The following is a 57,671-nucleotide window of genomic DNA, read 5'->3' as shown; positions in this document are numbered from 1 at the left end:
TTGCCACGACGCCACCACCGGGGTCGCGCCCCAGCGGCGTTGCTGCCGGTACAGGAAGGTCGCCGACAGCACCGGGCCGCCGGGCAGGGTGGTACTGAGCGAGTTGGCGGCGTAGAAGGCGGCCTCGGACTGCTTCTGCGAGACGTGTACACCCGCCGAACCCAGCAGCGTCCGCTGGATCTGCGCGAAGCTGTGCATCGACGCCGCCGCGGCCACCACCGCCCCGACCAGCCAACGGGCGTCGGCCCGGCAGAGACTGCACCACGCGGCAGCAACCTGGTCCCACACCAGTACGACTTCGACGGTGAGCACCGCCGCGACCAGACCCACCAGGACCCGACGCACCCACCAGTATTTGGGGCGAACGGCGACGCCGGGGGCGACGCAGTCGTGAGAAACGGGGGCGGGGGGCACGAATTCACAGGTTAGCCGCGGTCCGACGAGATTCTCACTACCTGATGTGCACCCGCTGCGGCATCGTTACGCTACCGGAATGTCAGCCAGCGCAGACGAATCCGTACATCCGACGGTGCGCAAGGCGGCGGCGTGGGCCTGGCGCTTGCTGGTGCTGTTCGCCGCGGCACTGCTGGTGCTGCTCATCATGCGGCGCCTCGAGGTGATCGTCGTTCCGGTGGCGATCGCGATGATGATGTCGGCCCTGCTGCTGCCCGGCGTGGACTGGCTGTCCCAGCACGGCGTGCATCGGGGGCTGGCGGTGTTCCTGCTGTTGCTCAGCAGTCTGGCCGTGCTCGCCGGGTTGCTGAGTTTCGTCGTCGACCAGTTCATCGACGGGGTGCCCGAACTGGTGGAGCAGGTCACCCAGGTGGTCAACTCGACCCAGCACTGGTTGGTCGAAGGACCTCTGCACCTGAGCAGAGACCAAATCGACAGTGCGGGCGACAGCCTGGTCAGCGGCCTGCGCAACAATCAGGCCAAACTGACCAGCGGCGCGCTGTCGACCGCCGAGGCCATCACCAAGATCATCACCGGCGCGTTCGTCGTGCTGTTCACGCTGATCTTCTTCCTCTACGGCGGCCGCGACATCTGGCAGTTCACGGTGAAGATCTTTCCGAGCCGGGTGCGCGCCACCGTGCACGCGGCCGGCGTCGCGGGATTCGAATCACTGATCGGCTATGTGCGCGCCACGTTCCTGGTAGCCCTGGTCGACGCGCTCGGAATCGGCATCGGCCTGGCTGTCATGGCCGTGCCGTTGGCGCTGCCGCTGGCGTCGCTGGTGTTCCTGGGGGCCTTCATCCCGTTGGTCGGTGCGGTGCTCACCGGACTGCTGGCGGTCCTGGTCGCCCTGATCGCCAAGGGATGGATCTACGCTCTGGTCACCCTGGGGCTGATCGTCGCGGTCAACCAACTGGAAGCCCACGTACTGCAGCCGCTGGTCATGGGGCGTGCCGTCTCGATCCACCCGCTGGCGGTGGTGCTGGGCATCTCCACCGGCGGCATCCTGGCCGGCATCGTCGGTGCGCTGCTGGCCGTCCCCCTGATCGCCTTCATCGACCGGGCGGTGCGGGTCCTGATCGCAGACCCGGATTCGGCCACGCCGGACGCCGCGGATGCCGCAGAGCCCGATACGCCGGACCCGGAAGCCGACGACGTCAGTACCGGCCCTCCCGACGCAGCAGTTCAGCAGCGCTGAGACCGCCGGCGGCACCGCGCCGCTTCGGGCTCTGCGCATCGTCCGACGCGTCGTCGCCGGGTTGCTCGCCCACCGCGGTGAACTTCTCGGTGGCCGGGTTCTCGTCGGAGGAGTCGGCCGGGTCGGAGGGGGAGCCCTGAGCCGGGATCGCCGTGGTGGGGGCGTTCCCAGTGTCCTCCGCCTCCGGTTTCGGCAGGGACCGGGTCCGCTCGTCGGACGCCTCCGGCTCGGATTCACCCTGCCGGCCGCGTCGAGCCTGCGCCGCGTCACGGCTGCCGCGCAGCTCGCCCAGCCAGGACTCGATCTCGCGTTCCTCGCCGGGGGCCGCGGATTCCTTGCGGGGGGACGCCACTCGTTCGGTCGCCGGGTCGGCTGCCGAGAATCGGGTGGTCGGCGGCTCGGCCGGGCCGGTGCTGATCCGATTCGTCCGGGCACTGGACGGGTTGCCGGTGACCGGCCGCGTCGGAAGCTGTTCTGCCGGATGCCGTGTCGGGACAGCGCGCCCCGGGGCGGGGTGGGTGGGGTCGTGCGTCGGGCGCGGGGAGGCCACCCCGGCCCCGGCCGGCGCGACGGTTGCCGTCGCGGGCCGGCGGGACACCCGGCGCCGCTCGTCGGGCAGCCGGATCTCGCCCAGACCGATCCGGTTCTGCAGACGTTTCATCCAGCGCGGCGCCCACCAGCAGTCGTCGCCCAGCAGCTTCATCACCGACGGCACCAGGAACATCCGGACCACGGTGGCGTCCAGCAACAGCGCCGCCATCAGACCGAACGCCAGGTACTTCATCATCACCAGGTCGGAGAAGACGAAGGACGCGGCGACCACCGCCAGGATCAGCGCGGCCGCGGTGATCAGCCGACCGGTTGTGGCGGTGCCGATCCGGATCGCCTCGGTGGTCGACATCCCGGATTCTCGTGCCTCCACCATTCGGGAGACCAGGAACACCTCGTAGTCGGTGGCCAGACCCCAGCCCACCGCAACGACCAGCGCAATGACCACCACCATCAGTGGGGTTGGGGTGAAGTTCAGCAGCCCGGCCCCATGACCGTCGACGAACATCCAGGTCAAGATGCCCATGGTCGAGCCAAGCGTGAGCGCACTCATCACGGCTGCCTTCAGCGGCAACACCAGGGAGCCGAACGCCAGGAACATCAACAGCGTCGTGGTGATCAACAAGATCGCCAGCATCAACGGTCCTTTGGCGACCAGCGCATGGATGCTGTCCTGCTCGAGCGCCGGTGTCCCGCCGACCAGCACGTCCAGACCCTTGGGTGTGCTTATGGCGCGCAGCGCCTTGATCTTCTGCGCGGCGTCGTTGCGGTTGACCAAGCCGTTCTCGATCACCCGGACGGAGTTGTCCTTAGAGGCCCCGGGAAGGTAGGGGCGCTCCTTCCACATCTCGGACGGATCGTCATCGGGCACGACGAACCCGTTGATCGCCATCGCGCGGTTGCGGATATCGGCGACCTGCTGGTCGGTGACCGGTTTGTCCGATTCGCTCTTGATCACCAGCGTCAGCTTCTCGGTGCGGAAGCCGGGGAAGATCTCGTCGAAGTGCTCTTGGGCCACCCGGGCGGTGTTGTCCGGTGGCAGATACTTCTCGCTCATCCCGCCGAACGACAGCTTCCCCAGCGGGATGATCAACAGGATCATCGCGATGATGATCGGGATCGCGAACGCCAGCGGCCGCTGCATCACGAAGTTGACCAGCTTGCCCCAGAACCCCGCCTCGACTTCCTCGCGGGTCTTGGTCTTCTGGGTCTTCTCGGCGAACCAGGCGATGATGCGGTTTGAGAACTCCCACTCCCGCAGGATCGGAACCCGGTAGAGGGTGCGCACCCCGAGCGCGTCCACGTTCTTGCCCAGCACACCCAGGATGGCGGGCAGCAGGGTGATCGACAGCAGCGCGGCCAGGCCCACCGAGGCGAAGATCGCGTACGTGATCGCCTTGACGAAGCCCTGCGGCAGCACGAGAAGGCTGGCACCCGAGACGATGATCAGCACCGCGGAGAACACCACGGTGCGACCGGCCGTCATCACCGATCGGCGGACCGCCGCCTCGGTGTCATAGCCCTCGGCGATCTCCTCACGGAATCGGCTCACCACGAACAACCCGTAGTCGATCGCAATACCGAGACCGATCAGCGACACCACCGGCTGGGCGAAGAAGTTGATGGGCCCGAACATGGCGGCGAACCGCAGGATGCCGGTGGCCCCGGCGATGCTCAGCCCACCGACGATCACCGGCAGGCTGGCCGCGACCACCCCACCGAACACAAAGAACAGCACCACTGCGACCAGCGGAAGAGCCAGCACCTCCATACGCTGCTGGTCGGTGGCGATGGTGCCGGTCAGCTCACTGGCGATCGGCTGCAGACCGCCGAGTTCGACCTTGCCGCCGTCGAGCTCCTTCAGGTCCGATTCGGCGGCCTGGTAATTCTTCAGAATGGTGTCGTCGTCGTCGCCCTTGATCTGAATCGAGGCGAACGCGTGCTTCTTCTCCGGGTCGGCCATGTTGGCCAGTGCCTCGGGATTGGTGAAGTAGCCCACCCAGCTCATGATCTGGTCGGGGTGATCGTTCTTGACCTTGTTCAGCCCGCTTTTTATGCCGTCGAACCACTTCTGATCGTCGACCGTCTTGCCCTGGGGCGCGGTGAAGACCGCCACCACGTGGCTGGTGCGGTCGCGGCCGTAGACCTCGTCGCCGACGATCGACGCCTGCACCGACTGGCTGCCCTCGTCGTAAAACCCGCTCTGGGTGACGTGGTCGCCCAGGCTCATCCCGTAGACGCCGCCACCCAGGCAGAGCGCCACCATCACACCGATTACGATGAATCGGTAGCGGTATACAGTTCGACCCCACCAGGCGAACACCTATGCGCTCCTAACTAAGGTCTGGGGAGACATCTATCGGACCCGCGCGTCCCTGACTTCAGGTTCTCCAGTTGTCACTCTCGCGAGGTCAGCAGTGAACTCAACGGCCGGAACGGCTGGAGCCACGCCCCCTGTTCCGGCAGCGAATCCAGGCTGATCCGCGGCAGCCGCTCCCGAAACACACCAGGGATGTCCTCCAGGTCGACGAACTCCAAGGTATCCGAGGCTAGCGCCCAGCTCGCATGTTCGCGAAATCCGAGCACGCCGGCCGAGATGCCGAGACCGCAGAGCTCTTCCAGCGGTTCCCGGAACGCCTGACCATCGGCGGAGGCGACTACCACCGCCACCAGTCCCTGCTCTTTTCGCAGCGCGATGTGTTCGAGCATGTCGGAGTCGACGTCACTGTCCTCGTCGATCTTCGGCTTGGCGAAGACCGCAAAACCCACGTTACGCAGTGCCTCGACCCAGGGCCGGACCACGTCGGCGCTGCCAGGGGCGATGTTGGTGAACACCGTCGCTTCAGGCTCCACCCTGACGTCCGGGTGTGCCGCCGCCACTTCCGCGGTGCGGTGGAGCAGCCAGCGACCCAGCGCGTCGAAGCGGGGGCGCTCCACGCCGGTCGGGCGACGGCCCAGGATCGCGCCCAGGCCCATGTCCAGATTCGGGGCGTCCCACACCAGCAACACCCGTCGCGTGGGTGGTTCGAGTGTCGGATCGGTCCCGGTCGGCTCGACGTCCGCTCCGGCGTGCAGATCGGTGCTGGTCATCAGACCCGCACCCAGACGAACTCGTTGATCACGCTGCCCGCACTGCGGCCCTTCGCCTCGTACTTGGTGGTGGGCCGGGCGATCGAGATCGGTAGGCCGGCGTCCCCGGCGGGATCGGTCACGCGGCGCAGCCGCGGCTCGCCGTCGCCGGACTCGGCGATCTGCTCCGCATAATCGGCATGGTCGGTGGCCGCGTGCAGCACCCCGCCCGGTTGCAGCCGATCGGCGATCAGGGCCATGGTGGCCGGCTGCAACAGCCGCCGCTTGTGGTGCCGGGCCTTGGGCCACGGGTCGGGGAAGAAGACCCGGACCCCGATCAGCGATGACGGGGCGATCAGGTACTCCAGCACGTCGAGGCCGTCACCGCGCAGCAGCCGGATGTTGCCGATCTGCTCGCGGTCGATCGCGCACAACAGTTGAGCCAGCCCCCGCTCGTAGATCTCGACAGCGATCACGTCCAGGTGCGGTTCGGCCTGTGCCATCGCCACCGTGGAGGTACCGGCTCCGCAGCCGATCTCGAGCACCACCGGGGCGTCGCGGCCGAACCACCGTTGCGGGTCCAGGGGCTGGGGGCGGTCGGGGCCGTCCGGCGGCACCACATCGGCGCCCAGGTCGGGCCAGAGCCGCTCCCAGGTCTGGCGCTGACCGTCCGACAGCGCAGAGTGCCGGTAGCGGACGCTGAAGGCGCGGAAACGGCGGGGAGCCGTGGTGCCGACGCCACTGACGTCTGATGCTGACTCGACGTCGCGCGGCGTATGCATGCAGTCAATGGTCGCTCATGGACGCATCTGTACCCACGTCGCGGTCCACATTGATACCCAACAGTTGCTTAGCGCGGCCCGATGAGTACGGCGGTGACTCGCGTCGTGGACAGGCAGCTGACACCATGGCCCCCTGGGCCGATTGCGGGGGAGGCACGGGCGTGACACAGGGGCACCAGCTCTTTGCCGACGAGCTGAGGGTGCTGGCCACGCAGAACTGCGACCCGCGCCTGGCGATGATCGCCGCGGCCATCACCGCGCCGCTGCAGGTCGCGGTGTACGGCCGCCGCGGTGTCGGACGGCGCACCGTCGCCGCAGCACTGACCGCGGCCGGGGTGAACGTCGCCGAGCGGCCTGCGGGAGCCGAACCAGACCTGGCCGTGTATGCCGTCACCGAGGTCGTCAAGCCCGAGGACATCGCCGCACTGCGTGCCGAGCGCCGGCGACCGGTGCTGGTGGTGCTGAACAAGTCCGACCTGCGCGGCCACCACGTCGAGGCAGTGCCGGTCGAACCGATGTCGGCCCTGTTCGCGCTGGCCGCGCTCGGCGAGGGGCTCGACGAGCGACTGTGGGAGGCACTGAGGCGCGTGGCCGCGCAACCCGCCGACCTGTGCTGCGCGGAGCAGTTCGTCAGCGCACCGCACCCGGTGTCACGAGCGGACCGCGAGCGGCTGTGCGCCACCGTCGACCTGACCGGGGTCGCGGCACTGCTCGACCTGGCCCGACGCGACGCCACCCTGGGGCAGGCCCGCGCCCGACTGCGCCGCCTCAGCGGCATAGACCGCATCGCCGCCCGGCTGGAGGCCAACGGCGCTGCCGTCTACCACCGGCGGATGTCGGAGGCGCTGAGCCGACTGGAGGCGATGGCGGTCGGGGACAGCCGCATCGACGAGCTCCTGGCCCGCGACACGACCGTCGCCGCCCGGCTGGACGCGGCGACGGCCGCGATCGACCCACCGGATGAACCGGCATTGGCGCAGGCCCGCCGCTGGCAGGCCCACCGCCACGCACCCCTCGACGCCGCCCACCGGGCCTGCGCCGCCGACATCGCCAGGGGATCGCTGCGGGCCTGGGCCGCGACGCGGGGCCGCCCATGAGCACCCCGGGTGCACCCTCAGCCGATCCGGACCCCATCGCCGGGGTGGATGCCCTGGTCACCCACGTCGCTCCCGACGTGCACCCACCGGCGGTGCGGCGCTGCGACGTGGTGGCGGTGACCGGTCCGTGGCTGGCCGGGGTCAGTGCGATGACCCGGGCCCTGGCCGACCGGATGCCGCAGTGGCTCGTGAGGGAAGCCTCCGACCTGGCCCCGGGGGAGGTGCCGCTGGCGGTGGTGTTCGTGGTGTCGGCGGCCGCCGCGCTGACCGAATCGGACTGTGTCCTGCTCGACGCCGTCGCCGCCCACACCGATGTGGTGATCGGCGTGGTCTCCAAGATCGACATACACCGGCAGTGGCGCGAGATGCGCGCGGCAGCAGGGGAAACCCTCGCCGGCCACGCGCACCGCTACCGCGGCGTGGTGTGGGTGGGGGCCGCCGCGGCACCCGAATGCGGCGACCCGCAGGTCGACGATCTGGTCGCGGAACTGACCACGCAGCTCGAGGTTGGTGATGCCCACCGACGTAACCGGCTGCGTTCGTGGGAGTGCCAACTGCGTGCCGACATCGACCGCATCGAGCGCGACGCCCGCGCGGAAGGGCGCCGCGCCCGGGTGACGCAGCTGCAGGAGCAGCGTGCGGAGCTGGTGAGCCGGCGCAGAATGTCGAAATCGGAGCGCGTGATCGCGCTGCGCAGCCGTATCGCCCAGGCCCGCGTGCAGCTCTCCCACTTCGCCGGTAAGCGGTGCACCTCGGTGCGCAGCGAACTCAGCGAAGACGCCGCAGGCATGACACGGCGCCGGTGGGCCGAATTCGAGGCCTATGTCCACGATCGGCTGACCGACGTGGTGGGCGAGGTCGATCAGGGGATCACCGAGCACTTGGCTGACATCGCCGGAGAACTGGGGCTGGCCACACCTGAGGTGTCGGCGACGGTGCCGCCGGTTGACACCGGCAGTCCACCGGTGAAGTCCCGACGATCAGAGACGCAATTGATGGCGGTGCTGGGGACCGGCTTCGGGCTGGGCGTGGCGTTGACGTTGAGCCGGGTGTTCGCCCATCTGGCGCCGGGACTGGCAGCGGTGGGAGCGGCCGGCTGCGTCATCGCCGGCGTGGTGGCCACCGGGTGGGTGGTCAGAATCCGGGGGCTGTTGCGCGACCGGGTGGTGCTCGATCGCTGGGTGGGCCAGGCCACCAGCGCGGTGCGGTCCTCGGTGCTGGAGTTGGTGGCCGTGCGGGTGGTGGCCGCCGAAGCGGCGCTCACCGCCGAACTCGCCGGACACAATGAGGCCGAGGCTGCTCGCGTCGCCGACCGGGTCGCCGCGCTGGACCGCGAACTGCGCGAGCATGCGGCCGCCGCGTCGCGGGCCGCAGCGGTAGGCGAACGCAGGCTGCCGGCATTGCGTCGGGCGTTGGAGAATGTGTGCGCTGAGCTGGGTGAATCAGGCCGGGCCGATGCCACGGTGAGGGGCGACAGCTAGCCCGCGTTGCGATTGTTTCGATCCGTGTAGCTATTGACGGTAATCTCTTATTTAATGACGGTATAAGAGGGTGACAGCGGCGCGCATACTGCGACAACGCCACCGAGTGACATAGGTTACACAGGAGAGCTCAATGACCTCAGCGACCATTCCCGGTCTGGACGCCGCCCCCACCAAACACAGCGGGTTGTTGGCCTGGGTTCGGGAGGTCGCGGAGCTCACCCAGCCCGACCGGGTGGAGTGGTCCGACGGTTCCGATGAGGAGTGGAACCGGCTGATGGGCCTGCTGGTGGAGTCGGGCGCGGCGGTCAAGCTCGACGAGGAGAAGAAGCCCAACTCCTACCTGGTGCTGTCTGACCCGGCCGATGTCGCGCGGGTCGAGTCGCGCACCTTCATCTGCAGCCACACCCCGGAAGGCGCAGGCCCCACCAACAACTGGGTGGACCCCGACGAGATGCGGGCCACCATGACCGAGCTGTACCGCGGTTCCATGCGGGGTCGCACCATGTACGTCATCCCGTTCTGCATGGGCCCGCTGGGCGCTGAGGACCCCAAGCTCGGTGTCGAGATCACCGACTCGCCCTACGTGGTGGCGTCGATGAAGGTGATGACCCGGATGGGCACCGCCGCGCTGGAGAAGATCGGCACCGACGGCGCCTATGTCAAGGGCCTGCACTCGGTCGGGGCCCCGCTGGCCGAGGGCGAGAAGGACGTGCCGTGGCCCTGCAACACCGAGAAGTACATCACCCACTTCCCGGAGACCCGTGAGATCTGGAGCTACGGCTCGGGTTACGGCGGCAACGCGCTGCTGGGCAAGAAGTGCTACGCGCTGCGCATCGCGTCGGCGATGGCCCGCGACGAGGGCTGGCTGGCCGAGCACATGCTGATCCTCAAGCTGATCTCGCCGGAGGACAAGGCCTACTACGTGGCGGCCGCGTTCCCCTCGGCCTGCGGCAAGACCAACCTGGCGATGATCCAGCCGACCATCCCCGGCTGGCGGGCCGAGACCCTCGGTGACGACATCGCCTGGATGCGGTTCGGCAAGGACGGCCGGCTCTACGCGGTGAACCCGGAGGCGGGCTTCTTCGGCGTGGCGCCGGGCACCAGCCGCAGCTCGAACCCCAACGCGATGATCACGCTGGAGCGCGGGAACACCGTCTACACCAACGTCGCCCACACCGACGACAACGACGTGTGGTGGGAGGGCATCGACGGGGAGACCCCGGCGCACCTCACCGACTGGAAGGGCAACGACTGGACGCCCGAGTCGGGCACCCCTGCCGCCCACCCGAACTCGCGGTACTGCACCCCGATGTCGCAGTGCCCCATCCTGGCGCCGGAGTGGGACGACCCGCAGGGCGTGCCGATCTCGGCGATCCTGTTCGGCGCCCGCCGCAAGACCACGGTGCCGCTGGTGAGCCAGGCCCGCGACTGGCAGCACGGCGTCTTCATCGGCGCCACCATGGGCAGCGAGCAGACCGCCGCCGCCGAGGGCACGGTGGGCAAGGTGCGCCGCGACCCGATGGCGATGCTGCCGTTCATCGGCTACAACGCCGGCGACTACATGCAGCACTGGATCGACACCGGCAAGCACTCCGATGAGTCCAAGCTGCCGAAGGTGTTCTTCGTCAACTGGTTCCGCCGTGGCGAGGACGGCCGCTTCCTGTGGCCGGGCTTCGGCGAGAACAGCCGGGTGCTGAAGTGGATCATCGAGCGGGTCGAGGGCAACGCCGGCGGCCAGGAGACCCCGATCGGCACGGTGCCCAGCGCCGCCGACCTGGACCTGGACGGGCTGGACGTGAGCGCCGCCGACGTGGACCAGGCACTGGTGGTCAACGCCGACGAGTGGCGCGCGGAGCTGCCGCTGATCGAGGAGTGGTTCGAGTTCATCGGCGACAAGCTGCCCACCGGCCTGCGGGACGAGTTCGAGGCCCTCAAGCAGCGCCTGGGCTAGCAGCCTTCGAGTACTTCCCAAGAACCGCACTCAGGGGGATTTCCCTGGGTGCGGTTCTTTTGTGCGGAAGATTTCAGGACAGCGCGCGTGACTGCCGCCCCCACTTGACAGCCGTCAAGTTTGGCCCCAGTACAGTCAGCCCATGCAGATTCGCGAACACCTCGATGCCGAGAACCCGGCCATCATCCTGCACCCCTCCGGCGTGGTCATCACCTTCGCTGAGCTGGAAGCCCGGGCGAACAGGCTGGCGCACTTCTTCCGGGCTAACGGGCTGGTGGAGGGCGACGTCGTCGCGATCATCATGGAGAACAACGAGCACATCCACGCAGCGATGTGGGCGGCGCGGCGCAGCGGCCTGTACTACGTGCCCATCAACACCCATCTGACCGCCGCGGAAGCCGCGTACATCATCGACAACAGCAACGCCAAGGCGATCATCGGCTCGGCCGCGCTGCGCCAGACCTGCGCTGAGCTGGCCGATCACCTGCCGGCCGGCCTGCCTGATCTGCTGCTGATCGCCGACGGTGACCTGGACGGCTGGCAACGCTACCCGGAATGCGTTGCCGACCAGCCGGATACACCCATCGACGACGAAATCGAGGGTGACCTGCTGCAGTACTCGTCGGGTACCACCGGACGGCCCAAGGGCATCAAGCGCCCGCTGCCGCACCTGCCCCCGGCCGAAGTGCCGGGCCTGATGGCGATGCTGGTCTCGGTGTGGATGGGCCCGGGTTCGGTCTATCTGAGCCCCGCGCCGCTGTATCACACCGCGCCGTCGGTGTGGTCGATGCAAGTGCAGGCGGCCGGGCTGACCACCGTGGTCATGGAGAAGTTCGACGCCGAGTCCGCGCTCGACGCGATCCAGCGTCACGGCGTCACCCACGGGCAGTTCGTACCCGCGCACTTCACGCGGATGCTGAAACTGCCCGCCGAAGTGCGGGAGTCGTATGACGTGTCCAGCCTCAAGCGGGTGATGCATGCCGCCGCACCGTGTCCGGTGGAGATCAAGCAGCAGATGATCGACTGGTGGGGGCCGATCGTCGACGAGTACTACGCCTCATCGGAGGCGCACGGCTCCACGCTTATCAGCGCCGACGAATGGCTCAAGCATCCCGGCTCGGTGGGCAAGGCGATGTTCGGTGCGGTGCACATTCTCGATGAGGACGGCAACGAGCTGCCCGCCGGCCAGCCCGGCGAGATCTACTTCGAGGGCGGCAACGCCTTCGAGTACCTCAACGATCCGGACAAGACCGCGAAATCGCGTCACCCGCAGGGCTGGACGACGGTCGGCGACGTCGGCTACCTCGACGACGAGGGGTATCTGTACCTCACCGACCGGCGCCACCACATGATCATCTCCGGCGGAGTCAACATCTACCCGCAGGAAGCGGAGAACCTGTTGATCACGCACCCGAAGGTGTTGGATGCGGCGGTCTTCGGGATCCCCGACGACGAGATGGGGCAGAGCGTGAAGGCGGCCGTGCAGACGGTCGACCCGGCCGACGCCACGCCTGAGTTCGCCGCGGAACTGCTCGAGTGGGTGCGGGAGCGCTTGGCGCACTACAAATGTCCGCGATCGATCGCCTTCGAGGAGCAGTTGCCGCGTACCGACACCGGCAAGCTCTACAAGAACGAATTGGTGGCCAAGTATTCGAAGTAGCGGGCTGGGCCCGCGGGCGGGCTAGATGCCGCCGCGGGCCACCAGTTGCGCCGCGATCACGTTGCGCTGGATCTCGTTGGTGCCCTCGCCGACGATCATCAGCGGCGCATCGCGGAAGTAGCGTTCCACGTCGTACTCGGTGGAGTAGCCGTAGCCGCCGTGGATGCGCACCGCGTTGAGCGCGATCTCCATGGCGGCTTCCGAGGCGAACAGCTTGGCCATGCCGGCCTCCATGTCGCAGCGCTGCCCACTGTCGTAGCGTTCGGCGGCGTACCGGGTGAGCTGGCGGGCGGCGGTCAACTTGGTCGCCATGTCGGCCAGATAATTGCCCACGCTCTGGTGCTTCCAGATCGGCTGCCCGAAACTCTCCCGCTGTTGGGCGTAGGCGAGCGCATCTTCGAGCGCGGCCGTGGCCACACCCAAGGCCCGCGCCGCCACCTGGATGCGGCCGGTCTCCAGTCCCTTCATCATCTGGGCGAAGCCGCTGCCGGGCGTGCCGCCGAGCACCGCAGCCGCCGGTACCCGGCAGCCGTCGAAACTCAGCTCGCAGCTCTCCACCCCCTTGTAACCCAGCTTCGGCAGGTCCCGTGAGATCGTCAGTCCGGCGATGGGGTTCTCCACCAGCAACACCGAGATGCCGCTGTGCCGAGGGGTGGCCTTCGGATCGGTCTTGGCCAGCAGTGCGATCAATCCGGAGTACCTGGCGTTGGAGATCCAGGTCTTGGCGCCGTTGATCACCAGGTCGTCGCCGTCGGGCAGGGCCGACGTGGTCATGTTCTGCAGGTCGCTGCCGCCGCCCGGTTCGGTCAGGGCCATCGTGGCGCGCAGTGCTCCGGTGGCCATGGCGGGAAGGTAACGCTGCTTCTGCTCGTCGGTGCCGAACAGAGTCAGCAGCTTGGCCACCACGGTGTGGCCGCCCATGGCCCCGGCCAGGCTCATCCAGCCGCGAGCCAGCTCCTGGGTGACCAGGACGTAGCACGGCATCGACACCGGTGTGCCGCCGTATTCCTCGGGAACGGCCAGCCCGTAGATGCCGAGGTGCTTCATCTGCTCGATCCACGCCTCGGGATAGGTGTTGGCGTGCTCGACGTCGCGGACCGTCGGCTTCACCTCCCGGTCGATGAACTGCCGCACGGTTTCGACCAAGATCGACTCTTCGTGGTTCACGGGTTCACCGTATGCCAGGATTCTTCCGTGACCAGCGGCCCCTACTTCGACGACCTCCAGGTCGGCCAAGTGTTCGACGAGGCCCCCGCGATGACGCTGACGGCCGGTGCGGCGGCGCTGCACCAGGCGATCCTCGGGGACCGGCTACGGCTGCCGCTGGATGCCGAACTGTCCCGGGCGGTCACCGGGGCTACCGCGCCCCTGGCGCATCCCGGCCTGGTCTGCGATGTCGCGATCGGGCAGTCCACCGTGGTCACCCGGCGCGTCAAGGCCAACCTCTTCTACCGCGGCCTGGCCTTCTTCCGGTTTCCGGTGATCGGCGACACCATTTTCACCCGCACGGAAGTCGTTGGACTGAAGCAGAATTCAGCCAAGCCGGGGCGAGAGCCCACCGGGCTGGCGGCACTGCGGATAACCACCATCGACCAGGTGGACCGGCTGGTGCTCGACTTCTACCGCTGCGCGATGCTGCCGCTGTCGCCGGGTGCCTCCGACACCGGCCACGGCGACGACCTGTCGGGCATCGGCGCGGGGCTCGCGGCGCCTGCGGACGTGACCGCAGACTGGGATGCGGCCGAGTTTCGGCAGCGGGTGCCGGGGCCCCACTTCGACCCGGATCTCGTGGGTACCGTGCTGACCAGCACCGGCGACGTGGTCACCTCCGCCCCGGAGCTTGCCCGGTTGACCCTCAATGTCGCTGCCACTCACCATGATTCGCGGGTCGCTGGCCGGCGGCTGGTCTACGGCGGGCACACCATCGGGCTGGCACTGGCGCAGGCGTCGCGGCTGCTGCCGAACCTGGCCACCGTGCTGGGCTGGCAGTCGTGCGATCACACCGCGCCGGTGCACGAAGGCGACACCCTCTACAGCGACCTGCACATCGAGTCGGCCCGCGACAATGTGTTGGGGCTGCGCTCGCTGGTCTATGCCGCCGGCGTCGACGGTGAATCCGACCGTCAGGTGCTGGACTGGCGTTTCACCGCCCTGCAGTTCTAGGCCCGTTCTTCCCCGCGAGCAGACGCGTAAGCCCCCTAAAACCCGCGGAAATGGGGGCTTTCGCGTCTGCTCGCCGGTGGTTTAGTGCGGTAGGTCCCGGAACGGGGCGTCGCGGTAGGGGTCCGGTTCCTTCGGCAACCCGAGCACCCGCTCGCCGATGATGTTGCGCTGAATCTGGTCGGTGCCGCCGCCGATCGAGGTGAAGTAGGCGTTGAGCGCCCGGAAGGTCACCCCGTCGCCGACCGGATTGTCCGGACCGCTGAGCATCGACTCGACGCCGACGATCTCGGTCTGGACCCGGGCGGTCTCGTGCAGAATGCGCGACATGGCGATCTTGCCGAGCGCCAGCAGGGTGGCCGACTCAGCGAAGTCCTTGCTGGTCTTGGCGCGCTGGTTGTTCCACCGGTTCACCGTCGTCAGCGCCTGGATACGGGCGATCTCCTGACGAATATGCGAGTCCGAGAGGCGACCGGCGTCGCGGGCGAAGTCGACCAACCCGCTGGACTTCTCCTTGCGTCGGGCGGTGCGCGCGACATCACCCATCAGACGCCGCTCGTAGCCCAGCGCCACCTGCAGCACCGACCACCCCTCGCCGGGTTCGCCGATCCGGTTGGCGTCGGGAACCCGGGCGTTGGTCAAGAACACCTCGTTGAACTCCGACTCACCGGTGATCTGGTGGATCGGCCGGATCTCCACGCCGGGCTGGCGCATCGGCAGCATGAAAAACGTGATCCCGCTGTGCTTGGGCACATCCGGGTTGGTCCGCGCCACCAGCAACCCGTAGTCGGCGGTGGTCGCAAACGACGTCCACACCTTCTGGCCGTTGACTACCCAGTCGTCACCGTCACGCTCGGCGCGGGTGCGCAGACCGGCCAGGTCAGATCCTGCGCCGGGCTCGCTGTAGAGCAGGCACCATTTGCTCTCCCCGCGCAGCGCCGGGGGCAACAGGCGGCGCTTCTGCTCATCGGTGCCGCGGTCGTGGATTGTGCAGGCGAACAGGTCGGCTCGGTCATGGCCGCTGCCGGGAGCGCCAGCCGCGGCGAATTCGGCTGACACCAGGCGGGATTGGCGATCGGTCAGGCCCCGGCCATACCATTCCGGCTCCCAGCTCGGAACGGTCCATCCGGCGGCGAGCACCGCCTCGGCGAACGTGGCACGGTCGGTGTCCGGTGACCAGTTGGCGGCCAGCCATTCCCGGACTTCCTGGCGAAGGGCATCGTCGTCGCGCGGGTCGGGACGCGTCATCTCTAGGCTCCGATCTCTTGCAGGTGGCGCTCACGGTGCCAGGAGGGGCTGCCGAAGAGCTGGGCATCGCTGCGCGCCCGGCGCAGATACCGGTGCGCCGGGTGTTCCCAGGTGAACCCGATTCCGCCGTGCACCTGAATGTTGGTGGCGCCCACATAGACGAAAGCATCCGAGCAATAGGCCTGAGCCAGCGCCAGATCCGCGGTCCAGTCCGCAGCTCCCTGCTGGCCGGCGGCAGCCACATGGCGAGCGGCCGACACCGCCGACTCGGCCTCCAACAACATGTCGGCGCACATGTGCTTGACCGCCTGGAAACTGCCGATGGCACGGCCGAACTGGAACCGGGTCTTGGCGTAGTCGCGGGCCATCTCCAACGCGAACCGGGCCGCACCGGCCTGCTCGCCCAGCAGCGCCACCGCAGAACGGTCCAGGGCCGTGGTCAATGCGTCGACCCCACCACCGGCCGGACCCACCAGGGTCGCCGGGGCGTCGTCGAACCGGACGCGACACAGCCGACGAGACAGGTCGACCGTGGTCAGCGGTTCCACCGTCACGCCCGGGCCGGCCGGGTCGACGGCGAAGATCCCGGCACCCTCCTCGGCGTCGGCCAGCACATAGAGCCGGTCGGCGGTGGCCGCGTCGAGCACGAACCGCTTCTCACCGGAGATCGTCCCGCCGCGGGCGGTCGTGGCCGGGGCTGCGGGCGGGCGGGCAGAATCGCCCTCGGCGAAGGCGACCGCGACCCGGGTGCGTCCGGCTGCGACGGCCGGCAGCACTGCCTCGGCCTCTTGCTGGTCGTCGAGGGTCAGCAGCAGATTCACGCCCAGCACCGCTGTTGACAGGTACGGGCCGGGGTAAAGCACCCGACCGAGCTCCTCGGCGACCACTTCGACCTCGACCAGTCCGGCTCCGGCGCCGCCCAACTGCTCGGGCACCAGCAGGCCGAGCAGACCCATTTGGGCCAACTCGTTCCAGACGTCGTCGTCGGGTGAGCGTTTGCTCATCAGCTCGGCCACTGCGCTGCGCAGCGCCTGCAGCTCTTCCCGGGTGGATCCAGACACGTCTCAGCCTTTCTCGTAGGCGTTGCGCAGACTCGCGCATTGGCTGGCAAAGAACTGTCGCGAGACAGGCGCCTTCGGCATCAGCAGGTCGAAACCATGGAAGGCGCCGGACACGACCTCGACGTCGCAGGGCACGCCGGCTTGGCGGAGTCGCTGCGCGTAGGCCAGGTCTTCGTCGTGGAACAGATCGAAGGTGCCGACCCCGATCCAGGCCGGGGCCAGCCCGCTCAGGTCGGCGCGCCGTGCCGGCACCGCGACCTGCGGATCCGCGTCGCCCAGATAGGCGGTCCAGCCGAACAGGTTGCTCCGCGGCCCCCACAATCGGAAGCCCCGATGGGCCGGCAGCGCCGCGCTGCGATCGTCGAGCATCGGGTACACCAGCAGTTGCAGGACGGGGGAGACCTCGCCGCGGTCGGCGGCCCACTGCGCCAGGGCGGCGGCCAACCCGCCGCCGGCACTGGCACCCCCGACGGCGATGCGCGCGCTATCCACCCCGGGCAGACCGGCCAGCAGGGTCAGGGCTGCCCAGCAGTCCTCCAGCGCGGCGGGGTAGGGATGCTGGGGCGCCAGCCGGTAGTCCACCGACGCCACGGTGGCGCCCAGTTCGGCGCTGAATCTGCGGCACAGCCGATCATCCTGGGCGGCCGTGCCGATGACGTAGCCGCCACCGTGGATCCACAGCAGTGCCGGCGCGGGGCCGGCTGGCGGATTCTTCGGCCGAAAGATCCGGACCGTGGCCCCCGACGGCAGGCCCAAGACTTCGACGTCGGCCGGTGTGCGCCGGCCCTGTAGTTGCGTGAGTCGGCGCACGACGGGCATGGTTGCCGGCCCGACCCCGCCGCGCGGCAAGACGCGGGCGGCGCGACGCAGATCTGGATGGAACCCGATGCTCACCACCGGCTCAGTATCGCGGGCTCCGGTTTCGCCCGGACAGCAGCCCACCCGGTTGCGGTCGCGACCGCCTCGAACGCGGTACCCTGCGCCAATGACGGGAAGCTCGCAGACCCCGGTGACCGGACTCAACCTGGCCGGCCGGCTGCGTTGGCTCAGGCGAGCCCGGCCGACCGACTACCTGCTGGCGCTCAGTGTGGCCTCAGCGTCGTTGCCGGTGGTCGGGAAGCACCTGGAACCCCTGGGCGGGATGACCGCGATGGGGGTGTGGGGCACCCGCCATATGCCGGAGTTCTTCTCCAGCGCCGCCAAGTCCTGGCTGGCTCCCGGTGCCGCAGCCATCCGCAGGCAGGAGCGCGAGCAGACCCAGGTGGTCAGCGATGCCGCGCTACGCCCGGTGGTCTCGGCGGCCGACCTCGACATCGACTGGCCCGAGCCGGAGCAGGCTCCGCCGGTGGTCAAGGCGTTGCAGCACCGTCGGCACATCTACCGCTCCGGGGTGCGGTACGGCAGCGACCCCGCACAGGTGCTCGACGTGTGGCGGTCCCGTGACCTGCCGAGCGGGCCTGCGCCGGTGCTGATCTACGTCCCCGGCGGCGCCTGGGTGCACGGCAGCCGCATGCTGCAGGGGTATGCGCTGCTGTCCCATCTGGCCGAGCAGGGCTGGGTGTGCCTGTCGATCGACTACCGAGTCGCACCGCACAACCGGTGGCCCAGCCACGTCATCGACGTCAAGACCGCGATCGCCTGGGCTCGCGCCAACGTCGACAAATTCGGTGGTGACCGTGGCTTCGTGGCCGTGGCGGGCGCTTCGGCGGGCGGTCATCTGGCCGCCCTGGCCGGGCTGACCGGAAGCGCGGACCGTGACGCCGAATACGCCGACCATCTGCCCGCCGGTGGGGACACCTCGGTGGACGCCGTGGTCGGGATCTACGGCCGCTACGACTGGGAGGACCGCTCCACCGCCGAACGGGCCGCGTTCGTCGACTTCCTGGAACGGGTGGTGGTGGGTCGCTCGATGCGTCGTCACCAGGACATCTACCGGCAGGCCTCGCCGATCGCGCGGGTGCATTCGGATGCGCCGCCGTTCCTGGTGGTGCACGGCAGCGCCGACACCGTCATCCCGGTGCAGCAGGCCCGCAGCTTCGCTGATCGACTGCGGGAAGTGTCGCGCGCCAAGGTCGGCTACTTGGAGCTGCCGGGCGCCGGGCACGGTTTCGACATGACCGACGGTGCCCGCACCGGTGCCATGAGCACGGCAATCGGTTTGTTCCTCAACCAGATTCACCGCGACCGCGTCACAGTGGGGAGCAAACAGATCATCTGAGCCCGCACGCCACGGTAGGGTCCGTGCATGGCGAGGGGTGTGGGGTGAAGCGGCTCAGCGGGTGGGACGCGCTTTTGCTGTACAGCGAGACGGCGAACGTGCACATGCACACCCTGAAGATCGCGGTGATCGAGCTGGACGCCGACCGCCAGGGGTTTGACGTCGAGGCCTTCCGGCGGGTGATCCACGGCCGGCTCTACAAGTTGGATCCATTCCGGTATCAGCTGGTGGACATTCCCGGCAAATTCCACCACCCGATGTGGCGGGAGAACAGCGAAGTCGATCTGGCGTATCACATCCGGCCGTGGTCACTGCCCGCTCCGGGCGGTCGCCGCGAGCTCGACGAGGCCATCGGCGAGATCGCCAGCACGCCGCTGGACCGTAGCCGGCCGCTCTGGGAGATGTACTTCATCGACGGGCTGGCAAACAACCGGATCGCGGTGGTCGGCAAGATCCACCACGCCCTGGCCGACGGGATCGCGTCGGCGAATCTGATGGCCCGCGGTATGGACCTGGTGGCCGGCCCGCAGCAGGAACTCGACTCCTACGAACCCGACCCCGCCCCCACCGGCGGACAGTTGGTGCGCTCTGCGTTCCGCGACCATCTCCGGCAGATGGGCAAGATCCCCGGGACCATCCGCTACACCGCAGCCGGCATCGGACGAGTCCGGCGCAGCAGCCGCAAGCTCTCCGCCGATCTGACCAGGCCGTTCACCCCGCCGCCGACCTTTCTCAACCACGTGCTGACGCCGGAACGCCGCTTCGCCACCGCCACGCTGGCGCTGGCGGACATCAAGGTGACCAGCAAGCAGTTGGGGGTCACCATCAACGACCTGGTCCTGGCCATCTCTGCCGGGGCACTGCGCACGCTGCTGCTGCGCTACGACGGGAAGGCGGATCACCCGCTGCTGGCGTCGGTGCCGATGAGCTTCGACTTCTCCGCCGACCGGATCTCCGGCAACCGGTTCTCCGGGGTGCTGGTGGCACTGCCGGTCGATGTGGCCGACGTCCGGGAGCGGGTCGCCCAGGCCCGGGAGGCGGCGGATCTGGCCAAAGAGGCCCACCACCTGGTGGGGCCGGAGTTGGTCAGCCGGTGGTCGGCATACCTGCCGCCGGCGCCGGCGGAGTCATTGTTCCGCTGGCTGTCGGGTAAGGACGGTCAGAACAAGGTTCTCAACCTCAACATCTCCAATGTTCCCGGCCCGCGCGAGCGCGGCAGGGTCGGCGGTGCGTTGGTGACCGAGATCTACTCGGTGGGGCCGTTGACCGCCGGCAGCGGTCTGAACATCACCGTGTGGAGCTATGTGGACCAGCTCAACATCTCGGTGCTGACCGACGGCGCCACCTTTGAAGACCCGCACGAGGTCACGACCGCCCTGGTGAACGAGTTCGTCGACATCCGCCGTGCCGCCGGACTTTCCGAGCAGCTCACCACCGTCGAAACGGCGATGGCCCCGGCCTGAGCTCAGTCGGACGCGGCCAGCGCCTGAAGTTCGCGACGCAGCACCTTGCCGGTGTTGTTGCGGGGCAGCGCATCCATGATGGTGATGTCACGCGGCACCTTGTAGCCGGCCAGATTCTCCCGGACGTGCTGCTTCAGCTCGTCGGGTGACGCGGAGGCCCCGGGCGCCAGCACCACAAAGGCCACCAGCCGCTGTCCGTAGTCGGCGTCGTCGACCCCGAGCACGGCTGCTTCGGCGACCGCGCCATGTTTGATCAGCGACTGCTCGGTCTCGATCGGGTAGACGTTCTCGCCCCCGGAGACGATCATCTCGTCATCTCGGCCGACCACGAAAAGCCTTCCGGTGCTGTCGAAGTAACCCAAGTCGCCGGACGCCATGAAGCCGTCGTGGAACAACTTCGAATCACCGCCGGTGTAGCCGTCGAACTGTGAGGAGTTGCGGACGAAGATCTGCCCGGTCACGCCGTCGGGAACCTCCGCGAAATCGGCGTCCAGGATTCGGATTTGGCTTCCCGGAGCCGGACGGCCGGCCGTGTCGGGCGAGTAGCGCAGGTCTTCCGGCGTGGCCAGTGCGATCATGCCGGCTTCGGTCGCGTTGTAGTTGTTGTAGACCACGTCACCGAAGGTGTCCATGAACGCCGTCACCACGGCGGGATGCATCCGTGAACCAGAGGCCGTCGCGAACCGCAGTGACTTGCATGGGTATTGGGCTCGAACCTCGTCCGGCAACGCCATGATCCGGTCGAACATGACCGGCACGACGCACAGTCCGGCCGCGTGGTTGGACTCGACCAGCGCCAGGGTCGCTTCGGGATCGAACTTCCGTCGGGTGGCGATGGTGCAGGCCATGGTGAGTGCCAGTGCAAGCTGGGAGAACCCCCAGGCGTGGAACATCGGGGCGGCGATGACCACGGTTTCCTCGGTGTGCCAAGGGATTCGGTCGAAGATCGCCTGCAGGTCGGCGATCCCGCCTCCGCCGCGTCCGGAGCGCCGTGCGCCCTTGGGGGTGCCGGTGGTTCCGGAGGTGAGCATGACCAGCTTGCCGTTTCGGGACGTCTTGTCCGGTCGGCGTCCGGCGTTGGCATCGATCAACTCGTCTGCCGTCAGGCCGGTGACCTCAATGTCGGTCCAACTCACCACCCGGGTGCATCCCGAATCGGCAGGCACCGCCAGATCGACTGCGGCGGTGAACTCTTCGTCGTAGAAGATCAGGTCGACACCTTCACGGGCAACCACTTCGGCCAATGCCGGCCCGGCGAAACTGGTGTTGAGCAGCAGCACGTCGGCGCCGATCCGGTTGGCGGCCGCCAGTGCCTCGATGAAGCCGCGATGGTTGCGGCACATCAGCGCGATCGCCTGCGGCGTCCGTCCCGGCAGCTGTTGCAGGCCGGCGGCCAGCGCGTTGCACCGCCGGTCGAGTTCGGCGTAGGTGCAGGTGCCGTGCTCGTCGATGATCGCCGCGCGGTCACCGCACCGCCTCGCGGCCATAGCGATACCGGTAGTGGTGGTGCCGCCCTCAGCGGCCGCCGCGAGGGCGATCCGGAGGTATTTGTCCGGGCGCATGGGCGCCAACAGCCCGGCCCGGCTGAAGGTGGCCAGCATGGAGCCCACCCGGCTGAGGGTGTCGAACAGGCCCATCCCGCTCAGCCCAGGACCGGCAGACGGCGTTCGTCCGCGAGCTTGTCCAGCGCCTTCTGCATGACAGACCGCACGTGTGCGTCGACGACGTCGATGTCGGGATCCTCGCCGAACTCGGCGACGATATCGATCGGCTCGCAGACCTGCATGACGATCTTGGTCGGCAGCGGCAGGTTGACCGGCAACACTGCGGACAGGCCGAACGGGAAGCCGAACGAGATCGGCAGGATCTTGACCCGCATCAGCTTGTCCAGTCGCAGCGCCTTGGCCAGCCCGGTGCCGCGGGTCAGGTAGAACTGGCTTTCCTGCCCGCCGATCCCGACCGTCGGCACGATCGGCACACCGGCGTTGATCGCGGCGCGGATGTAGCCCTTGCGGCCGCCGAAGTCGATCTTGTTCTCTTCCAACGTCGGCCGGTAGACGTCGTAGTCGCCGCCGGGGAAGACCACCACCACGCCGCCCGAGCGCAGCGCCTCGTCGGCGTTGGCGTGGTTGGCCGGGATGAACCCGGTCTTGCGGAAGAAGTCGGCGGTGAAGCCGGTGAAGATCAGGTCGTGGCTCAGCGTGTAGACCGGCCGCTCGTAGCCGAACTTGTCATAGAAACCGGTGGCGAACACCGGGACGTCCATCGCGAACAGGCCACCGGAGTGGTTCGACACCACCAGGGCGCCGCCGTTGGGGAACGACTCCAGGCCGCGCACCTCGGCCCGGTGGTAGCCCTTGATGAACGGCCGCAACAGGCCCATGACCCGTTCGGTCAGGCTCGGGTCCCACTTCGTGATGGGCCGTGGCTGGTTGTCCGACCAGTCGTCGTCCGGTGTGTCCACCGCGGCCCCCTCAATTGAAACGTGTTCTAGTTTTGTCCATGTTACCGGCTCAGGGCCGGTGGTGGATACCATCAGCGCACTGTTGACGAGTAGTCGAGGGGAGCTCCGCATCGATCTGCAGGCGTACTTCGACCGCATCGGCTATCGCGGTGGCACCGAGCCGACGCATGAGACGCTGACCGCGCTGGTGTCCGCGCACGTCCGTCGCATCCCCTTCGAGAACCTCGACCCGTTGATGGGTGTGCCGGTGATCGACCTCAGTCCGGCGGCACTGAGCGCCAAGCTGGTGGCGAAGCGCCGCGGCGGCTACTGCTACGAGCACAACAACCTGATGCGCGAGGTGCTGTGCGCGCTCGGTTTCGCAGCCGAGCGGCTGGCCGCGCGCGTGGTGTGGATGAGTCCCGAGGGACTGGACGGGCCGCCGTCTCCCCAGACCCACCAGGCCCTGGCGGTGACGATCCCAGGGACGGGCCGCCCCTATCTCGTCGACGTGGGATTCGGCGGGCAGACGCCCACTGCGCCGATCCCGATGGTTCCCGGCGAGGTTGCGCAGACCTCCCACGAGCCGTTCCGGCTGTCCAGCCGGGGCAGCGAGGCGCAGGAATTTGTGCTGAAGACGCTGATCGGCCAACGTTGGCGGCCGCTGTACATCCTGGGACTACAGCCCCGGCCGCTGATCGACATGCAGGTCGGCAGTTGGTATGTGTCCACCTACCCCGAATCGAATTTCGTCGCAGGTCTCAGCGCTGCGCTGGTGACCGACGAAGCCCGCTGGAACCTGCGCGGTCGCAATCTCGCGATCCACGCCAGCGGCGGAACCGAGCGGATTCGGTTCGACGACGCTGCGCAGGTGTGTGTGGAGCTGACCGACCGTTTCGGCATCGATCTGACCGGTTTGGGTGATGTCGAGGCAAAAGTGGCGTCGGTGCTGGACAGCTGATGGTCAAGTTCGCGTCGGTGGGCGCTGTCGCGGTCGCAGGACTGGCCTTGGCGGGTATCGCGTCGGCCGCGCCGATGCCGGGTATCGAGGTGCTGGACGACAACAGCAGCTGCACGGCGGGCTTCGTCACCCAAAACGACGAGGGCGACTACTACCTGCTGACCAGCGGTCACTGCGACTCCCATGACGGCGCGGAGTGGACCGACGCCTTCGAGACGCCGCTCGGCCGGATCACCGCCAGTGAGAACAACGGCGAGGATCGCGACGCCGCGATCATCCGGCTCGACCCGGCCGCCGGCCGGCCCAACCCCAAAGTCGGCGGCCGTTATTCGGTGGCCGACGTGCTGAGCGCCGATCAGATTCACGTGGGGATGACGGTCTGCAAGATCGGTGCCCAGACCGGTGAAACCTGCGGTGAGGTCGCCGCCATCATCGGCAACCTGGTGGAGACCGACGTGTACAGCTCCATCGGCGACAGCGGCAGCCCCGGCTATGTGGTGAACCCGGACGGCACGGTCAGCGCGGTCGGTCTCCTGATGGGCGGACCGGTGGACGACGAGTACTCCACCGACTTCGTCCTGCTGAATCCTTTCCTTCGCCAGTGGGGTTTACACGTAGTGCGTTAGAACGTTGCGATTTTGGCGACCTGCGCTTCGTCAAGGTGCATGCTGGAACCTATGGGTCACTACAAGAGCAACGTGCGCGACCTGGAATTCAACCTGTTCGAAATGCTGGGGCTGGAGCAATGTCTGGCCGACGGCGCGTTCGGAGATCTCGACGGCGACACCGTGCGCCAGATGCTGGCCGAAGCCGCCCGGCTGGCCGAGGGCCCGGTGGCCGAGTCCTTTGCCGACAGTGATCGCCATCCGCCGGTGTTCGATCCGACCACCCACCACGTGACACTGCCCGAACCCTTCAAAGAGTCGCTGCGGGCCTGGAAGGAGGCCGAGTGGTTCCGCATCGGGCTCGACGAGGCGGTCGGCGGGGTCCCGGCGCCGGCGATGGTGGCCTGGGCGATCAACGAACTGGCACTGGGTGCCAATCCCGCGGTGTTCATCTTCATGGCCGGCCCGATCTTCGCCAACATTCTCTACGGGCTGGGCAACGAGCAGCAGCGGCACTGGGCTTCCATGGCGATCGAGCGGAACTGGGCCGCCACCATGGTGCTCACCGAGCCCGACGCCGGCTCTGACGTCGGAGCCGGCCGCACCAAAGCCATCGAGCAGCCCGACGGCACCTGGCACATCGAGGGCGTCAAGCGATTCATCACCAACGGCGACACCGACGACGTGTTCGAAAACATCATGCATATGACCCTGGCCCGCCCCGAGGGCGCCGGCCCGGGCACCAAAGGACTCAGCCTGTTTCTGGTGCCCAAGTTCCTGCCGGATCCCGAGACGGGGGAGCCGGGCGAGCGCAACGGGGTGTTCGTCACCGGGCTGGAACACAAGATGGGACTGAAGGTTTCGACCACCTGCGAACTGACCTTCGGGCAGCATGGCGTCCCGGCGACAGGATGGCTGGTCGGCGACAGCCGCAATGGCATAGCGCAGATGTTCCATGTCATCGAATACGCGCGAATGATGGTGGGAACCAAGGCGATCGCCACGCTGTCCACCGGCTACCTCAATGCGCTGGAATACGCCAAGACCCGTATTCAAGGGGCCGATCTGACCCAGATGACCGATAAGACCGCGCCGCGGGTGACGATCATCCACCACCCGGACGTGCGGCGCGCCCTGATGATGCAGAAGGTCTACGCCGAGGGGATGCGGGCGCTGTACCTCTACACCGCCGCCCATCAGAATCCGCAGGTTGCCATGCAGGTGTCGGGCGCCGACGCCGAGATGGCCGAACGCGTCAACGATCTGCTGCTTCCGATCGTCAAGGGCGTCGGTTCGGAACGGGCCTACCAGTACCTGACCGATTCACTGCAGACCTTCGGCGGCTCGGGCTTCCTGCAGGACTATCCGATCGAGCAGTACATCCGTGACGCCAAGATCGACTCCCTCTATGAGGGCACCACGGCGATTCAGGCGCAGGACTTCTTCTTCCGCAAGATCGCCCGCGACCGCGGTGTGGCGCTGGCGCACCTGGTGGCCCAGATCGAGGCGCTGCTCGACAGTGCCGACGGACATCAGGAGCTGGCCGACTCACGCAAACTGCTGGCCGCCGCGCTCGACGATGCGCGGGCGATGGTGGCCGCCATGACCGGCTACATGTTCAGCTCGCAGCAGGATGCCCGAGAGCTCTATCGGGTGGGCTTGGGTTCGGTGCGTTTCCTGCTTGCCATGGGCGATCTGGTGATCGGCTGGCTGCTGATGCGCCAGGCTGAGATCGCGTGCAAGGCGCTGGATGACGGCGCGTCCGGGGCCGATCAGCACTTCTACCAAGGAAAGGTCGCCGCGGCAAAGTTCTTTGCGGCCAACGTGTTACCTCGCCTCGGTGCGGATCGAGGCATCATCGAGAGTGCGGATCTGGCGTTGATGGATCTCGCCGAGGACGCCTTCTAGGGGCTGCGCCGCTGCCGGACTTTGTAGGTCGAGGGCCACGACACCCGGGTGTCGTCGCCCAAAAGCGGTGTTCCCTTGGTGCCGACGGTGACGCCGTAGGCCTCCTCGCCGGGGCCGACCTCACGGTTGGCGTGTTCGGTGGCCAGGTAGTACAGCTGATCGATCTCCAGGTCGACGAAGGCCACGAAGCTCGTCTTGCGGACCGCGTCCCCGAAGCCGGCGGTCATGCGATCCGACACGATGTGTGATGCGATCACCGCTGCGACCAAGACGCTGAACGGAATGACCCAGTCGCACAGGTAGATCAGCGGACGGCTGTCGTGCAGCGCGGCGTCCGGCAACGCGATCGGCGGTACGATCACCGCGGCTAACGCCGCCGTCACAGCGCCCAGCCAGATCCCTGTCACCCGCTTGACCACCGGGCCGAACAGATCGGACTGCGAGACCGCAGCCGGCAGATCCGCCTTCACGACGGCCTCCACCACCGATCTGCCCAGCGCCATGCCGGCGAGCAGCGTCGTCAACAGCCCGGCGAAGCTCAGCGCCAGCACCCAGCGCTGTGCGCCGGTGAACGCCAGCGGTAGCACGGCCAGCACGGCGAACGTCACCAGCGCCCCGATGCCCAGTGGGGACACCGGCCGGGCCCGGCTGCCGATCACCACGGTGAGCGCAACGGCCAGCGCCAGGGCGGCCGCGATCACTGATGGCGTATTTCCCACCAGCACCCAATACACCGCCCAGGGTGCAAACCACACCAGCACGCCCACGGACGGCAGTATAGGGGCTTACCGTTGCGCCAACGGCAAAGGTGAGCTGATCGAAGCGCGCTCCGGTCAGGCGTCCAGCGTGTAGCCCATCGGCATCAGCACGCTCTTCTGCTGGGTGAAGTGCTCGACGCCCTCTTTGCCGTTCTCCCGGCCGATGCCGGAGTTCTTGTAGCCGCCGAACGGGCAGCACGGGTCAAAGGCGTACCAGTTGATTCCGTAGGTCCCGGTGCGGATCTTCTTGGCGATCTCGATCCCGCGCGGCACGTCCGAGGTCCACACGCTGCCCGCCAGCCCGTACACCGAGTCGTTGGCGATCGCGACGGCGTCGTCCTCGGTGTCGTAGGCGATGATCGACAGCACCGGCCCGAAGATCTCCTCCTGGGCGATCGTCATGGAGTTGTCCACGTCGGCGAACACGGTCGGCTCGACAAAGAAGCCCTTGTCGAGTCCCTCGGGCCGGCCACCGCCGCAGACCAGCCGGGCGCCTTCCTCGATGCCCTTGGCGATGTAGCCCTCCACCCGCTCGCGCTGCTTCTCGCTGATCAGCGCGCCGATCTGGGCGCCCGGGTCGTCCGGCAGGCCGACCGGCAGGGCGGTGACGAAGTTCTTGACCGCCTCGACGATCTCCTCATAGCGCGAGCGCGGCGCCAGGATGCGGGTCTGGGCCACGCAGGCCTGCCCGGTGTTCATGATCCCGGAGAACACCAGCATGGGGATCGCCGACGCCAGGTCGACATCCTCGAGCACGATCGACGCCGACTTACCGCCGAGTTCGAGAGTGCAAGGTTTGAGCAGTTCCGCGGCGCGCTTGCCGATCTCCTTGCCGACGGCCGAGCTGCCGGTGAAGGAGAAGATGTCCACGCCCGGGTTGGAGGTCAGTGCCTGGCCGGTCTCGGCGCCACCGGGCACCACCGACAGCACGCCTTCGGGCAGGCCCGCGTCGGCAAAGGTCTGCGCCAGCAGGTTCGCGGTGAACGGTGTCTCGGCAGCGGGCTTGAGCACCACGGTGCAGCCGGCCAGCAGAGCCGGTCCCAGCTTGTTGACCGCCAGGAACAGCGGCACGTTCCAGGCCACGATCGCACCGACCACGCCGATCGGTTCGCGGCGCACGATGGACTGGCCGTAGGCGCCGGTGCGGACCTCTTCCCAGCTGACCTCGTCGACGGCCGGGCCTGCGAAGAAGTTCAGGGAGCCCAGCGAGCTCATCCAGTGCATCGTCTCGACCCCCAGCGGAGGCTGGCCGGTCTCGGCGCCCAGCAGCGAGGTGAACTGGTCCTTGCGCTCTTCCATCAGCTTGATCGCAGCGGCGATCACCGCGGCCCGCTCCGCCGGCGGGGTCGACGGCCACGGGCCGGAGTCGAACGCGGTGCGGGCGGCGGCGACCGCCGCATCCACGTCGTTCTTGGTCGCCAGCGGCACCTTGCCGACATACTCGCCGGTGGCCGGGCTGTGAACTTCGATCACCCGATCGGTGGCCGGGGCGGTCCACTTGCCGCCGATGAAGAGGGTGTCGTATTCGGTGATGCTGGAGTCGGTCATGGGCGCCACCCTACCTAGCCGGCGGGCTGAGTAGAACACGTTGCAGTCATTCCGCTATCTCGGCTGCAGCACCAGCACCAGATTGCTCACCCCGAACTCGCGGATGCCCGGCACTTTCGTCAACGACCACGCCCATCGCGGGTGATAACGGGGGAAAGCCGCGACCAGGGCGCCGGTGTGGCGGGCCCAGTCCAGCCCCTCGGCGGCGGACACCGCGAACAATGACGAGCCGTAGTTGTTCTTCGGCGGGTGGCCGTGCCGGCGGGTGTAGCGCGCCGCGGCGCGCTGCCCGCCCAGATAGTGCGTCAGACCCATCTCGTGCCCGCCGAACGGGCCCAGCCAGACCGTGTAGGACAGCACCGCCAGCCCGCCGGGCCGGGTGACCCGCAGCATCTCGTTGCCGAGCTGCCACGGCCGCGGCACGTGCTCGGCGACGTTGGACGACAGGCAGATGTCCACGCTGGCATCGGCGAATGGCAGCGCCATTCCCGAGGCCCGCACGAAACTGCCGGGGGAAGTCGCCGACCCGGCCGCATGCATGGCGTGCACTTCGGCGGGGTCGGGTTCCACACCGATGTAGCGCAGTCCGGCGTCGGCGAACGCGGTGGCGAAGAAGCCGGGCCCGCCGCCGACGTCCAGCACGGTCTTGTCGGCCGGATCGTCCCCGCCCAGCCCCCGCCACAACTCGGTGACCATCGCGACGGTGTCGTCGGCCAGCGCGCCGTAGAACCGGGCCGGCGCGGTCTGTTCGTAGCGGAACTGCGACAGCAGGCGCACCGCACGAGCCAGCGTCGCGCGTCGCGCGAACAGGTCGGTGGCAGCCACCGCGCCAGCCTAGAACCCGTCCCGGATACAGGCGGGCGCACGATGGGGCCGAACGTGCCGCGGCATCAGTCTCGACGGGGCGGCAAACCAGCCGACTACGCTGGTCGGCGTGTCTGCTGTGCGCTCGGTCCTGCTGCTGTGTTGGCGTGACACCGGGCACCCACAGGGCGGGGGCAGCGAGACCTACCTGCAGCGCATAGGAGCGGAGCTGGCCGCCGCCGGCGTGGCGGTGACCCTGCGCACCGCCCGCTATCCGGGCGCGCCCAAACATGAGGTCGTCGACGGCGTGCGGATCAGCCGGCGCGGGGGCCCCTACACGGTGTACCTGTGGGCGCTGGCCGTGATGGCCGCGGCGCGTATCGGTCTCGGTCCGCTGCGCGGAGTGCGGCCCGACGCCGTGATCGACACCCAGAACGGGCTGCCGTTTCTGGCCCGGCTGATCTACGGACGGCGGGTCGCGGTGCTGGTGCACCACTGCCACCGCGAGCAGTGGCCGGTGGCCGGGCCGGTGTTGAGCCGGATCGGCTGGATGGTGGAGTCGAGGTTGTCGCCCTGGCTGAACCGGCGCAACCAATACCTGACCGTGTCGTTGCCCTCGGTGCGCGACCTGATCGAGCTGGGGGTGGACCCGGAGCGCATCGCGGTGGTGCGCAACGGCCTGGATGAGGCGCCGCCGGCAACACTGACTCACCCTCGCTCGCCGACGCCGCGGGTGGTGGTGCTGTCGCGCCTGGTGCCGCATAAGCAGATCGAAGACGCGCTGGACGCGGTCGCGTCGCTGCGTGCCCGGGTGCCGGATCTGCACCTCGATGTCATCGGCGGCGGCTGGTGGGGTGACCGGCTGGTGCAGCACGCCGCGGAGCTGGGGATCACCGACGCGGTCACCTTCCACGGCCACGTCGATGAGGTCACCAAACACGAACTCGTGCAACAGGCGTGGGTGCATGTGTTGCCGTCCCGCAAAGAGGGCTGGGGACTGGCCGTCATCGAGGCGGGCCAGCACGGTGTCCCCACCGTCGGCTACCGGGCCTCCGGCGGGTTGTGCGACTCGATCGTCGACGGGGTCACCGGGATGTTGGTCGATGACCGCGACGAGTTGGTCGAACAACTGCGGCGACTGCTGGCGGACCCGGTGCTGCGTGAGCAGCTCGGCGCCAAGGCGCAGGACCGCAGCGCCGAATTCTCCTGGCGACAAAGCGCCGAGGGGCTGCACACCGTGCTGACGGCGGTCCGGGAACGGCGCCTTGTCAGCGGCGTGGTCTGAGTTTCGCGCTCCCTCAGCAGTACGCGGCCACGGTTGGAGCTGCCCGCCGCCCGCCGAGCCGGAATTACGCTGCACGACACGCGGTGAGTGCGTCGCGAGATTCCGGCTCGGCGGACAGCGGGCCGGTGTCGGTGTCCTGCCGGATTGCGGACTGCTTCATACTGGCCGAAGGGGCTGCGCACACATGTGGAGGTGCACCGGATGACCGACGACCGAGCTCCTGTGCTGCTCTACGACGGTGTCTGCGGAATCTGCAATCGGTCCGTGCAGAGCATTCTCCGGTTCGACCGGCACGGCACCCTGCGGTTCGCGGCGCTGGAAAGCGACTTCGCTCAGGCCGTCATCGAGCGCCATCCCGAGCTGCGGGACATCGACTCGATGGTCTTCGTGGAGAACCCCGGCCGGTCTGATGAGCGCATCGACGTCCGGTCGGCGGCGGCGCTGCGGGTGCTGAGCTATCTGGGCGGGCCCTTCCGGCTGCTGCTGGCGGCCCGCATCATCCCGGCGGGACTGCGTGACTGGCTCTACGACCGCTTCGCCGCCGTGCGCTACCGGTGGTTCGGCCGGTACGACACCTGCCCCATCCCGGGGCCCGACGTGCGTGCCCGCTTCCTGGATGCCTAGGTGCCCGTTCGGGCTTTTGTAGTCGACACGTTCACGGCGGTCAGGTTCCGGGGGAGCCCCACCGCCGTGGTGCTGCTGGACGCGCTGTCCGACACCTCGTGGATGCAGGCGGTGGCAGCAGAGTTCAATTGCCCGGCAACAGCATTCATCGGGCCGGCTCAGGCGGAAGCCGGTCCGAGAGCCCTGCGGTGGTTCAGCCCGGTGGCCGAATTGGCGTTGTGCGGCTCAGGCACCCTGGCCAGCGCTCACGTCCTGGGCGGGGATCAGTCTTTTCAAGCCGGCGACCGGTTGCTGTCCTGCACGACTGGCTCTGATCGTGCGATCAGCATGGAGTTTCCGGCGGACCCGGTGCGCGGAGACGCGCCGACAGCGGCGTTGGTGGCGGGCTTGCCGGGAGTGAGCATCCGTTCGGTGTGGCGGGGAAGCATGGACGTGGTCGTGGAAGCCAGATCTGCTGCCGAAGTCCGTGCGCTGGAGCCGGACATGGCGTCGCTAATGAAGGTCGACGCCCGCGCTGTCGTGATCACGGCCGTTGGTGACGGCGACGCCGACATCGTGAGCCGGGTATTTGCGCCTCGCTTCGGGCTGCCTGAGGATCCGGTGACTGGCTCCGCGCACTGCACGCTTGCCGCGGTGTGGGGCGAGCGTCTTGGGGTCCACGAATTCTCCGCTGAGCAGGCCTCACCGCGGGGCGGGCAGTTGCGGGTCCGCCCTGATGGCGACCGTGTCCTCTTGATCGGTCACGCCGTGACCGTCTTTCGCGGGGAACTTGGCTAGCGCACGCGCCGTCGCAGTGACTCGGCGGCCATGCCTCCCGCGCCCACCACCAGCATCGCCAGCCACACCAGGTGGGCGGCCAGCGCGGCCCGGCGCGTTCCGGCCGACGTCTTCGGCGCGCGGCCGCCGACCCGGTAGAGGGTCAGGTCGGAATCCTGGTAGACGACGGGAAGGCGGGTCAGAGTTTTTTCCGCAGAACCGATTTCGCCACTCTCATCGGATTCCCTGACGACCCAGCCCACGCCTTCGACTCCGAGCACGGCCGGCTCAGCCCCGGCCAACAGCGCCTCCTGCACCGCGCGGGCGTGGCTGCCCTCGCCGGGCACGATCAGCACGCCAACGGTCAGGTCACCGGTCATGAGCACCTCCGCGCGCACCCACCGCGGCAGCGGATCGAGCACCGGGGCCGGCCCCGCCCATTCGAAGCGGCGCAGGGTGTCGGCCGGCAGTACGGCCACCGGCCGCGGATCGGCATTGATCCTGGCCGCGACCTCCCCCCAGCCTGCCGGGTAGTGCACCGGAACGAGACGTCCGGCCACTCCGACGGCCAAGTCGGGCAGGACCACGATCAGCGCGACGCAGCACACCAGCGCCGCGCGCGCCGGTGGCAACCGGTCCCGCAGCCTCAGGACCGCTCCCGCCCCGGCCAGCAGGTAGCCCGGCACCGCCAGCGCCACCCACTTCTGGCCGTCGCGCAGCACTCCCAGCCCCGGTGCGAAGTCCGTCGCCCAGCGCAGCAGCGAGATCCCGGTCCCGGTGGCCAGCAGCGTGAACACCAGCACCGTCGCGCCCGCAAGGATCAACAGCGGACGCACCGCGGGAAGGTGGCGCACCGACGACCAGCCCAGGCCCAGCACCCCGAGGAACACCGCCGTGGCCAGGAGCGCGAAAGCCGTCTGCCGCGAACCGGGCACCGCGTCGGCGTTCCAGATCCCGCCGAGCCCCGCGAGGCTGCCCAGGGTGCCCAGCCCGGGCTCGGCGCGGGCCGCGAATGCCGCCACCCCGGACGACTCGCCCTGCGCCGACGCCGTGCCCACCACCACCGCCACCAGCCACGGCAGCGCGGCGGTGACCGCGATCGCCATCGCGCTGGCCGCGCACCACCACCGCGGCGGCCCAGAACCCGGTGCCGCCGTACATACCAGCGCCACCACTGCCGCCAACAGCAGCCCGGTGGGGGTCAGGCCGGCCAGTGCCAGAAAGAACACCAGGCCGAACAGTCCGGTTGCGCCGGCGCGCAGCCCCAGCATCGCCGCGGCCACCCACGGCAGGCAGCCGTAGCCGACCAGCAGGCTCCAATGGCCCTGCAACAGCCGCTCGGCCACATAGGGATTCCAGATCGCCACGGTGATCGCCACCAACTGCCCGGGCAGCCCCGCCTCCGGCAGGACTATCGCCACCAGCCGTGCTGCGCCGCATCCGGCCAGCCACAGCCCCAGGAACAGCAGCGCCTTGACCACGGTCCCGCCGTCGATCAGATGCGACGCGATGGCCACCGCGAAATCTTGGGGCAGTGCCCGGGGTGATGCTTCGCCGAGTCCCAGGGCCGTGTCACTGAGGTAGGACCGCGGCGTCGAGACCGCGTCTCGCAACAGCAGATAACCCGGGCGCAGCAGGGGCGCCAGGATGAGCAGCGTCAACCCGAGTGCATAGCACGGCGCGATCCAGCGCCTGGCTCGCACCACCGCGCGGTTACGGCTGGTTGGGTGCCGCACCGCCGCGGTCCGGTGCGCCCGACTCCGGTGGCGTCACCGGGCGATCCAGCTGAGGTCGTTGCGCCGGCAGCTTCTCGGTCTCGGCCTCTGCTCCGGACGGGCGGTCGGCTGCGGGCGCCTTGGGCACGAAACCACCGAAGAAGCCACTGTCGGAGCCGAGCTCGGACCGGCCCAGCGCGGCCTCGGCGGGCAGGCTGAACCAACCGACCAGGACACCACCGATCAAACAGATCAACCCGGTCGCGGTGAAGCTGATCGGCAGAATCCGCGACCACAGCGCCACCCGGTCACGTTCGTTGCGGGCCGCGTTGACCTGCGACTCGATGGTCTCCTCGGAGCTGGTGACCGTGTAGTCGGCCAACGCGATCTCCGGCTTGAGCGCATCCCGCGCGTAGTAGTGGTTGGCGTGCACCTTCGACTTGACGATGGTGCCCGAGACGGGGTCGACCCACATCGTGCGTTGCGCGGCGTAGTACCGCGTCATCGTGATTTCCTCGTCGGGGTCGGCGTCTTCGATGTCCCACAGGCGCGCGGGCGCGGTGATCTCACCGTCTTCGTCGTGGCCGTACAGCGACGGGTAGCGCACCGGCTCCGCCAGGCGGCCCTCGCCGTCGTAGCCGACGTTCTGGACGAACCGGTAGGTGGTCAGCCCGTTGACGTCGTCCTCGCCCTCGTAGTTGGCCTCGTAGGCCTTCTGCGCGATCGGGTCGAAGTACCGGTAGGACTGCTTCTTGGTGTCGAACGGGAACCGGTAGGACAGTCCCTCGTGCGGCAGCGCAATGTTGGTGGGCGGGCTCTCGTCGTCAAAGTTGCGCGGCCGCTGCACCGAGCCACCCGGGTGGGTGTCATCAGAAACCGCCTCGGCGGTGGTGCGGTTCAGCGTCACGGTGTCGACGATGGCCAGCAGCAGCCCGGTGTCCTTCTGCCGGTCCGCGCGCCGCAGCGACGAGCCGACCTGCAGGGTCACCACGTCGGCGTTGGCGGGCGATTCGACCCCGACCTGTTGCTGGGACACCAGCGGCACGTCCTGGTCGACGACGGCGTGCTCGCTGCCGAGGGACTCCGGGTCCAGGGCGGCGCCGCTGCCGTTGCCGATCAGCGTCACGTCGAGGTCGAGCGGGATCTTGGCGATTTTGCCCGCGGTATAAGTGGACAGCAACAGTGCCGCGACCATCAGGGCGGCGCCGAGGCCCATGACTGCGCATGCCGCGATACGCATCATGATTGCTCGGTTCACGTCGCCGCATCCTCCTTTTGTGACCCCGTACCCAAATTTGTTTGACCCTAACAGCAACAGGTGCAGCAGCTACTGTGTGTCCATCGATGCCGCGGTAGGAAATCAGATGAGTCAGCAGGTGGGTGGCGTGCGCAGCTTCCTGCCTGCCGTCGAGGGTATGCGTGCCTGCGCGGCCATCGGGGTGGTGATCACGCACGTCGCCTTTCAGACCGGGCACTCCTCGGGGATCAGCGGCCGGCTGTGGGGCCGGTTCGACATGGCCGTCGCGGTGTTCTTCGCGCTGAGCGGATTCCTGTTGTGGCGGGGTCACGCAGCTGCCGCACGCGGGCTGCGTCCGGCGCCGCCGACCGGGCACTATCTGCGGTCGCGCCTGGTGCGGATCATGCCGGCCTACCTGGTGTCGGTGGTGGTGATCCTGGCGCTGCTGCCCGACGCCGGGGGCGCCAGCCTGGTGGTCTGGCTGGCCAATCTCACGATGACGCAGATCTATGTGCCGCTGACTCTGACCCCGGGCCTGACCCAGATGTGGAGCCTGGCCGTGGAGGTCAGCTTCTACATCGCCCTGCCGCTGTTGGCGCTGGCGGCGCGGCGGCTGCCGGTGCGCGCCCGCATACCGGCGATCGCGGGCGTCGCGCTGCTCAGCCTGGGCTGGGGGTATCTGCCCATCCACACCCCCTACGGGGTGAATCCGCTGAACTGGGCGCCGGCCTACGGCTGCTGGTTCGGTGCGGGCATGTTGCTGGCGGAGTGGGCCTACAGCCCGGCTGGGTGGGTGCATCGGCTGGCCCGTCGGCGGCTGCCGATGGCGCTGCTGACACTGGTGGCATTCGTCGTGGCGGCGTCACCGCTGGCCGGGCCGGAGGGGCTGACCTCAGCCACCGTGGAGCAGTTCATCGTGCGCACCGCGATGGGCGGCGTGTTGGCGTGGGCGTTGTTGGCGCCGCTGGTGCTGGATCGGCCCGACACCCCGCACCGATTCCTGGCCAGCGCGCCGATGGTGACGCTGGGCCGCTGGTCGTACGGGATCTTCATCTGGCATCTGGCAGCCCTCGACATGGTGTTTCCCGTCATCGGCCGATTCGCGTTCACCGGAGACATGGCCGTGGTGCTGGCACTGACGCTGGTGTTCACCGTCGCCATCGCCGCGGTCAGCTATGCCCTGGTGGAACAGCCGTGCCGGGAGAAGTTACGGGGCTGGGAAACGCGGCATCGCCGGCCCGATGGCGCTCAGGCGGCCTTGCCGGACGGGGTGTATTCGGCGGAGTCGCTGGTGAACTCTGGTGTGCCGTAGGCCTTCAGCCGCCGCTTGAGCAGCCGGAGCACGTAGGCCCGGGTCAGCCGGCGCAGGCCCGGGGTCCGCACGGCGCGTTGAACCACCAGCATGCGGCCCGCCACGAAGGGAGCCGTCAGCGCGACCCGCGCATAGTCGCCCGCCGTGAGCGTGACGCTCATCTTCTTGGCCACGTCAAGCTTTCCGCCGCAGAAGTTCTTGACGAAGAACATCTTGCTGTAGCTCTTCTCGACCGCATCGGCGATGCGCTCACGCCAGGTGTCCTCCTGGCGCAGGTAGGCCGCCATGGTCGAGCGGACCAACTCCCCACAGGTGGAGTCGTCGAAGTCGTCGCGCAGCAGCGCGGCGCGGGCGCTGAACACCCGGATGATCTCCTCGGGTGTGGTCGGCAGCAGCTCCTCGGGGAGGCCGAGCAGCACGCAGCGGTAGCGGGTGAACTCCACCTGAGCGCGCTCGCTCGGGGTGAACTCGGTGCGCCCGTGGCGCCGGGCATCCATCGCCAGCACGTAGAGGTTGATCATCCCGGCCGGCATCTGGTCGAGCTGCGGAATCGGCAGACCGTAGACGCCGATGTCCCACTTCGGGGAACGCTTGAGCGCGTTGAAGCGGACCATCGAGTGCATCAGCCGCACCATGGCCGCTGCCTCGAAGCCGGGGCCGTAGCGGTCCAGTGCGCCGGGCAGCGTGGTGACAGTGAAGAAACTGGTGGTCTCGTTGACCCGCGCGGCGGCACGCTTGCCCGACAGCGCCCCGGTCAGGGCCATCGGCAGCGCGGCGTAGGTGTTGAGGAAGGTTGCGATGAAGGCCCCGCGGACGACGAACGGCGCCAACAGCGCCATCGGGACTCGGGAGTGCTCTGCGCCCTTACGGACCAGATCCATATCCAGCCAGTCCGGGGTCTCCTCCATGTCGGCGATGAACGCGGCCAACTCCGGCGGCGCGTCGGGCACCGAGTCGATTCCGTGCCGGCATGCCTGTTTGAGCATGCTGATCAGGGTGCTGACGCTGTATTGGCCCATCAATGCGGCGTAGGAGTCCGACACCACGTCGCCCAGCCAGGTGGCCGTCGTGATCAGCTCGACGGCGGCATCGTCGGCCAGCAGCTTGGCCCGGGTGGCCGGCTTTCCGGGCAGCGACGAGACGTCGTCGGGGGCCAACGCCGTGCGGTAGGGCTGCACATCGAAGTCCAGGTCGCCGTAGAGCTCCGGCAACAACTCGGCCTGACGGCGGACACGCTGGTACAGGTCGGGGTAGTGCGTGGGCATCCGAGACCTCCGAAATAAATAACCGATTGTCCGCACAATGGCACAAACTCATGTAATTGTGTCACGATAACACGTGGGAAAACCCGCCGGCAGACTCGACGGCCACCTCACGTCGGCCCAGCTACCGCGCAGGATGGCAGGAGGAACGACATGGCCAGCCCGGCATCCGTCCAGCTCGGCGGCCCCGTGACCGGCACTGCGGCAGCCATCCTCGACGCCGCTCGCGTGGAGTTCGCCCGGCATGCCTTTCGCCGGGCGAACATCGATGCGGTGGCCCAGCGCGCGGGCGTGAGCCGCCGCACGCTGTACCGGCACTTCCCCACCAAGGAAGCACTGTTCGAGCAGCTCGTGGAGATCGACACGCAGGCCCTGTTCGTCGAGCTCGGCGACGCCGCCCGGGCGCAGGATGCCCGCGGCGCGATCGTGGAATGCTTCACCCTGGCCATTCGCCGCATCACCGAGAGCCCGTTGGCCACCGCGGTCATTCAGAGCGAGCCGGAACTGCTCATCGGCGTCAACACACCCAGTGGGGAGAAGGCACTGATACGCGCCAGCCATCTGGTCGCCGCGACGCTGCGGCTCTGTGGCGTCACCATGCCCGACGAGGCGGTCCTGACCACCGCGGAAATTTTGGTGCGCCTGGTCGCGTCCCTGCTCACCAACCGGGCAGGGGTCCTCGATATCAATGACCCGGTCGCCGTCCGCGACTACGCCCAGACCTACCTGGCCCGTCTGGTTTGGTAGCGGCGCGTCAGCGCACTACGCCAGTTGCCCCGACGGGGTGTAATCGTTGACGTCACTGGTGAATTCGGGCTTGCCATAGGTGGTCAGCCGGCGCTTGATGAGCCGCACCAGGTAGTCGTCGGTGATCTGACTCAGTGCCGGGATCCGGCTGGCGCGCTGCACCACCGCCACCCGCCCCATGATGAACGGTGCTGTCAGGCCGATCCGCAGATAGTCGGCCAGCCCGATCGAGACGCCCTTCGTCTTGGCGACCGCGCGGTCGCCGTGACAGAAAGCCTTCGTGAAAGCGGCCTTGCTGTAGCTCTTCTCGACGGCATCGGCGATGCGTTCCCATCGGGTGTCGACGGGCCGCAGGTAGGCGGCCATGGTCGAGCGCACCAACTCCCCGCAGGTGGCGTCGTCGAAATCCTCGCGCAGCAGCGCTGCGCGGGCGTGGATGAGGTGGATGATCTCGCCAGGGGTGGTCGGCAGGAGTTCCTCGGGCAGACCGAGCAGAAACGCCCGGTATCGGGTGAATTCGACGACGGCGCGCTCGGTGGCGTTGAATTCGGTACGCCCCTTGCGCTCGACGTCGGTGGCCAGCAGATACAGGTTGATCATGCCGGCCGGCAACTGATCGATCTGGGGCACCGGGACGCCGTAGACGGCGGGGTCCCATTTCTCGGAGCGCTTGAGCGCGTTGTAGCGAACCATCGAATGCATCAGGCGCACCATGGCGGCGGCTTCGAAACCCGGCCCATAGCGGTCCAGTGCCCCGGGCAGCGTGGTGACGGCGAAGAAGCTCGCGGTCTCGTTGACCCGCCGCGCCGAGCGGCGGCCGGACAAGGCGCCGGTCAATGCCATCGGCAGCGCTGAGTAGGTGTTGAGGAAGGTGGCGATGAACGCCCCCCGGGTGACGAACGGCGCTATCAACGCTGCCGGAATGCGCGAGTGTCGGGCGCCCTCACGCACCAGGTCCATGTCGAGCCACGGCGGCGTCGCCTCCATGTCGGCGATGAATGCCACCAGTTCGGGCGGTGCGTCGGCTACCGCCCCGATGCCCTCGCGGCAGGCCGACCGGAGCATGTCGATCAAAGCGGTGACGCTGTATTCGGACATCAGTGCCGCATAGGGGTCGGCCACCACGTCGCCGAGCAGGGTTGCGGTGCAGACCAATTCGACGGCCCGCTCGTCGGTCAGATAGGGAGCGCGATCGGCGACCCACTCCGGCAGGGATGAGACGTCAGCTGGATCGGTGGTGGTGCGGAAGGGCTGAGTGTCGAAGTCGATGTCGCCGTAGAGGCCCGGCTGCAGCTCACGCTGACTGTGGACACGGCGCGCAAGCTCGGGGTAGTGCGTGGGCATCAAGCCTCCCGGTAACTGACATCTTGTAAGTTACACGGGTAGCAGACGGTTAATTATGCTGTCAACTATGGCTTTGGCGCAGTCGCGGCGACGGATGACGGCGGAGGCCAGGCGTCGCCAGATCCTCGATGTCACCCACGCGATCGTGGATGCGGAGGGATTTCATGCCGCCACTCCGAACCGGATAGCCCGTGAGGCAGGGATCAATCGATCGCTGCTCTATCAGCAGTTCGGTGACCCCACCCGCCTCTTCGTCGCACTGATCGACCGGGAAGCCGCGCGGGCCGGTGCCCAATTCGCTGAGGCCATCGCGGCCGAACCGGGCGAGGAAAGTGACCTGGTCAGCAGATTCGACAGCGTGGTCCGCGCCGCCGACGCCTTCCCGGCGACCTGGCGGCTGTTCTTGTTCCCCCCGCAGGGCGCGCCGCCACAACTGCATGAGCGCCTGGCGCAGGCGCAGGAAGTCGTGCGTACCTACCTGACGGGCGAATTGCTGCGCATCTATCCCGACCTGCCCGACCCGGACTACACCGCCCGCATGCTGCAGGCGGCCGCTCGGGAACTCCTGCAGTTGCGCCTCAGCGATCCCGCTGCCGCCACCCGCGAGCGGTTGCACGCGTTGGTCCGGTCGTTGGCGCTACGCGTTGCGGTGCCGGCGCGATGAAGCCCGTGCGGCCTCAGTAGCCACCGGAGTGCTCAAAGATCTTGCGGGGGTTGTCGACCAGCATGGTGCGCAACTGCTCCTCGGTGACGCCGCGCCGGCGTAGCGCCGGAATCACATCATTGTGGATGTGCAGATAGTGCCAGTTCGGCGCGACCACCGAGCTCAGGTCGCCCGGCAGCGCATCGAAATAGCAGTTGGCGTCGTGGGAGAGCACCATCTTGTCGGCGTGGCCGCGCTCGCACATGGCTGCGACCGTGTTCACCCGATCCTCGAACGGCAGGAACAGGTCGATGCCGAAGCGGTCCATGCCCAGATACGATCCCGCCGCGATCAGTTCCTCCAGATAGCCCAGATCGGTGCTGTCCCCGGAGTGCCCGATCACCACCCGGGACAGGTCGACGCCCTCCTCTTCGAAGATGCGCTGCTGCTCCAGGCCGCGGCGGGTGCCGGCGTGTGTATGGGTGGAGATCGGGACGCCGGTGCGCCGATGGGCGTTGGCCACCGCGCGCAGCACCCGCTCGACGCCGGGAGTCACGCCCGGTTCATCGGTGGCGCACTTGAGGATTCCCGCCCTGATCCCGGTGTCGGCGATCCCGGACTCGATGTCACGGACGAACATGTCGGCCATGAGCTCGGGTCCGTCGAGCATGGTGCCGGGTCCGCGGAACTCGTAGAAGAACGGTAGGTCGTTGTAGGTGTAGATGCCGGTGGCCACCACGATGTTCAGGTCGGTCCCGGCGGCAACCCGGGCGATTCGCGGGATGTAGCGGCCCAATCCGATCACGGTCAGATCGACGATGGTGTCGACTCCAGCGGCCTTCAATTCGTTCAGTCGGGCGATCGCGTCGGCTACCCGCGCGTCCTCGTCGCCCCAGGCGTCCGGATAGTTCTGGGCGATCTCGGTGGACATGATGAACACGTGCTCGTGCATCAGGGTGACGCCAAGGTCGGCGGTATCGATGGACCCGCGCGCAGTGGGGCATGGCGGCATGCCTCGATGTTAGGGAGATCGGCGCGGCGGTCGGCTGACTTCGCCGAGAATGCCTAGTGGTGCTCCAGCAGATTGTCGCGGATCCGGGCATAGGAGTGGGTGAACAGTTGCACCTCGCGCGGACTGAGTGAGTCGAACAGGCCGGCCCGCACCGCCCGCACGTGACCGGGCGCTGCCGCACGCAGCTTGGCCATGCCCGAGTCGGTGAGTTCGGCGTATTGGCCGCGTTTGTCTTCCTCGCACTTGACCTGGTGGACCCAACCGGCGTCGGTCAACCGTTTGACCGCCCGGGAGACTCCGCTGCGGGTCGTCACGGTGATGTCGGCCAGCTCGTTCATCCGCAGGCGGCCGTCCGGGGCCTCGGACAACAGCGCCAGGATTTCGAAGTCGGACAGGCTCAGCCCCGAGTCGCTGATCAATTGCCGGTCCAGGGCGCGTAGCAGCAGGCGGGTGCTGTCGAGGTAGCCCCGCCACATCCGCTGCTCCTCCTCGTTGAGCCACTGCGTCTCCATAACACCCAAATATAGTTGACGAAACCACAAACATCCAGGCGAATACCCGCATCAAACAGCCAACACGCACGGGAATGAATACAACACCTAGTTGCGTTAGCAACTATCAGCTAGAGTGGCCATCAACCAACGAGGAGGCCTGGCGTGACGAACACCGGTATGCAGTTCGGCATCTTCACCGTCGGCGATGTGACCGTCGACCCGACCACCGGCCGCGCACCCACCGAAGCGGAGCGGATCCGGGCGACCGTGGCGATCGCCAAGAAGGCCGAGGAAGTCGGTCTGGACGTCTTCGCCACCGGCGAGCACCACAACCCGCCATTCGTGCCGTCATCGCCGACCACCCTGCTGGGCTACATCGCGGCGCAGACCGAGCGCATCCAGCTGACCACCGCCACCACGTTGATCACCACCAACGACCCGGTGAAGATCGCCGAGGACTACAGCGTGCTGCAGCACCTCGCCGACGGCCGGGTGGACCTGATGCTGGGACGCGGCAACACCGGACCGGTGTACCCCTGGTTCGGCAAGGACATCCGGGCCGCGCTGCCGCTGACGGTGGAGAATTACCAGTTGCTGCGGCGACTGTGGCGCGAGGAGGTCGTCGACTTCACCGGCGAGTACCGCACCCCGCTGCACGGATTCACCCTGGCGCCGCGTCCGTTGGACGGCGTTCCCCCGTTCGTCTGGCACGGGTCCATCCGCACCCCCGAAATCGCCGAGCTGGCAGCGCATTTCGGTGACGGCTTCTTCGCCAACCACATCTTCTGGCCCGCGTCGCACACCAAGCGGATGGTGCAGCTCTACCGCCGGCGCTTCGAGCACTACGGCCACGGCGGCGCCGACCAGGCGATCGTCGGTTTGGGCGGACAGGTGTTCCTGCGACCCAACAGCCAGGATGCGGTCAACGAGTTCCGGCCCTATTTCGACAACGCCCCGGTCTACGGTCACGGACCCAGCTTGGAGGAGTTCAGTGCGCAGACCCCGCTGACGGTCGGCTCGCCGCAACAGGTGATCGACAAGACCCTGAGCTTCCGGGACTACGTCGGCGACTACCAGCGCCAGTTGTTCTTGGTCGACCACGCGGGTCTGCCGTTGAAGACGGTGCTCGAACAGCTCGATCTGCTGGGTGGGCACGTGATCCCGGTGCTGCGCAAGGAGTTCGCCATCGGGCGGCCCGCGCACGTTCCCGGTGCCCCGACGCACGAGTCCCTCCTCGCCGCGGCGCGGCATTCCGAGATCCAGGAGGCGTCATGACGTTGATCGTGATCAGCGGCGGCCTGCGTGAGCCGTCGTCCACCCGGCTGTTGGCCGATCGGCTCGGGGCCGCGGTTCGAGCTGAGCTCGGCGCGCACGACATCGACGTCGACGTAGAGGTCATTGAGTTGCGTCACCTGGCCCGGGTGATCGTCGACGCGATGCTGACCGGGTTCGCCGCACCGGAACTGGAGGCGGTGTTCGACGCCGTCGCGGGCAGCCAGGGCGTGATCGCGGTGACGCCGACGTTCAACGCGACCTTCAGCGGGCTGTTCAAGTCGTTCTTCGACGTGTTGCCCGAACAGACCCTGGCGGGCACGCCGGTGTTGATCGCGGCGACCGGTGGTACCCAACGCCACTCGCTGATGCTCGACCACGCCCTGCGCCCGATGTTCAACTACCTGCACGCCCAGGTATCGCCCAGCGGGGTGTTCGCCGCCACCGCGGACTTCGGCGCGGGCGGTTCCGACTCAGGCCTGACCGAGCGGATCACCCAGGCGGCCAGGGATTTTGCCCGACAGTTGCGGGCGAGTGGCCCAGGGCCGCACCGAGACCAGCTCGACGACGAACTGACCGAAATCCAGGGCCTGCTGTCCGGCGCGCACTGACTGACACCACACAACAACCAAAGGAGACAAGGCAATGACGAAGTTGGCGGTTATCTACTACTCGGCCACCGGGCACGGCACCAAGATGGCCGAACGCGTGGCCCGGGCGGGCGAGGCAGCGGGTGCCGAGGTCCGCCTGCGCCACATCGAGGAGACACGTGACCCGCAGACCTTCGCACACAACCCGGCGTGGAGCACCAACTACGCGGCAACCAAGGACCTGCCCGCGGCCACCGGCGACGACATCGTCTGGGCGGATGCCGTTATCTTCGGGTCACCGACCCGATTCGGTTCCCCCGCAGCGCAGTTCCGAAACTTCCTGGACGGGCTGGGCGGGCTGTGGGCCAAGGGTGAACTCGCCGACAAGGTCTATGCCGGCTTCACGTCGAGCCAGACCGCCCACGGCGGGCAGGAGGCCACGCTGCTGAATCTCTACGTTTCCCTGATGCATTTCGGTGGCATCCTGGTCCCGCCCGGCTACACCGACCCGATCAAGTTCGCCGACGGCAACCCCTACGGCGTCGGGCATGTCACCGGACCGAACAACCAGAACGAGTTGGACGAGGCCACGCTGGCCGCACTGGACCACCTGGCCACGCGGGTGGTGGGCGTCGCCGACAGACTCGCGGCGTCCTGATCTGTTCGAGTCAGGCCACCCACACGGTCTTGAGGTTGCAGAACTCCCGGATGCCGTGGGCGGAGAGTTCCCTGCCGTAGCCGGAACGCTTGATCCCGCCGAACGGCAGTTCCGGGTACGACACCGTCATCCCGTTGATAAAGACCTGGCCGGCCTCGATCTCGTCGACGCACCGCCTGATCTCGGCTTCGTCGCGGGTCCAGGCATTGGACCCCAGTCCGAACGGGCTGGCGTTGGCGATCCCGATCGCCTCGTCGATGTCGGCGGCGCGGTACACCGATGCCACCGGGCCGAACACCTCCTCGGTGAAGATCGGCATGTCACGGCTGATGTCGGTGATCACTGTGGGCGGATAGAACCAGCCCGGCCGGTCGAGTCGCTTACCGCCACAGCGGATCACCGCGCCGCCGGCTGCTGCGGCATCGACCTGCTGCGCGACCTCGTCGCGGCCCGACTCGGTGGCCAGCGGTCCGACGTCGGTGTCCGGGTCGGTCGGGTCGCCGACCCGCAGCGCGGACATCTGACTGACGAACTGGGTGACGAAGTCGTCGTAGATGTCAGTGTGGACGATGAATCGCTTTGCCGCGATGCATGATTGACCATTGTTCTGCACCCGTGCGGTAACCGCCGTGCGCACGGCGGCTTCCAGATCGGCCGAGGGCATGACAATGAACGGGTCGCTGCCGCCCAGTTCCAGCACGGTATGTTTGACCTCGTCGCCGGCAACCGCGGCGACGGAACGGCCGGCCGGTTCGCTGCCGGTCAGCGTTGCCGCCGCCACCCGAGGGTCGCGCAGCACCCGCTCGACAGCGCTCGAGGAGATCAGCAGGGTCTGGAAGCAGGCATCGGGGAAACCGCCACGCGCCAACAGGTCGGCGAGATACAACGCGGTCTGAGGCACATTCGAGGCATGTTTGAGCAGGCCCACGTTGCCGGCCATCAGCGCTGGGGCGGCAAATCGCACCGCTTGCCACAGCGGGAAGTTCCACGGCATCACCGCCAGCACCACGCCGAGCGGCTGGTAGCGGGCAAACGCCTTGGACGCGTTGACCTTCGACGCGTCGGCGACCTCGTCGGCCAAAAACTCCGCGCTGTGGTCGGCGTAGTAGCGGAAACCCTTGACGCACTTGAGCGCCTCGGCCTTGGCTGAGGCCAACGTCTTGCCCATCTCAAGGGTCATCAGTGCGGCGACCTCGTCGGCTTCGGCCTCCAGCAGATCAGCGGCGGCGTGCATCCATTGGGCGCGCTGAGCGAAGCTGGTGCGACGGTATTCGACGAAGCGATCCGCCGCGCGCGCGATGGCGGCGTCGACTTCGGCGTCGCTGGCGGCGGTGAACGTCTTGACCGTTTCGCCGGTGGCCGGGTTGGTCGTGGCTATCGGTGTTGCGGGCACGCGGGCCTCCTTCGGGGCACTGCGGTGTGGCTGCAATGTGAGACTGCAGGTCCAGCCTGCCACTATTGGACCGCGTAGGCTCGCCACGAGCCGGCGTCAGTACACCGATACGGGAGTTGCCCGATGCGTTTCAACCCACCGCCCAACTGGCCTCCTGCGCCACCTGGCTGGGCACCGGATGCCAACTGGGCACCGGATCCGACGTGGCCGCCCCCGCCCCCCGGCTGGCCGCTGTGGGTGGAGGACGACGCTGCCGGCGGTTACCCCCCTCAAGGTGCGCCGTGGCCCGCCCCCGGTCCCCAGCCCAGGTCACGGAAGGTGTTGTGGCTGTCGCTGGCGGGGGCGGCGCTGGTGGTCGCGGTGGTAGCCGGTCTGGTTCTGGGCCTGGGCGGCCGACTCACCGCCGAGGACAAGCCGTCGCGCAAACCTGACATCACCGAACTCACGTCGGACATGCTGGTGGAGCGGTCGTCCTTCCCGGACCCGTCCGGCGGGAAGTGGATCAGCGGGCTGAACAGCGCCGGTGAGGACCCCTCGGACACGCCGAATATGACCGTCGACCCGCCCGAGTGTGCTGACTTCTACTCCAGCCCCACCTCCGCCACGCAGACCGCGACGGCGACGCTGGCCAAGTTGGAGCCCGGCGGCCTGCACACGATGCGGGTGCGGTTGGCGCTGACGCCGGACCACCCGAATCTCAAGCGGTTCGTGGAGAAGTGCCAGACGTTCAAGCAGACCATCGAGCAGGGCGGGCGTTCGGTGACCACCGACATCGAGATGAACCCGCTAGAGGTGGACGGCGTGCCACCGTGGGCAGTCGCCACGGTGATCACCAGCGCCAACAAGTCCGCCATCCGGTTGCCGATCTCGATCACCGCCTCCACCATCTCCGGCTACTACCGGGGGGTGCTTGTGGTGGTGACCAGCAACGACGTCGGGTTGGGTATGGAAAGCGACGGATCCGTGGACGCCGCGCACGCCGAGGATCTGGTGAAGCTGTTCAACACGCAGATCGAGAAGCTCGAAGCCGCGGAGTAGCCGCAGCCGGACGGTGCTGCGTCTATTCGCGCTGGCCCGCTGCCCTCGACTCCGTCGAGGTTGCGACCACCGCGGGCGACCAGCGCTGGAGTCTATTCGCGCTGGCCCGCTTCGCCCGACTCCGTCGGTCTTGCGACCAGCGCGGTCGCCGCGAGGACTGCCACCGAGACCAGGGCCGCCAGCTGCACGCCTGCGGAATGGCCGGCATAGCCGTCCACCGACCGCCAGGGATGTCGGCCCAGCATCGCGCCCGCCGTAATGAGCCCGCCGGCGCTCAACCCCAGCCGGGCCACATCGAAGACACGCTGCCGATGCCGCAGTGCGAACAGCAACATCAGTGCGGCTACGAACACCGCCGCGCCGGTTACGCCGGCGATCAAGGAACCGACGGTCAGCGCACCGGTCGCGGCCAGGCGGCGGCCCGGCCCCCAAGGCTGCGCCGCCGGGCCGGGATCACGGGTGCGCCGCACAGGCCACCAGGCCAGCAACGCCAGCAGGGGCAGCAGAGCCAGTCCGCCGGCCATCCCGACCCGGTACATCCGGTTGGGACCGAATACCAGCGTGATCGCGCCGTCGGTGCCCTCGGGCAGCACAAAGCCCTGCTGCCATCCGTTGACCGCCACAGGCGCCAGGCGCGTGCCGTCCGAGGTGCGTGCCACCCACCCGGCGTTGATGCTCTCCGGAACGACCAGTACCCGAGCGGCCGCCGCGGGCGGCACGCTCACCTCACGCCGGTCGGCGCCCCACGCGCCGATCTCCGCGGGCGTGGTCGGGGCGGCGTCCGCGGTGGCAGCCGCGCCGGTCAGCGTGGCGCTGTCGACCACGAATGCCGGTCCGGGGCTGACCATGAATTCCTGTGCACCGGGCGGCAATTCGAGTGGACGCGTGTCGCATGCCTGCGCCGCCACCGGCTCGTCATCGAGCAGCGCGCCGACAGTGGTGGTGATCGAGGTGTGTACGAAGCGGCCGGCGATCGCAATGATCGGCCCGTGGAAGCAGTCCACGTGGACCGTGCGTGCCCGGTTGCGGGCGTGGTCGGCGGCGGCAACGGGACGTCCGTCGGCGCCGAGCACAGTGACCTCTGCCAGCCCGGGCGGCTTGAGCTGGTCGAAGCCGATCGCGGTGCGGTCGATCACGTCCTCCCACCCCAGCAGGCTGATCGTGACCTTGTCGGTGACCCGTGGCAGCAGGCGCACCCGGTCGTCGGATTCCGACAGCTCCCGGACCTGAGGACCGGAGCCCAGGTCCACGGCCACCAGCGTTGGACGTGCCGGCAGCGGGGATCGGCTGGGAGACAACCGCAGGCCGGCCACCTTGACCGGGCGGGGCAGCGTGATGGTCAGGGTCGGCGGGGATCGGTGCGCGACTACTCGCTGCGACGCCGTCCACGCGGTGCCGGGGTCACCGTCGGCCGCGGCATACGCCGACCCCAGCACGTCGAGCACGTCGGCATCCCCGTGGGCCCGTAGGGCACCCGGTTCGGCGATCAGGTCGACCAGGTTCGGGCCCTGACGCGGTCGCACCCAGACGGTCGGGGTCACCGCCATCGGTCGTGGCACGTTCAGGGTGCGGCTGAAGGTGGCGGGTTCTTCGGGCTCGAGCATCATCGACGCCGCGCAGCGCACCGCACCCTCGACCGGTGCGCAGCCCGCCCGGCCCGCCAATCCGGCCCCCAAGTCCCACTGCGCCACTTGAGCACCCGCGGGTGGCGCGGGAACCAGCGCCGTGTGGCGCAGGTCGACCGGATGCGCGAATCCGGAAGCGTCGTACTGGGTGATCGCCAAATCGGTGATGCCGAACTGCACGCCGGGCGAGCCGTCGTCGGTCCCCGCGGCGGTGATCCGCACCCAGGGTGTCTCGCCATAGGGCAGGGCCGCGATCAGGGGCTCGCCGGCGCGGTCGAACCGCAGCGTTGTGGTGCCGTTGACGGTGGAGATCTGAATGCGCCGCACCTGCGCCCCGACGGCCGTTGCGCTGGGCGTCACGGTGATGGTGCCGTTGGTCAGTGGGTGATCGAAGTCCACCTGCAGCCATTGGCCGACCGCCGACTGCAGGGCGTTGGACACCCAGGCCGTTCCCGAGTCGCCGTCGATGGCGGCGGCCGGTGAGGTCGAGGGCGCGACGTCGGGCAGGGTGGTGGCGTCCGACGACGAGCTGGACGCGGTGAGCCGGCCGCCGAGCCAGCCGCCGAACACGGTGCTGGCGCCGGGGGTCGGATAGTCGGGCACCCGGCTGTGGGTGTGCCGGGCGTCGCCGGCCGCCCGGATGGTCGACGAATTGTTGTCGACCCGGCCGTAGTCGGTCTCGCGCGCCAAGGGGGTGTCGGTGACGGTGACCACCGGCGTGCCCACATCCGCGCGCCGGGCATCGGCGGTCAGCAGCACCGGGCCCAGCGCGGGCTCATCGCGCAGGCGACGGTGTTCGTCGAGTCGCAGCAGCACCTCCGGGCCTCCGGCGACCCGCGGCATCGTGTCTAGGTCGGTCAGATACGGCGCCCCCGGATTGGTGTCCGTCCCCGGGTCGACCCGGTAGATCTCGATCGCCGGATAGGCCGGACGCAGCCCGCTGTCGGCGACGAAACCCGGAACAGTGCCCGAGCCGACGGGTTCGCCGAACTGGGCCACCCGCCGCAGACCCGGTGAGCCGTCGACCGCACGGTGGACCAGCAGTGGCCGGGCCGACCGGGAGGTGTCGGGGTCCAGGTCGTTGCGCACCACCAGGTAGGAGATGCCTTGTCTGATCAAGGTGTCGGCCAGGCCGGCGGACGGGCGGCCGGCGGCGAACAGGCGCTGCACCGAGTCGAGCGCCCGAATGGTCTGCGGCGGGGTCAGCGGAATCGAGTCGCGCACCCCCCACGGGCCGACATCGAGGACCTGCAGCGGTTCGTCGTGGCTGTTGCCCCAGGTCTGGGTGGCAAACGGTGCCCCCGGTGCCACCAGCACCCGACCCGGGGTGGGGCCACCGCCGTTGTGGTCGCGCAGCCAAGCCGCGGCCTCGCGCCAATACTGCGGCAGTGCGGTGAATGTTCCCGGCGGGGTGAGCCGCCCGGTCCAGGCCAGTGAGGTGGAGACCATCAGCGCTGTCAGGACCACCAGAGCGACCGCGGCCGATTTGTGGTGTTCGGGGTGGACGAACGCGCGCCGCCACACCGGCGCCGGAGCGCTGCCCGGCAGCGGTATGCGGCCCAGCAGGTGGGTGAGTCCCAAGACCACCGGGATTCGGAGCACCGACTCGAGTTTGTGCAGGTTGCGCAGCGGCGCACCGGCCCCGTCCAGAAAGGTCTGCACTGCGTGGGCCAGTGGTGAGCCCAGCCCACCCGCATAGCCGATGGCCAGCAGCGTCACCCCGATCAGCAGCATGGTGACCAGCCGACCGGCGCCGGGCGAGCGCCGCGACAGCATGCCGGTCAGTCCGGCCAGCCCGCCGGCCGCCACCAAGACGGTGCCCAGGATCATCACCGGGCTCGTGACCAGCGGCGCCCCGGCCGTGGCATTCGGCGCCACGAACGGTGTCCAGCTGTGGGTGCCCCGCAACATTTCGGTCAGCGACGTCCACCGGGTGGTGACGCCGGCTGATTCGATGAAGTCCAGGAACGGTGGGCTGACCCGACCCAGCAGCAGCAGGGCCACCACCCACCAGGTCACCGCCAGCGCGAGCGCCAGCAGCCACCAGCCGGTGAACCGCCACCAGCGTCGGTTCGGGCGGTGACACAGCCACCAGATGATCGCCGGCAGGCACCCCGCCAGCGTCGCGACCGCGTTCACGGCGCCCATCAACGCAACCGCGACCCCGGCCTGCCCGGCCAATACCCGGGTGGGTCGCTCCGGGGTGTCCGGGCTGGGCTCACCCGGCACGCCCAACGCCCGGATGACCGGCAGCAACACCCAGGGGGCCAGCATCATCGGCAGCGTCTCCGACGAGATGGAACCCAGGGTGGTGAGCACCCGCGGCGACAGGGCGAACGCGGCAGCGCCGATCAGTCGCGCCGTCGGAGTCCCGATCCGCAGCGCCTCGGCGACCCGCAGCAGGCCCCAGAACCCCGCGGTGAGCAACACCGCCCACCACAGCCGCTGAACGATCCAGCCGGGCAACCCCAGCAGATCACCGGCCAGGAAGAAGGTGCCGTGCGGAAACAGGTAGCCGTACGCCTGGTTCTGCACCTGCCCGAACGGCAGTTCGCTGCTCCACAGGTTGGCGGCACGAGCCAAAAACCTCAGCGGCGCGATGGTCAGATCGAGTTTGGTGTCCGGCGAGATCCGTCCGGGTGCCTGCAGCAGGCTGAGAATCAGCGCCACGGCACCGACCACCCACAACCAGCGTCGAGACAACGGTGTCACAGCCTGCGGCTTAGCCGGCGGACGCTCAGGTGTTGCCGGCGTCCGCAGGTCAGCCGCGGTTGCCGTACTCCACCCTGTTCAACACCGAGGACTGCGGGTCGCCTCCGGCGATCTGGGGCTTGGTGTCTTGTTGCACCATCAGGGTGACCCCGAAGACGGCCGCCGCGCCCAGCAATACGCCCACGACGATGCTTATGGCGGCCGGCACCACGAACCGAGGCATCGTCTGGCTCCTTCTGCACTCACGTGACGTAGATCGGGGGCCGCCAACATCAGCCCCCGCGTGGACCCCGCCCGCCAACGTAGCACGCGAGGCTCGCATGAGCCGGGCGGTTCCGCCCGTGACAGCATGGTGCGATGCCTGGACCGCTGACTCGACCACTGCCCGGTCTGATGCTGGCCGCCGCGCTGTTGCCGGCACTCGTCACCTCCTGCTCGCACCCTGGCGAGTCGCCCACGCCGTCGTCCGATGCCGCGGCGGCGCCGACAGCTACAGCGTCTGCATCGCCGGAGGAGTCGGTGTGCGAGCAGCTGTCGGCGCTGTCGCTGCGCGACAAGTTGGCACAACTGGTGATGGTGGGGGTCCGTGATGCGGCTGATGCCCGCGCGGTGGTCACCGATCACCACGTCGGCGGCATCTTCATCGGCAGCTGGACCGAGTTGTCCATGCTCACCGATGGGTCACTGACGGACATCAAGGAAAGCCAGGCGTCCACCGGGCCCCTGCCCCTGGCGGTCAGCGTGGACGAGGAGGGCGGCCGGGTATCGCGGCTGTCGTCGCTGATCGGGAAATCTTTCTCGGCGAAGGAGCTGGCGCAGACCAGCAGCGCCGCGCAGGTTCGCGAGCTGGCCGCCGACCGGGGTCGCAAGATGGCTGAGCTGGGCATCACCGTGGACTTCGCGCCGGTTGTCGACGTGGTGGACGAGGACACCGACGACGACACCGTGATCGGTGACCGGTCGTTCGGCTCGGACCCGGCCAAGGTCACCGAGTACGCCGGCGCGTACGCGCAGGGTCTGCGGGACGCCGGGCTGCTGCCGGTGCTCAAGCATTTCCCCGGCCACGGCCACGGTTCCGGCGACTCGCACACCGCCGGCGTGGTGGTCACGCCGCCCTTGGCGCAGTTGCAGGACAACGACTTGGTGCCCTACCGCACCCTGGTCACGCAGGCGCCGGTGGCGGTGATGCTGGGTCACCTGGAGGTGCCCGGGCTGACCGAGGATCCGGCCAGCCTGAGCCCGGCGGCGGTCACCCTGCTGCGCACCGGCACCGACTACCGCGCGCCGGCGTTCGACGGCCCGGTGTTCAGCGACGACCTGTCGTCGATGGCGGCCATCACCGAGCACTACGGGGTCGCCGAAGCTGTGCTGCGCAGCCTGGCGGCCGGCGTCGACATCGCGCTGTGGGTCACCACCGACGAAGTGCCGGAGGTGCTGGATCGGCTGGAGGAGGCGGTGTCCGCCGGTGAGCTGAGGTCCGAGGCCGTCGATGCGTCGCTGGCGCGAATCGCCGCGGTCAAGAAGCCGGGTGTGCACTGCCACGGGTGATTCCGGCGGCGCGGACAGCACACAAGTTACTCTTCGGTAAGATCGTGCCGAGGGGGAGCGCGGAAGGACCTCAAGGCGATGGCAGCTGGTAGCAAGCGGTTACCGAGGGCCGTGCGTGAACAGCAGATGCTCGACGCCGCGGTGCAGATGTTCTCGATCAACGGATACCACGAGACCTCGATGGATTCGATCGCCGCAGCCGCCCAGATCTCCAAGCCGATGCTCTACCTGTACTACGGCTCAAAAGAGGAACTCTTCGGGGCCTGCCTGGACCGGGAGCTGGGGCGTTTCGTGGAGTCGGTGCGCACCGCGATCGACTTTCAGCAACCCCCGAAAGACATGCTGCGCAACACGATCCGAGCCTTCCTGCGTTACATCGATGCCAACCGCGCGTCGTGGATCGTGATGTATACCCAGGCCACCAGTTCGCAGGCCTTCGCGCACACCGTGCGCGAGGGCCGCGAGCGAATCATCGAGCTGGTCGGCCGGCTGCTGCGGGCCGGGACGCGTAAGCCCGAGCCGGGTGTGGACTTCGAGTTGATGGCGGTGGCGCTGGTGGGCGCCGGCGAGGCGATCGCCAGCCGGGTCAGCACCGGTGACACCGGCGTCGACGAAGCCGGTGAGCTGATGATCGACCTGTTCTGGCGTGGCCTCAAGGAAGCCCCCGGGGGTCGCGACGGTGCCGAGGCCGCCGCGGCCGGGTAACTCCGACGCGGCCTTTAGGCCGTGAAGAGATCCTGGATGGTCGCGGTGATCTCTGCGACCGCACCGTTGAGTGCGAGGAACTCGAAACCGGCTGCCAGCGTTCCCAATCCGACAACTCCGGCAATCGGCAGTCCGATGGCGTCGATGAGGTCGCCCTGGGCCAGTTCCTGGGCGAACACCTCGAATGCATAGGCCGGCGCGGTGGTGAGCAGGGCGTTGAGGATGTCGGCAGTGGGAAGCAGCGTCGCGTAGGCCGACGCGGCGATGCTGCTGAACGCGTTGGCGAGTTCGCTGAGGCTGGGCAGCGCGAAGGTGACGTCATCTGCCGCGGCGCCCAGGAAATCGGCTGGACTGGGGAAGGACAGATTCGCCAGATCGTCGACGAAGTCGTTCCAGCCCTCTTGGGCTCCTGCGCCCAGCGCGGTCAGGACCTCACCCCAGTCGAGGTCGGTGGGGAACAACTCGAACGGCGCGGCCACGTTGGCCGGGCCGGCGGACCAGCCTTCGGTGATGCTGCCGTAGCCGAGGTTCACCAGGATCCGCATGCTCGGTTCCAAGAGGTCGTAGAGCGGTTGGCCGATCAGCGGGATCGATTGCAGCGGCATCAACAGCGGCAGTATCTCGCTGGGAATCATGAAGTACTGGGTGCTTCCGTCGTAACCCTCGCTCATCGGCAACTCGATGGCCGTCGCCAGCTGTTCGGGGGTCAGGCTCGGGTAGATCGTGTGCTCGTAGATGATGCCCAGGACTGCGTTGAGGTCGGCGAGGAAATTGATCGGGTACTTCGGAAAGTCGGCGTAGCCGTCGTATTCCAGCGTGTAGACCGACGTGTCCCACGGGGTGCCGTCGGGGATCGCGCCGTTGAACGTGATGCCCAGGCTCGGGATGGTGGGGTAGCTGCCGTCGGTCAAGACGTCGAAACGTTCGAACAGGCCGCCGTTGGGGTTGTTGGGGGCGCCGAGCAGCACAAAGGACAGTTGGTCGGCCGTCGGCTGTAGCTCGGGAGCCAGCGCCAACAGATCGCGCATCACCAGTGTGGAGATGGTGCTGCTCTGCGAGTAGCCCAGGATGACGAGGTTGTTCCCCTCGGCGATCTGTTCGTTGATCGTGTTGTGCAGGATGGTGACGCCCTGGGCGATCGAGGGATCCAGCTCCAGGCTCTTCACGCCGCTGTTGGGGTAGAGCCCCTCCGGCGTGAACAGGGGGTTCACCGCATCGACCGGGTAGCGGGGCTGGCCGTCGAAGAACGGGGTGGCGGGGTCGATGTAGCGGGCGAAGATCGCGTCCATGTAGCTCGGGGGCGGGATCGGCAGGCCGCTGCCGCCCATGATCCACGCTTCGGTGTCGAGCAGTTTTACCTGGGCCGCAACGGTTTTCCACCCGATTGTCGGTCCCGGCTGCAGTGCCGGGGACACGGCCAGGGCGGCGGCGGAGGTGACGGCCAGCGGTACCGCCAGCGCGTGCAGCGGCCGACCGGTCTTTTTTGGACGAAACGTGAACGCCATCGAGCGTTTCCTTACAATTGCCTCAGGGCAAGGTCTTCAGGCCTGAACAGCGGAAATGTCGACCGAGCACGGGTTGACTGTTCATCTGATCAGCCAGATTAGCTGTGTCTGGTCTGTTAACGCAATAGGGGAATCCCAATGAAAACTGGCACGCGAGCCGAGCAGCGTGTCGCCACGCGACAAGCACTGGTGGCAGCAGCGGTCCAGCAGTTACGGACCGAGGGCATTGCCGCGGTGACGACGCGCCGGGTGGCCGGTGCCGCGGGGGTTTCACAGAGCACGGTGATGTACCACTTCCCCTCGCGCGATGACTTGGTGACCGCGGCTGTTGCGCAGATCGCGCTCGAGCTGGCGGATCAGGCCCGCGTCCACTTCGAGGAGACCGCCGCGACCACCACCCTGGACCTGAGCGGATTCCTCGACCTGATCTGGCGCGAATTCACCACCCCCCAAGCGCTTTCGGTCGCTTACCTGTGGGCTGCGTGCTGGACGGATCCGCAGGTCGCCGAGACGGTGAAGTCGTTGGAGAAACACATGTTCAGCCTGGCCGTCGCCGCGGCCGAAGCGCTGCCCGTTCCCGCCCCGGGCTTCGACCCGGCGGCCTTCATGGACACCGTGGTGGTCCTGATCCGTGGCCTGGTGATCTCGATCCCGGTGTGGGGTCTCGAGTTCATCAGTGCCCATTGGGAGATCAGCAAGGCCAACCTGTTGAAGGTGGCCGGCGTCCCCGCCGAGTTATAGCGGCCGCACCGAACCGGTCAGGTACGGGTAGCCCTTGGCGATATTGCGCAGCGCCAGATCCCAGCCGCCGTCCACCTTGTCGATGTAGAGGCCGGGGCTGGCCGGCAGCAGCATCGGCTTGCCGAAGCGCACCGTGTAGTCCACGGCGTCCGGAATGGCACCTTCGATGTTGGCCAGGACCGTTGCCGCCGAAAACATCCCGTGTGCGATCGCGGTGGGGAAGCCGAACAGCTTGGCACCGATCGAGCTGGTGTGGATCGGGTTGTGGTCGCCGCTGGCCGATGCGTAGCGCCGAATCTGTCCCGGGGTCACCCGCAGCACCGCGTTCGGCGGGCCCAGCTTGGGCTGCTTCGCCGGTGCGGGCTTCGGCTCGTCGGACAGGCTGGTGCGCTGCTGGTGCAGAAACGTCGTCACCTGATGCCAGGCGGGGTCGTTTCCCACGTTGATGTCGGTGACGATGTCGACCAGCAGACCCTTGCGGTGCTCGCGCAGGTTTTCCGCTCGCACAGTCACTGCGACGGTGTCGGTGACCGAGATCGGGCGCAGCCGGGTGATCCGGTTTTCGGTGTGCACCGACCCCATTGCGGCGAACGGGAAGTCGAACCCGGTGGCCAGCTCCATCACGGTGGGGAAGGTCAAAGCGAAGGGATAGGTCAGCGGAACCTGATCCGCGAAGCGCAGCCCGGTGACCGCCGCATAGGAGGCGACGTGGTCGGCATCGATAGCCAGGTTCTCGACCCGCAGCGTACGGTTCGGCAGGGTCTGCGTACGCGGAATGAAGGGCAGCGCGCCGGCGACCGCACGCACCATGTTTCTCATGCCGCTGGGTTGAGACATGCGTTTCACGCCCCCAACATGGCCTGGCCGCAGACCCGGATCGTGTTGCCGGTCACCGCATTCGACGCCGGGCTGGCGAAGTAGCCGATCAACTCGGCGACGTCGACGGGCTGACCGCCCTGGAACAGCGAGTTGAGCCGACGGGCGACCTCGCGGGTGGCCAGCGGGATCGCCGCCGTCATCTCGGTCTCGATGAACCCGGGGGCTACGGCATTGATCGTGATGCCCTTCTTGGCCAGCGTCGGAGCCAATGCTTCGGTCAGGCCGATCATGCCGGCCTTGGTGGCCGCGTAGTTGGTCTGGCCGCGGTTGCCCGCGATCCCGGCCATGGACGACAGGCCGATCACCCGGCCGCCCTCGCCGATGCTGCCGTTGGCGACCAGTCCTTCGGTAAGACGCTGCGGTGCGAGCAGGTTGACGGCCAGAACCGCGTTCCACCGGGCGTCGTCCATGTTGGCCAGCAGTTTGTCGCGAGTGATGCCGGCGTTGTTGACCAGTACGTCGGCCTTGCCCCCGTGGTGTTCGGCGAGGTGCGCGGTGATCACCTCCACGGCGTCGTCGGCGGTGACATCCAGCGGCAGCGCGGTCCCGCCCACCCGCGAGGCTGTCTTCTCCAGCGCCTCGGCGGCCTGCGGCACGTCGATCGCCACCACCTTGGCGCCGTCACGAGCGAACACCTCGGCGATGGTGGCGCCGATACCGCGCGCCGCACCGGTGATGATCGCGACCCTGCCCTCCAACGGACGGTCCCAGTCGGCGGGGGCGGTCGCGTCGTCGGCACCCACGTAGAACACCTGGCCGTCGACGTAGGCCGAGCGGCCCGAGAGGATGAATCGCAGTGTCGATTCCAAGCCGGTGGCCCCCGGCTTGGCGTCCGGCGACAGGTACACCAGTTGCACCGTGGCGCCACGCTGCAGCTCCTTGCCCAGGGAGCGGGTGAACCCCTCCAGCGCTCGCTGGGCGATCTGCTCGTCGGCGCTGCCGGCTGCGGCCGGGGTGGTGCCGACGACGACCAGCCGGCCACAGCGGCCCACATTGCGCAGCAGCGGGGTGAAGAACTCGTGCAGCTGGGTCAGTTGCGCGGGCGTGGTGATGCCGGTGGCGTCGAAGACCAACCCGCCGAACGAGTCGGCCCACCGGCCGCCGAGATTGTCACCGACCAGCTCGTAGTCGTCGGCCAGAGCGGCCCGCAGCGG

49 protein-coding genes (2 of these 49 cut by a window edge) are annotated in these 57,671 nt (G+C 68.2%); 24 read left to right on the top strand and 25 right to left on the bottom strand.

The features are described 5' to 3' along the window. Positions 1–414 carry the start of a lysylphosphatidylglycerol synthase transmembrane domain-containing protein gene (locus AWC18_RS13330; protein ID WP_234806523.1) on the bottom strand. 792 nt of this gene lie to the left of the window's left edge, so only the first 414 of its 1,206 coding nucleotides appear in the window; the start codon lies at positions 412–414; its stop codon lies off the left edge, out of view. A gap of 79 nt (positions 415–493) precedes the next feature. Here AWC18_RS13330 and AWC18_RS13325 point away from each other — a divergent pair, with 79 nt between their 5' ends. Continuing rightward, the gene (locus tag AWC18_RS13325) at positions 494–1,651 is read left to right on the top strand and encodes an AI-2E family transporter (protein WP_064998020.1); all 1,158 of its coding nucleotides are present in this window, start codon (positions 494–496) and stop codon (positions 1,649–1,651) included. Here AWC18_RS13325 and mmpL3 read toward each other — a convergent pair. From mmpL3 to trmB, 3 genes are all read right to left on the bottom strand, one after another. Next, positions 1,611–4,523, bottom strand: coding sequence for a trehalose monomycolate exporter MmpL3 (gene mmpL3 / locus AWC18_RS13320; RefSeq protein ID WP_085139032.1), 2,913 nt, complete (start codon positions 4,521–4,523; stop codon positions 1,611–1,613). The genes AWC18_RS13325 and mmpL3 overlap by 41 nt on opposite strands. 74 nt (positions 4,524–4,597) lie before the next feature. After that, positions 4,598–5,290 (bottom strand): PIN domain-containing protein, encoded by a 693-nt coding sequence (locus AWC18_RS13315; RefSeq protein WP_234784334.1) that lies wholly within the window; start codon positions 5,288–5,290, stop codon positions 4,598–4,600. After that, positions 5,290–6,051 carry a tRNA (guanosine(46)-N7)-methyltransferase TrmB gene (gene trmB / locus AWC18_RS13310; protein ID WP_085139031.1) on the bottom strand — a complete coding sequence of 254 codons (762 nt, stop codon included), beginning with the start codon at positions 6,049–6,051 and terminating at the stop codon, positions 5,290–5,292. The genes AWC18_RS13315 and trmB overlap by 1 nt, the downstream gene beginning before the upstream one ends. 161 nt (positions 6,052–6,212) lie before the next feature. Here trmB and AWC18_RS13305 point away from each other — a divergent pair, with 161 nt between their 5' ends. From AWC18_RS13305 to fadD4, 4 genes are all read left to right on the top strand, one after another. Then, entirely contained in the window at positions 6,213–7,148 is a 936-nt protein-coding gene (locus tag AWC18_RS13305) for a P-loop NTPase family protein (RefSeq protein WP_085139030.1), read from the top strand. After that, positions 7,145–8,629 carry an AAA family ATPase gene (locus AWC18_RS13300; protein ID WP_064996324.1) on the top strand — a complete coding sequence of 495 codons (1,485 nt, stop codon included), beginning with the start codon at positions 7,145–7,147 and terminating at the stop codon, positions 8,627–8,629. Before AWC18_RS13305 ends, AWC18_RS13300 begins: the two co-directional genes overlap by 4 nt. A gap of 133 nt (positions 8,630–8,762) precedes the next feature. Beyond that, positions 8,763–10,583 (top strand): phosphoenolpyruvate carboxykinase (GTP), encoded by a 1,821-nt coding sequence (locus AWC18_RS13295; protein WP_064996325.1) that lies wholly within the window; start codon positions 8,763–8,765, stop codon positions 10,581–10,583. A gap of 142 nt (positions 10,584–10,725) precedes the next feature. Next, positions 10,726–12,243, top strand: coding sequence for a fatty-acid--CoA ligase FadD4 (fadD4, locus tag AWC18_RS13290; RefSeq protein ID WP_085139029.1), 1,518 nt, complete (start codon positions 10,726–10,728; stop codon positions 12,241–12,243). 21 nt (positions 12,244–12,264) lie between these two features. Here the strand turns inward: fadD4 and AWC18_RS13285 are convergent, their stop codons facing one another. After that, positions 12,265–13,410 carry an acyl-CoA dehydrogenase family protein gene (locus AWC18_RS13285; protein ID WP_109560078.1) on the bottom strand — a complete coding sequence of 382 codons (1,146 nt, stop codon included), beginning with the start codon at positions 13,408–13,410 and terminating at the stop codon, positions 12,265–12,267. Between the two features lie 27 nt (positions 13,411–13,437). Between AWC18_RS13285 and AWC18_RS13280 the strand changes: the two genes are divergently transcribed. Continuing rightward, positions 13,438–14,406, top strand: coding sequence for a MaoC family dehydratase (locus AWC18_RS13280; protein ID WP_208858365.1), 969 nt, complete (start codon positions 13,438–13,440; stop codon positions 14,404–14,406). 81 nt (positions 14,407–14,487) lie between these two features. Here AWC18_RS13280 and AWC18_RS13275 read toward each other — a convergent pair whose 3' ends face one another. Genes AWC18_RS13275 through AWC18_RS13265 form a run of 3 tightly spaced genes read right to left on the bottom strand, consistent with a single transcriptional unit; the run spans position 14,488 to position 17,609 of the window. Next, positions 14,488–15,651: an acyl-CoA dehydrogenase family protein gene (locus AWC18_RS13275; protein ID WP_085139028.1), complete on the bottom strand. Its 1,164-nt coding sequence runs from the start codon at positions 15,649–15,651 to the stop codon at positions 14,488–14,490. 2 nt (positions 15,652–15,653) lie between these two features. Then, a complete protein-coding gene (locus AWC18_RS13270; RefSeq protein WP_085139027.1) occupies positions 15,654–16,712 on the bottom strand; it encodes an acyl-CoA dehydrogenase family protein in 1,059 nt (352 codons plus the stop codon). 3 nt (positions 16,713–16,715) lie between these two features. Beyond that, a complete protein-coding gene (locus AWC18_RS13265) occupies positions 16,716–17,609 on the bottom strand; it encodes an alpha/beta hydrolase (protein ID WP_085139026.1) in 894 nt (297 codons plus the stop codon). A gap of 88 nt (positions 17,610–17,697) precedes the next feature. Between AWC18_RS13265 and AWC18_RS13260 the strand changes: the two genes are divergently transcribed. Beyond that, the gene (locus AWC18_RS13260) at positions 17,698–18,930 is read left to right on the top strand and encodes an alpha/beta hydrolase (protein WP_076047086.1); all 1,233 of its coding nucleotides are present in this window, start codon (positions 17,698–17,700) and stop codon (positions 18,928–18,930) included. Positions 18,931–18,974: 44 nt separating this feature from the next. Beyond that, positions 18,975–20,393, top strand: a complete 1,419-nt coding sequence (locus AWC18_RS13255; protein WP_085139025.1) for a WS/DGAT/MGAT family O-acyltransferase — start codon at positions 18,975–18,977, stop codon at positions 20,391–20,393. A 2-nt stretch (positions 20,394–20,395) separates the two neighbouring features. Here the strand turns inward: AWC18_RS13255 and fadD12 are convergent, their stop codons facing one another. Beyond that, positions 20,396–22,030, bottom strand: coding sequence for an acyl-CoA ligase FadD12 (gene fadD12 / locus AWC18_RS13250; protein ID WP_085139024.1), 1,635 nt, complete (start codon positions 22,028–22,030; stop codon positions 20,396–20,398). A 5-nt stretch (positions 22,031–22,035) separates the two neighbouring features. After that, on the bottom strand, positions 22,036–22,776 hold the full coding sequence (locus tag AWC18_RS13245; RefSeq protein ID WP_234784545.1) for a 1-acyl-sn-glycerol-3-phosphate acyltransferase: 741 nt from the start codon (positions 22,774–22,776) through the stop codon (positions 22,036–22,038). 163 nt (positions 22,777–22,939) lie between these two features. Here AWC18_RS13245 and AWC18_RS13240 point away from each other — a divergent pair, with 163 nt between their 5' ends. Genes AWC18_RS13240 through AWC18_RS13230 form a run of 3 tightly spaced genes read left to right on the top strand, consistent with a single transcriptional unit; the run spans position 22,940 to position 26,310 of the window. Continuing rightward, the gene (locus tag AWC18_RS13240; protein WP_234806522.1) at positions 22,940–23,797 is read left to right on the top strand and encodes an arylamine N-acetyltransferase family protein; all 858 of its coding nucleotides are present in this window, start codon (positions 22,940–22,942) and stop codon (positions 23,795–23,797) included. After that, positions 23,797–24,423 carry a S1 family peptidase gene (locus tag AWC18_RS13235; protein WP_085139022.1) on the top strand — a complete coding sequence of 209 codons (627 nt, stop codon included), beginning with the start codon at positions 23,797–23,799 and terminating at the stop codon, positions 24,421–24,423. The genes AWC18_RS13240 and AWC18_RS13235 overlap by 1 nt, the downstream gene beginning before the upstream one ends. Positions 24,424–24,474: 51 nt before the next feature. Next, entirely contained in the window at positions 24,475–26,310 is a 1,836-nt protein-coding gene (locus AWC18_RS13230; protein WP_085139021.1) for an acyl-CoA dehydrogenase, read from the top strand. Here the strand turns inward: AWC18_RS13230 and AWC18_RS13225 are convergent. The 3 genes from AWC18_RS13225 to AWC18_RS13215 form a co-directional block, all read right to left on the bottom strand. After that, positions 26,307–27,077, bottom strand: coding sequence for a hypothetical protein (locus AWC18_RS13225; RefSeq protein WP_064999207.1), 771 nt, complete (start codon positions 27,075–27,077; stop codon positions 26,307–26,309). The genes AWC18_RS13230 and AWC18_RS13225 overlap by 4 nt on opposite strands. Before the next feature lie 66 nt (positions 27,078–27,143). Then, entirely contained in the window at positions 27,144–28,616 is a 1,473-nt protein-coding gene (locus tag AWC18_RS13220) for an aldehyde dehydrogenase (RefSeq protein ID WP_085139020.1), read from the bottom strand. A 54-nt stretch (positions 28,617–28,670) separates the two neighbouring features. Beyond that, entirely contained in the window at positions 28,671–29,441 is a 771-nt protein-coding gene (locus AWC18_RS13215; protein ID WP_085139019.1) for a class I SAM-dependent methyltransferase, read from the bottom strand. A gap of 109 nt (positions 29,442–29,550) precedes the next feature. Between AWC18_RS13215 and AWC18_RS13210 the strand changes: the two genes are divergently transcribed. The 3 genes from AWC18_RS13210 to AWC18_RS13200 all read left to right on the top strand — a co-directional run bounded on the left by AWC18_RS13210 (position 29,551) and on the right by AWC18_RS13200 (position 32,106). Then, positions 29,551–30,705: a glycosyltransferase family 4 protein gene (locus tag AWC18_RS13210; protein WP_085139018.1), complete on the top strand. Its 1,155-nt coding sequence runs from the start codon at positions 29,551–29,553 to the stop codon at positions 30,703–30,705. Between the two features lie 201 nt (positions 30,706–30,906). Next, positions 30,907–31,329, top strand: coding sequence for a thiol-disulfide oxidoreductase DCC family protein (locus tag AWC18_RS13205; RefSeq protein WP_064997439.1), 423 nt, complete (start codon positions 30,907–30,909; stop codon positions 31,327–31,329). Continuing rightward, positions 31,330–32,106: a PhzF family protein gene (locus AWC18_RS13200; RefSeq protein WP_085139017.1), complete on the top strand. Its 777-nt coding sequence runs from the start codon at positions 31,330–31,332 to the stop codon at positions 32,104–32,106. Here AWC18_RS13200 and AWC18_RS13195 read toward each other — a convergent pair. Together AWC18_RS13195 and pgfA are read right to left on the bottom strand one after the other, a co-directional pair. Then, a complete protein-coding gene (locus tag AWC18_RS13195; protein ID WP_085139093.1) occupies positions 32,103–33,791 on the bottom strand; it encodes an MmpA family trehalose lipid delivery protein in 1,689 nt (562 codons plus the stop codon). The two genes, AWC18_RS13200 and AWC18_RS13195, sit on opposite strands and share 4 nt — an antisense overlap. A gap of 7 nt (positions 33,792–33,798) precedes the next feature. Further along, positions 33,799–35,058, bottom strand: a complete 1,260-nt coding sequence (gene pgfA, locus AWC18_RS13190) for a cell envelope lipid trafficking protein PgfA (RefSeq protein WP_085139016.1) — start codon at positions 35,056–35,058, stop codon at positions 33,799–33,801. Positions 35,059–35,164: 106 nt separating this feature from the next. On the opposite strand from pgfA, the gene AWC18_RS13185 reads away from it, so the two are divergent. Further along, positions 35,165–36,349 (top strand): acyltransferase family protein, encoded by a 1,185-nt coding sequence (locus AWC18_RS13185; protein WP_085139015.1) that lies wholly within the window; start codon positions 35,165–35,167, stop codon positions 36,347–36,349. On the opposite strand, the gene AWC18_RS13180 is transcribed toward AWC18_RS13185, so the two are convergent. Continuing rightward, positions 36,286–37,614 carry an oxygenase MpaB family protein gene (locus AWC18_RS13180; RefSeq protein WP_085139014.1) on the bottom strand — a complete coding sequence of 443 codons (1,329 nt, stop codon included), beginning with the start codon at positions 37,612–37,614 and terminating at the stop codon, positions 36,286–36,288. The genes AWC18_RS13185 and AWC18_RS13180 overlap by 64 nt on opposite strands. 150 nt (positions 37,615–37,764) lie before the next feature. Here AWC18_RS13180 and AWC18_RS13175 point away from each other — a divergent pair, with 150 nt between their 5' ends. Then, on the top strand, positions 37,765–38,358 hold the full coding sequence (locus AWC18_RS13175; RefSeq protein WP_064997421.1) for a TetR/AcrR family transcriptional regulator: 594 nt from the start codon (positions 37,765–37,767) through the stop codon (positions 38,356–38,358). Between the two features lie 15 nt (positions 38,359–38,373). Here AWC18_RS13175 and AWC18_RS13170 read toward each other — a convergent pair whose 3' ends face one another. Further along, positions 38,374–39,702 (bottom strand): oxygenase MpaB family protein, encoded by a 1,329-nt coding sequence (locus AWC18_RS13170; protein ID WP_064997420.1) that lies wholly within the window; start codon positions 39,700–39,702, stop codon positions 38,374–38,376. A gap of 94 nt (positions 39,703–39,796) precedes the next feature. On the opposite strand from AWC18_RS13170, the gene AWC18_RS13165 reads away from it, so the two are divergent. Next, the gene (locus tag AWC18_RS13165) at positions 39,797–40,366 is read left to right on the top strand and encodes a TetR/AcrR family transcriptional regulator (protein WP_064997419.1); all 570 of its coding nucleotides are present in this window, start codon (positions 39,797–39,799) and stop codon (positions 40,364–40,366) included. 13 nt (positions 40,367–40,379) lie between these two features. Here the strand turns inward: AWC18_RS13165 and AWC18_RS13160 are convergent, their stop codons facing one another. Both AWC18_RS13160 and AWC18_RS13155 read right to left on the bottom strand, forming a co-directional pair. Next, positions 40,380–41,357: a phosphotriesterase family protein gene (locus AWC18_RS13160; RefSeq protein WP_064997418.1), complete on the bottom strand. Its 978-nt coding sequence runs from the start codon at positions 41,355–41,357 to the stop codon at positions 40,380–40,382. A 53-nt stretch (positions 41,358–41,410) separates the two neighbouring features. Further along, the gene (locus AWC18_RS13155) at positions 41,411–41,869 is read right to left on the bottom strand and encodes a MarR family winged helix-turn-helix transcriptional regulator (RefSeq protein ID WP_064997417.1); all 459 of its coding nucleotides are present in this window, start codon (positions 41,867–41,869) and stop codon (positions 41,411–41,413) included. 159 nt (positions 41,870–42,028) lie between these two features. Here AWC18_RS13155 and AWC18_RS13150 point away from each other — a divergent pair, with 159 nt between their 5' ends. From AWC18_RS13150 to wrbA, 3 genes are read left to right on the top strand one after another with little or no spacing between them, the layout of a single operon-like run. Next, entirely contained in the window at positions 42,029–43,126 is a 1,098-nt protein-coding gene (locus AWC18_RS13150) for an LLM class flavin-dependent oxidoreductase (protein WP_085139092.1), read from the top strand. Next, positions 43,123–43,734, top strand: coding sequence for an FMN reductase (locus tag AWC18_RS13145; RefSeq protein WP_064997416.1), 612 nt, complete (start codon positions 43,123–43,125; stop codon positions 43,732–43,734). Before AWC18_RS13150 ends, AWC18_RS13145 begins: the two co-directional genes overlap by 4 nt. Positions 43,735–43,768: 34 nt before the next feature. After that, positions 43,769–44,371 carry an NAD(P)H:quinone oxidoreductase gene (gene wrbA, locus AWC18_RS13140; RefSeq protein WP_085139013.1) on the top strand — a complete coding sequence of 201 codons (603 nt, stop codon included), beginning with the start codon at positions 43,769–43,771 and terminating at the stop codon, positions 44,369–44,371. Positions 44,372–44,381: 10 nt separating this feature from the next. On the opposite strand, the gene AWC18_RS13135 is transcribed toward wrbA, so the two are convergent. Next, positions 44,382–45,764 carry an NADP-dependent succinic semialdehyde dehydrogenase gene (locus tag AWC18_RS13135; RefSeq protein WP_085139012.1) on the bottom strand — a complete coding sequence of 461 codons (1,383 nt, stop codon included), beginning with the start codon at positions 45,762–45,764 and terminating at the stop codon, positions 44,382–44,384. Between the two features lie 318 nt (positions 45,765–46,082). Between AWC18_RS13135 and AWC18_RS13130 the strand changes: the two genes are divergently transcribed. Then, positions 46,083–46,802: a DUF5642 family protein gene (locus tag AWC18_RS13130; RefSeq protein ID WP_234806520.1), complete on the top strand. Its 720-nt coding sequence runs from the start codon at positions 46,083–46,085 to the stop codon at positions 46,800–46,802. A 92-nt stretch (positions 46,803–46,894) separates the two neighbouring features. Here AWC18_RS13130 and AWC18_RS13125 read toward each other — a convergent pair whose 3' ends face one another. After that, positions 46,895–51,139 carry an alpha-(1->3)-arabinofuranosyltransferase gene (locus tag AWC18_RS13125; RefSeq protein ID WP_109560076.1) on the bottom strand — a complete coding sequence of 1,415 codons (4,245 nt, stop codon included), beginning with the start codon at positions 51,137–51,139 and terminating at the stop codon, positions 46,895–46,897. Between the two features lie 49 nt (positions 51,140–51,188). Beyond that, on the bottom strand, positions 51,189–51,362 hold the full coding sequence (locus AWC18_RS13120; RefSeq protein WP_013827163.1) for a DUF2613 domain-containing protein: 174 nt from the start codon (positions 51,360–51,362) through the stop codon (positions 51,189–51,191). A gap of 134 nt (positions 51,363–51,496) precedes the next feature. Between AWC18_RS13120 and AWC18_RS13115 the strand changes: the two genes are divergently transcribed. Then, a complete protein-coding gene (locus AWC18_RS13115; protein ID WP_272937694.1) occupies positions 51,497–52,687 on the top strand; it encodes a glycoside hydrolase family 3 N-terminal domain-containing protein in 1,191 nt (396 codons plus the stop codon). Positions 52,688–52,765: 78 nt separating this feature from the next. Then, a complete protein-coding gene (locus AWC18_RS13110) occupies positions 52,766–53,392 on the top strand; it encodes a TetR/AcrR family transcriptional regulator (protein WP_085139009.1) in 627 nt (208 codons plus the stop codon). Positions 53,393–53,406: 14 nt separating this feature from the next. Here AWC18_RS13110 and AWC18_RS13105 read toward each other — a convergent pair whose 3' ends face one another. Next, positions 53,407–54,897 carry a PE-PPE domain-containing protein gene (locus AWC18_RS13105; protein ID WP_085139008.1) on the bottom strand — a complete coding sequence of 497 codons (1,491 nt, stop codon included), beginning with the start codon at positions 54,895–54,897 and terminating at the stop codon, positions 53,407–53,409. Positions 54,898–55,035: 138 nt separating this feature from the next. Here AWC18_RS13105 and AWC18_RS13100 point away from each other — a divergent pair, with 138 nt between their 5' ends. Next, positions 55,036–55,638: a TetR/AcrR family transcriptional regulator gene (locus AWC18_RS13100; RefSeq protein ID WP_085139007.1), complete on the top strand. Its 603-nt coding sequence runs from the start codon at positions 55,036–55,038 to the stop codon at positions 55,636–55,638. Here AWC18_RS13100 and AWC18_RS13095 read toward each other — a convergent pair. Further along, complete coding sequence (locus AWC18_RS13095) at positions 55,633–56,475, bottom strand: MaoC/PaaZ C-terminal domain-containing protein (protein ID WP_085139090.1); 843 nt, start codon at positions 56,473–56,475, stop codon at positions 55,633–55,635. The genes AWC18_RS13100 and AWC18_RS13095 overlap by 6 nt on opposite strands. Positions 56,476–56,480: 5 nt before the next feature. Beyond that, positions 56,481–57,671, bottom strand: partial view of a 3-oxoacyl-ACP reductase gene (locus tag AWC18_RS13090; protein ID WP_085139006.1) — the 3' portion only. 183 nt of this gene lie beyond the right edge of the window; 1,191 of the gene's 1,374 nt are visible here — the last part of the coding sequence; its start codon lies beyond the right edge, outside the window; the stop codon is at positions 56,481–56,483.

This window comes from Mycolicibacter nonchromogenicus, assembly GCF_002101775.1.
Lineage (GTDB): Bacteria > Actinomycetota > Actinomycetes > Mycobacteriales > Mycobacteriaceae > Mycobacterium > Mycobacterium nonchromogenicum.
The sequence above is the reverse complement of the archived record's forward strand: the minus strand, read 5'-3'. Positions and strand labels throughout refer to the sequence as shown.

Bases quoted from the DNA above. Each gene is read 5' to 3' on its own strand.
- AWC18_RS13325 (WP_064998020.1), top strand. From the start codon at position 494: ATGTCAGCCAGCGCAGACGAATCCGTACATCCGACGGTGCGCAAGGCG.
- AWC18_RS13315 (WP_234784334.1), bottom strand. From the start codon at position 5,290: ATGACCAGCACCGATCTGCACGCCGGAGCGGACGTCGAGCCGACCGGG.
- trmB (WP_085139031.1), bottom strand. From the start codon at position 6,051: ATGCATACGCCGCGCGACGTCGAGTCAGCATCAGACGTCAGTGGCGTC.
- AWC18_RS13300 (WP_064996324.1), top strand. From the start codon at position 7,145: ATGAGCACCCCGGGTGCACCCTCAGCCGATCCGGACCCCATCGCCGGG.
- AWC18_RS13295 (WP_064996325.1), top strand. From the start codon at position 8,763: ATGACCTCAGCGACCATTCCCGGTCTGGACGCCGCCCCCACCAAACAC.
- fadD4 (WP_085139029.1), top strand. From the start codon at position 10,726: ATGCAGATTCGCGAACACCTCGATGCCGAGAACCCGGCCATCATCCTG.
- AWC18_RS13275 (WP_085139028.1), bottom strand. From the start codon at position 15,651: ATGACGCGTCCCGACCCGCGCGACGACGATGCCCTTCGCCAGGAAGTC.
- AWC18_RS13260 (WP_076047086.1), top strand. From the start codon at position 17,698: ATGACGGGAAGCTCGCAGACCCCGGTGACCGGACTCAACCTGGCCGGC.
- fadD12 (WP_085139024.1), bottom strand. From the start codon at position 22,030: ATGGGCCTGTTCGACACCCTCAGCCGGGTGGGCTCCATGCTGGCCACC.
- AWC18_RS13245 (WP_234784545.1), bottom strand. From the start codon at position 22,776: ATGGGCCTGTTGCGGCCGTTCATCAAGGGCTACCACCGGGCCGAGGTG.
- AWC18_RS13235 (WP_085139022.1), top strand. From the start codon at position 23,797: ATGGTCAAGTTCGCGTCGGTGGGCGCTGTCGCGGTCGCAGGACTGGCC.
- AWC18_RS13230 (WP_085139021.1), top strand. From the start codon at position 24,475: ATGGGTCACTACAAGAGCAACGTGCGCGACCTGGAATTCAACCTGTTC.
- AWC18_RS13220 (WP_085139020.1), bottom strand. From the start codon at position 28,616: ATGACCGACTCCAGCATCACCGAATACGACACCCTCTTCATCGGCGGC.
- AWC18_RS13205 (WP_064997439.1), top strand. From the start codon at position 30,907: ATGACCGACGACCGAGCTCCTGTGCTGCTCTACGACGGTGTCTGCGGA.
- AWC18_RS13185 (WP_085139015.1), top strand. From the start codon at position 35,165: ATGAGTCAGCAGGTGGGTGGCGTGCGCAGCTTCCTGCCTGCCGTCGAG.
- AWC18_RS13180 (WP_085139014.1), bottom strand. From the start codon at position 37,614: ATGCCCACGCACTACCCCGACCTGTACCAGCGTGTCCGCCGTCAGGCC.
- AWC18_RS13175 (WP_064997421.1), top strand. From the start codon at position 37,765: ATGGCCAGCCCGGCATCCGTCCAGCTCGGCGGCCCCGTGACCGGCACT.
- AWC18_RS13170 (WP_064997420.1), bottom strand. From the start codon at position 39,702: ATGCCCACGCACTACCCCGAGCTTGCGCGCCGTGTCCACAGTCAGCGT.
- AWC18_RS13165 (WP_064997419.1), top strand. From the start codon at position 39,797: ATGACGGCGGAGGCCAGGCGTCGCCAGATCCTCGATGTCACCCACGCG.
- AWC18_RS13160 (WP_064997418.1), bottom strand. From the start codon at position 41,357: ATGCCGCCATGCCCCACTGCGCGCGGGTCCATCGATACCGCCGACCTT.
- AWC18_RS13155 (WP_064997417.1), bottom strand. From the start codon at position 41,869: ATGGAGACGCAGTGGCTCAACGAGGAGGAGCAGCGGATGTGGCGGGGC.
- AWC18_RS13150 (WP_085139092.1), top strand. From the start codon at position 42,029: ATGCAGTTCGGCATCTTCACCGTCGGCGATGTGACCGTCGACCCGACC.
- AWC18_RS13145 (WP_064997416.1), top strand. From the start codon at position 43,123: ATGACGTTGATCGTGATCAGCGGCGGCCTGCGTGAGCCGTCGTCCACC.
- wrbA (WP_085139013.1), top strand. From the start codon at position 43,769: ATGACGAAGTTGGCGGTTATCTACTACTCGGCCACCGGGCACGGCACC.
- AWC18_RS13120 (WP_013827163.1), bottom strand. From the start codon at position 51,362: ATGCCTCGGTTCGTGGTGCCGGCCGCCATAAGCATCGTCGTGGGCGTA.
- AWC18_RS13115 (WP_272937694.1), top strand. From the start codon at position 51,497: ATGCCTGGACCGCTGACTCGACCACTGCCCGGTCTGATGCTGGCCGCC.
- AWC18_RS13110 (WP_085139009.1), top strand. From the start codon at position 52,766: ATGGCAGCTGGTAGCAAGCGGTTACCGAGGGCCGTGCGTGAACAGCAG.
- AWC18_RS13105 (WP_085139008.1), bottom strand. From the start codon at position 54,897: ATGGCGTTCACGTTTCGTCCAAAAAAGACCGGTCGGCCGCTGCACGCG.
- AWC18_RS13100 (WP_085139007.1), top strand. From the start codon at position 55,036: ATGAAAACTGGCACGCGAGCCGAGCAGCGTGTCGCCACGCGACAAGCA.
- AWC18_RS13095 (WP_085139090.1), bottom strand. From the start codon at position 56,475: ATGTCTCAACCCAGCGGCATGAGAAACATGGTGCGTGCGGTCGCCGGC.